The organism is Mycobacterium sp. UNC410CL29Cvi84 (assembly GCF_000686745.1).
GTDB lineage: Bacteria > Actinomycetota > Actinomycetes > Mycobacteriales > Mycobacteriaceae > Mycobacterium > Mycobacterium mucogenicum_B.
Window position 1 is genome coordinate 1 of the sequence record NZ_JMLM01000002.1, and the last position, 57671, is coordinate 57671.

A 57671-nucleotide genomic window follows, 5' to 3' on the forward strand; every position below is an offset into this window, starting at 1 on the left:
CTTCATGGTGTGTGGTGGAAAGCTTTTGCGGTGTGGGATGGGCCCGCGGCCTATCAGCTTGTTGGTGGGGTAATGGCCTACCAAGGCGACGACGGGTAGCCGGCCTGAGAGGGTGACCGGCCACACTGGGACTGAGATACGGCCCAGACTCCTACGGGAGGCAGCAGTGGGGAATATTGCACAATGGGCGCAAGCCTGATGCAGCGACGCCGCGTGAGGGATGACGGCCTTCGGGTTGTAAACCTCTTTCACCAGGGACGAAGCGCAAGTGACGGTACCTGGAGAAGAAGCACCGGCCAACTACGTGCCAGCAGCCGCGGTAATACGTAGGGTGCGAGCGTTGTCCGGAATTACTGGGCGTAAAGAGCTCGTAGGTGGTTTGTCGCGTTGTTCGTGAAAACTCACAGCTTAACTGTGGGCGTGCGGGCGATACGGGCAGACTAGAGTACTGCAGGGGAGACTGGAATTCCTGGTGTAGCGGTGGAATGCGCAGATATCAGGAGGAACACCGGTGGCGAAGGCGGGTCTCTGGGCAGTAACTGACGCTGAGGAGCGAAAGCGTGGGGAGCGAACAGGATTAGATACCCTGGTAGTCCACGCCGTAAACGGTGGGTACTAGGTGTGGGTTCCTTCCTTGGGATCCGTGCCGTAGCTAACGCATTAAGTACCCCGCCTGGGGAGTACGGCCGCAAGGCTAAAACTCAAAGGAATTGACGGGGGCCCGCACAAGCGGCGGAGCATGTGGATTAATTCGATGCAACGCGAAGAACCTTACCTGGGTTTGACATGCACAGGACGCCGGCAGAGATGTCGGTTCCCTTGTGGCCTGTGTGCAGGTGGTGCATGGCTGTCGTCAGCTCGTGTCGTGAGATGTTGGGTTAAGTCCCGCAACGAGCGCAACCCTTGTCCTATGTTGCCAGCGGGTTATGCCGGGGACTCGTAGGAGACTGCCGGGGTCAACTCGGAGGAAGGTGGGGATGACGTCAAGTCATCATGCCCCTTATGTCCAGGGCTTCACACATGCTACAATGGCCGGTACAAAGGGCTGCGATGCCGTGAGGTGGAGCGAATCCTTTCAAAGCCGGTCTCAGTTCGGATCGGGGTCTGCAACTCGACCCCGTGAAGTCGGAGTCGCTAGTAATCGCAGATCAGCAACGCTGCGGTGAATACGTTCCCGGGCCTTGTACACACCGCCCGTCACGTCATGAAAGTCGGTAACACCCGAAGCCGGTGGCCTAACCCTTGTGGAGGGAGCCGTCGAAGGTGGGATCGGCGATTGGGACGAAGTCGTAACAAGGTAGCCGTACCGGAAGGTGCGGCTGGATCACCTCCTTTCTAAGGAGCACCATTTACATGCCCTGATCCAGGGTTTCCCCCATGCCGGCAACCGTGCCGGGGTTCATGGTTGGGATTGTCGCCGGCGCCTGTAGTGGGCTTGTCCGGCGGGTGCATATGACAACAAACGCTGATCAGCTGGGATGACACGTTGATCGAAGAAATTGCCAGACACACTGTTGGGTCCTGAGACAACAGGCCCGTTCGCTCCCCTCCTCATGTGGGGGTGGGAGACACCGCTCCGTTGGGGGTGGTGGGGGTTGTTGTTGCCTCACCGGTTTTGGTGGTGGGGTGTGGTGTTTGATTCGTGGATAGTGGTTGCGAGCATCTAATGCACGCAGAATATGTCGCCTACGGCTTCGGTCGTGGGTGTATGTGTCTGTGGTGTGTTGATGTGCAATTTTGATTCTTGTTTTCAATTGGTTTTTTGTGTCGTAAGTGTTTAAGGGCGCATGGTGGATGCCTTGGCATCAGAGGCCGATGAAGGACGTAGGAGGCTGCGATAAGCCTCGGGGAGCTGCCAACCGAGCGTTGATCCGAGGATGTCCGAATGGGGAAACCCAGCACGAGTGATGTCGTGTTACCCACGCCTGAATATATAGGGTGTGGGAGGTAACGCGGGGAAGTGAAACATCTCAGTACCCGTAGGAAGAGAAAACAATTGTGATTCCGTGAGTAGTGGCGAGCGAAAGCGGATGAGGCTAAACCGTATGCATGTGATACCGGGTAGGGGTTGTGTGTGCGGGGTTGTGGGACCTATCTTTCCAGGGCTATCCCTCTGGAGGGCAGTAAGAAAATGTCGTGGTTAACGGAAGTGGCTTGGGATGGCCTGCCGTAGAGGGTGAGAGTCCCGTACGTGAAAACCCGATGTCTGCCTTGATGGTGTTCCCGAGTAGCAGCGGGCCCGTGAAATCTGCTGTGAATCTGCCGAGACCACTCGGTAAGCCTAAATACCTTCTGATGACCGATAGCGGATTAGTACCGTGAGGGAATGGTGAAAAGTACCCCGGGAGGGGAGTGAAATAGTACCTGAAACCGTGTGCCTACAATCCGTCAGAGCCCTCGTTTACGTGGGGTGATGGCGTGCCTTTTGAAGAATGAGCCTGCGAGTCAGGGACATGTCGCGAGGTTAACCCGTGGGGGGTAGCCGTAGCGAAAGCGAGTCTGAATAGGGCGTATCCACGCAAGTGGTGTAGTGGCATGTTCTGGACCCGAAGCGGAGTGATCTACCCATGGCCAGGGTGAAGCGCGGGTAAGACCGCGTGGAGGCCCGAACCCACTTAGGTTGAAGACTGAGGGGATGAGCTGTGGGTAGGGGTGAAAGGCCAATCAAACTCCGTGATAGCTGGTTCTCCCCGAAATGCATTTAGGTGCAGCGTTGCGTGTTTCTTGCCGGAGGTAGAGCTACTGGATGGCCGATGGGCCTCACCAGGTTACTGACGTCAGCCAAACTCCGAATGCCGGTAAGACAAAAGCGTGGCAGTGAGACGGCGGGGGATAAGCTCCGTGCGTCGAGAGGGAAACAGCCCAGATCGCCGACTAAGGCCCCTAAGCGTGTGCTAAGTGGAAAAGGATGTGCAGTCGCGAAGACAACCAGGAGGTTGGCTTAGAAGCAGCCACCCTTGAAAGAGTGCGTAATAGCTCACTGGTCAAGTGATTGTGCGCCGATAATGTAGCGGGGCTCAAGCACACCGCCGAAGTCGCGGCATCCGCAAGGATGGGTAGGGGAGCGTCCTGCATCCGGTGAAGCAGCCGAGTGATCGAGTTGTGGAGGGTGTGGGAGTGAGAATGCAGGCATGAGTAGCGAATAGGCAAGTGAGAACCTTGCCCGCCGAAAGACCAAGGGTTCCTGGGGCAGGCCAGTCCGCCCAGGGTGAGTCGGGACCTAAGGCGAGGCCGACAGGCGTAGTCGATGGACAACGGGTTGATATTCCCGTACCCGTGTGTGTGCGTCCGTGATGAATCCATTGTGCTAACCATCCAAATGGCACGTGATGATCCTTTCGGGGATCACGTGTTGCCGGCTGCGTGGGACCCTGGTGGGTAGTAGTCAAGCGATGGGGTGACGCAGGAAGGTAGCCGTACCGGTCAGTGGTAATACCGGGGTAAGCCTGTAGGACGAACGATAGGCAAATCCGTCGTTCATGTGTCTGAGAGGTGATGCATAGCCGAGTGAGGCGAATTCGGTGATCCTATGCTGCCAAGAAAAGCCTCTAGCGAGTGCACACATGGCCCGTACCCCAAACCAACACAGGTGGTCAGGTAGAGAATACTAAGGCGTACGAGTTAACTATGGTTAAGGAACTCGGCAAAATGCCCCCGTAACTTCGGGAGAAGGGGGACCTCCATACCGTCAACACCCTTGCGGTGGGTAGCGGGAGGGGGTGGCACAAACCAGTGAGAAGCGACTGTTTACTAAAAACACAGGTCCGTGCGAAGTCGCAAGACGATGTATACGGACTGACGCCTGCCCGGTGCTGGAAGGTTAAGAGGACCTGTTAACTCCTTCGGGGGTGAAGCGGAGAATTTAAGCCCCAGTAAACGGCGGTGGTAACTATAACCATCCTAAGGTAGCGAAATTCCTTGTCGGGTAAGTTCCGACCTGCACGAATGGCGTAACGACTTCTCAACTGTCTCAACCATAGACTCGGCGAAATTGCACTACGAGTAAAGATGCTCGTTACGCGCGGCAGGACGAAAAGACCCCGGGACCTTCACTACAACTTGGTATTGGAGTTCGGTACGGTTTGTGTAGGATAGGTGGGAGACTGTGAAGCGCACACGCCAGTGTGTGTGGAGTCGTTGTTGAAATACCACTCTGATCGTATTGGGCTTCTAACCTCGGACCGTATATCCGGTCCAGGGACAGTGCCTGGTGGGTAGTTTAACTGGGGCGGTTGCCTCCTAAAATGTAACGGAGGCGCCCAAAGGTTCCCTCAACCTGGACGGCAATCAGGTGTTGAGTGTAAGTGCACAAGGGAGCTTGACTGCGAGACCTACAAGTCGAGCAGGGACGAAAGTCGGGACTAGTGATCCGGCACCCCCGAGTGGAAGGGGTGTCGCTCAACGGATAAAAGGTACCCCGGGGATAACAGGCTGATCTTCCCCAAGAGTCCATATCGACGGGATGGTTTGGCACCTCGATGTCGGCTCGTCGCATCCTGGGGCTGGAGCAGGTCCCAAGGGTTGGGCTGTTCGCCCATTAAAGCGGCACGCGAGCTGGGTTTAGAACGTCGTGAGACAGTTCGGTCTCTATCCGCCGCGCGCGTCAGAAACTTGAGGAAACCTGTCCCTAGTACGAGAGGACCGGGACGGACGAACCTCTGGTCTACCAGTTGTCCCACCAGGGGCACCGCTGGATAGCTACGTTCGGACAGGATAACCGCTGAAAGCATCTAAGCGGGAAACCTCTTCCAAGACCAGGTTTCTCACCCTTTTAGAGGGATAAGGCCCCCCGCAGACCACGGGATCGATAGACCAGACCTGCACACCCAGCAATGGGTTTAGGGAACTGGCACTAACCGGCCGAAAACTTACACACACCCAAAAAACCAATGTGTGTAAACAAGACGCACAACATTGCACATCACGTGCCCGCAACCACACCACAAAAAGAATCAAACAGACCACACCCCACCACCAAATAACACCCCCACAAGGTGTTAAACACAGGCTGGTGGAGGCGTAAAATGAATAGAGTTACGGCGGCAACAGCGGCAGGGAAACGCCCGGTCCCATCCCGAACCCGGAAGCTAAGCCTGCCAGCGCCGATGATACTGCCCTGCACGGGCGGAAAAGTAGGACACCGCCGAACACAAATTAGGAATCACCCCCCACATTTATGTGGGGGGTGATTCTATTTGAGGAATTTCCATTTCTCGGCTCGGAAATGGGCCCCGGGGTCGGCGCTCGATAGCTTCGTCGCCGGCGCTCGGAGGGCGAGTTTCACGAGCGAAGTTCGGCCAGTGACAGCTCGGGCCGTATTCTGACCTGAGATTTCGTAGGAAAGGTTCCAGTGGTCGACAACAGGCAGGGCGGCGATCGTCGCCCCTCGCGCAGAGACGACGGCGATGCACGACGAGGGCAGCGGCCTCAGCGTGACCGCGCGCAGGCACCCAGACGCCCCGGTTCAGATCGGAACGGCCGGCCACCGCACTCCCGCGACGCCGCGGCGACGTCGGATCGTCCGGCTGGTCCCAGGCTGCCCGACGACGTCGAAGCCAAGCAGCTCTCGCCCGAGGTGCGTCGCGAGCTGACGACCCTCGACAAGGCGACCGCAGACTACGTGGCCAAGCACCTCGTCATGGCCGGCGATCTGCTGGAAGAAGACCCGGAAGCCGCTCTCGAGCATGCACGTGCCGCGCGCAACCGCGCGTCGCGCATCGCGGCGATCCGAGAGGCCGTCGGCATCGCGGCGTACCACTGTGGTGACTGGGCCCAGGCCCTCTCCGAGCTGCGTGCCGCACGACGGATGGGGAGCAAGTCTCCGCTGCTGGCCCTCATCGCAGACTGCGAGCGCGGCATCGGCCGTCCGGAGCGCGCCATCGAGCTGGGCCGCAGCCCCGAAGCAGAACAGCTCACCGGTGACGACGCCGACGAACTGAAGATCGTGCTGGCCGGTGCGCGGTGCGACCTCGGCCAGCCGGCGCAGGCATTGGCGCTGCTGTCGAACCCGCCGCTCGATTCCACCCGGACCGGCCAGACGGCAGCTCGCCTGTTCTACGTATATGCCGAGACGCTACTGGCCCTCGATCGTACGAACGACGCACTCCAGTGGTTCCTGCATGCGGCAGCCGCGGACCTGGAAGGCGTCACGGACGCCGAGGACCGCGTCGCCGAATTGGGCTGACGTGACGACGCTGGCTCAGCTGCACGACTGCCTGCTCCTGGATCTCGACGGCACCGTCTTCCGTGGTCATGAGGCCACCGAAGGCGCTGTCGACGCCCTTGCCGCGGTCACGTCCCGCAAGCTCTACGTGACCAACAATGCGTCGCGAAGCCCGGCCGAGGTGGCCGACCACCTCGATGCGCTCGGTTTCTCCGCGCATGCCGATGATGTGGTGACCAGCGCCCAGAGCGCGGCACACCTCCTGGCGTTGCAGCTGCCCGCGGGCGCCAAGGTGCTGGTCATCGGTACAGAGGCGCTGGCAGCCGAGGTCGCCAATGTCGGTCTGCAGCCGGTGCGGCAGTTCACCGACGGGCCGGTCGCGGTGGTCCAGGGGCATTCACCTCAGACCGGGTGGGCGGACCTCGCCGAAGCGGCGCTCACCATTCGGGCCGGTGGCCTCTGGGTGGCGGCGAACAGCGACAAGACGCTGCCGTCGGAGCGGGGACTGCTGCCGGGCAACGGCTCGATGGTCGCCGCACTGCAGACCGCCACCGAACAGGTGCCGCAGGTCGCCGGTAAGCCACAGCCGACGCTGATGACCGACGCCCTGGCCCGCGGCCAGTATCAGGCCCCGTTGGTCGTGGGAGACCGGCTCGACACCGATATCGCGGGGGCGACTGCCGCTGGCCTGCCGAGCCTGATGGTGCTGACCGGGGTGAACAGCGCCGCCGACATGGTGCACGCCAGCCCCGCCGAGCGCCCCGACTACCTGGCGACCGACCTGCGCTCGCTGGACGCTGCTGCGGAGACGTTGCGGATCGGGCCGCACCCCGCGTGGCAGGTGGAGACATCGGGCAACGACGTCGTCGTACGCGCCACCGGAGAGGCTGCCGGCGATGACTTGTCGGTGGTCCGCGCCACCGCCGACGCGGTATGGGCCGCTACCAACGGGCGGGTGCGTATCGCGGCAGGTGACGACACGGCGCGCGCGGCATTGGATCGGTGGTCGCTGCTCGACGGCACCGATCCGCTAGCGTGAACATCGCTATGAGTACCGATCCTGACCAGATCCGCGAAGACATCGCGGTCCTGCTGTCTCACCTCCCGGATCTATCGGGTGAAGGTGATGAGACGCCGGACCTCGAGGCCGTTGCGGCGGGTTTGGACCACGCCCACAATCTGCTGGTCCGGGCGCTGGAATCGGTCGAGAAGGGGTGATCGCACGTGACGCGACGCGCACGTGTTGATGCTGAACTCGTCCGGCGGGGGCTCGCCCGTTCTCGTCAACAGGCTGCTGAACTGATCGAGGCCGGCCGCGTGACGATTGACGGCATGCGGGCATCGAAAGCATCGACGGCGGTCACGCCCGCGGCCAATCTCCTGGTCGCCGAATCCACGGAGCGCAGTTGGGTGTCCCGTGGCGCGCACAAGCTGATCGGTGCCCTTGACGCGTTCGGCGTCTCACCCGAGGGACGGCGCTGCCTGGACGCCGGTGCGTCCACCGGCGGATTCACCGAGGTGCTGCTGGACCGCAGAGCGCGCGAGATCGTCGCGGCCGACGTCGGCTACGGCCAATTGGCCTGGTCGCTGCGGTCCGATGATCGCGTCATCGTGATGGAGCGGACGAACGTGCGGGAGCTGACGGCCGAGGCCATCGGCGGTCCGGTTGACCTGGTGGTGGCCGATCTGTCGTTCATCTCGCTGGCCACCGTCCTACCGGCACTGACCGCATGTGCGTCGGCCCTTGCCGATATCGTTCCCATGGTGAAGCCGCAGTTCGAGGTGGGCAAGGATCGAGTCGGAGCCGGTGGTGTGGTTTCCGACCCGGAACTGCGCGCCGATGCGGTGCTGACGGTCGCGCGGCGCGCCGCTGAACTCGGCTGGCATGCGGTCGATGTCACGGCCAGCCCGTTGCCCGGCCCGTCGGGCAACGTCGAGTACTTCCTGCGACTGCGGACCACCACCGATGAACCGCTGGAGGGCGACGCCCTCGTCGCAGCCGTCGGCCGCGCGGTCGCCGAGGGGCCGCAGTGACGCGCGAACGCACCGTCCTGCTGGTGATCCACACCGGCCGCGACGAAGCCACCGAAACCGCAACCCGTGTCGAAAAAGTACTGGGCGACAACGGAATCGGTTTGCGCGTGCTCGCAGCCGAGGCCGTCGACCGGGGGGCTCTGCACCTGGCGCCGGACCACATGAGGGCGATGGGCGTCGACATCACGGTCGTCGATCCCGACAGCCACGCCGCCGAGGGCTGTGAACTGGTCCTGGTGCTCGGCGGGGACGGCACCTTCCTGCGGGCGGCCGAGTTGGCCCGCAATGCCGAAATCCCCGTGGTCGGGGTGAACCTCGGACACATCGGGTTCCTGGCGGAAGCCGAGGCCGAGGCCATCGATCACGTGCTCGAGCGCATCATCAACAAGGACTACCGGGTCGAAGAGCGGATGACGCTCGACATCGGGGTCCGCGTCGATGGCGAGATCGTGCAGCGTGGCTGGGCGCTCAACGAAGCCAGCCTCGAGAAGAGCAGCCGGTTCGGTGTGCTGAACGTCGTGCTGGAGGTCGACGGCCGTCCGGTCTCGGCGTTCGGCTGCGACGGGGTGCTGGTGTCGGCACCCACCGGGTCCACCGCCTATGCCTTCTCAGCGGGCGGCCCGATTCTGTGGCCGGATCTCGAAGCAATCCTGGTGGTACCCAACAACGCTCACGCCCTGTTCGCCCGTCCCATGGTGACCAGCCCGGACGCATCGATCGCGATCGAGGTCGAAGCAGGCAACAATGACGCCATGGTGTTCTGCGACGGCCGTCGTCAGATGGTGGTCCCGGCCGGTGGCCGGCTGGAGGTCACCCGCTGCGAAGTCTCGCTGAAATGGGTACGACTCGACAGCGCCCCGTTCTCTGACCGTCTGGTGCGCAAATTCCGGTTGCCGGTGAAAGGGTGGCGCGGCCAGTAATGCTGACCGAGATTCGCATCGAGGCGCTGGGCGCCATCAGTGCGGCCACTGCCGAATTCGGTCGTGGCCTGACTGTGCTGACCGGCGAAACCGGTACCGGTAAGACCATGGTGGTCACCAGCCTGCATCTGCTGGGCGGTGCACGCGCCGATCCCAGCCGCGTGCGTTCGGGTTCGGCCCGCGCTGTCGTCGAAGGCCGTTTCACCACAACCGAACTCGGCGACGGGGTGTCCGAGCGGGTCGACGAGATTCTCGAGGCCTCCGGCGCGGACCGCGACGACGACGGCAGCGTCATCGCCGCTCGGTCGGTGAGCAAGGACGGGCCGTCGCGCGCGTACCTGGGTGGCCGCAGTGTGCCGGCGAAGTCGCTGGCGACGTTCACCACGGAACTGCTTGCCCTGCATGGGCAGAACGACCAGCTGCGCCTGATGCGCCCCGACGAGCAGCGCGGCGCCCTGGACCGCTACGTCGACGTGACGGGGCTGTTGGCCAAGTACCGCAAGCTGCGCGATGAATGGCTCACCGCCCGCAGGGATTTGATCGACCGGCGCAACCGTGCGCGGGATCTCGCCATGGAGGCCGACCGGCTGCAGTTCGGGCTGGGGGAGATCGACGCGGTCGCGCCGGAAGCCGGCGAGGACGACGCATTGGTGGCCGACATCCGCCGGTTGTCCGAGCTGGACGCGCTGCGGGACGCCGCGCAGACGGCCCGCGCGGCGCTGTCCGGGGAACTGGGTGACGGTCCCGTGGATGACGCCACCTCGGCACTCGATGCCGCGGCACAGGCCAAGTCGGTGTTGTCGGCGACGGACGACTCCGTGCTGCGCGCCCTCGGCGACCGGCTGGGTGAGGCACTCGCGGTGATCGGTGACGTGTCCGGCGAACTCGGCGATTACCTTTCCGAGTTGCCCAGCGACGCAAGCACTTTGGAATCGAAGCTGGCGCGCCAGGCGGAGCTGCGCAACCTCACCCGTAAGTACGCCGCCGACATCGACGGGGTGTTGCAGTGGGCGGCCGACGCCCGGCAGCGGCTGTCGCAGCTCGACGTCTCGGAAGAGGCCCTCGCCGAACTGCAGAAGCAGGTCGACGAACGCCACGACAAGGTGGTGCTGGCTGCCGCCGAGGTCACCAAGGCGCGTACCAAGGCGTCAAAGTCCTTGGCGAAGGCGGTGACCGCTGAGCTCGCGGGACTGGCGATGGGTGGCGCCGGATTCAGCATCACGGTGTCGCCGCTGGAGGCACGTGCCGACGACAGCGCGCCGCTGACCTTGCCGGACGGCACCGCTGTGCATGCCGGCCACGACGGCGTCGACGCCGTCGAGTTCGGTTTCACGCCGCACAGTGGTTCGGACGTGCTGCCGCTGGCCAAGAGTGCGTCCGGTGGTGAGTTGTCGCGTGTGATGCTGGCGCTCGAAGTCGTGCTGTCGGCGTCCGCCGAAGGCACCACCATGGTGTTCGACGAGGTCGACGCCGGTGTCGGTGGCCGCGCCGCCGTGCAGATCGGCAAGCGCCTGGCCCGGCTGGCCCGTACCCATCAGGTCATCGTCGTGACGCACCTGCCGCAGGTCGCGGCCTACGGCGATGTGCACCTGGTCGTGGAGAGCGGTCCGAAGTCGAGCCGGGTGGTCCGCCTCGAGGACGACGACCGGGTCGCCGAGTTGGCCCGCATGCTGGCCGGACTCGGCGACACCGACAGTGGTCGCGCGCATGCCCGCGAGCTGCTCGAGGCGGCGCAGCAGGAGCACGCGACGCCGTAATGTCAGGCGGGGTTGGCGGGCGAGAGCTCGGCCTGACCCCACCGCAGCGGGCTGACGTCGGTCAGTTCGATCACCTCAGCCACGGTGAATTCCACTGAACACTGTGGGCCCTCGTCCCAGATGATCTCGGCGGTGCCGGTGAGCTGCAGCGTGGTCCCGGTCTGCCAGTCCGGGATCAGCAGTCCGGCGCGCGGGTTGGCGCTGATGTTGCCCAGCGTCATGAACATCGAGTTGCCGCGGTAGTCGGGCCAGCGCAGCCGGTTCGGCGAAAGCACCTGCAGGAAGCCGGGATTGCCGCCGCGGTGCGAGGCGTCGGCGTTGCCTTCGGGATCGGCCGACCCGATGAAGAAGGTGTCGGACCGGCTGATGATCTGCTGTAGGCGCTCATCGAGGACGTCGGCGTGGCGGACGGCCGGACGATGTGTCTCCTCGGCGACACCGTCGATGTGCCGGCGCGAGATGTACTTCGGGCAGTTCGAGTACACCTGGTCGGGGTGGATGCGGAGCCCGTGATCGGTCGGTTGGGCGACGCCGTTGACTCGCATGCGGCGCCGGGTCTGCGGTTCGATCGCGATCATCCCGACCTGTTGTTCCGGCCGGCGTACGACATCGTGCAGCGGATCGCCCGGCACCGGCAGGGCGTCGACCGCGATGGTGTGGTCGTCGTCGGCGTGCACGAACCCGGCATGGCCGGTGACCAAACTGGCCCACACCCGTCCCTCGTCGTCGGTCGCGGCGAGCACGACCATCGGCTGCTCGGCCAGGAAAGCCGCCGCGGCGGCCGGAATCTCCGTGCGGATCATCCGGCCGACGCGGACGGCGATCTCCGCCTGGCCCATGCGCCGCTGCACTTCCAGCTCACCGGCGTGGTAGGCAGTCATGGCGCGGCTCAGAAGAATCCGCAGGTGGGGGCGGCGCCGCTCGGTGCCGGTGCGGTCTCGGCGCCGCCCGGAGCGTAGATCTCCAGCCGGATGCCGTCGGGGTCGGTGAAGAAGATGCCGCCCGATGCCGCGCCCTCGCCGTGTGCCACCACGCCATCGTGGGCGAACGTCACGCCCAGCTCTTTGAGCGCGGCTTCCACGGTCTGAACCTGCTCGATGGTGTCGACCTGGAACGACAGGTGGTGCAGGCCGGGGCTGCGGGTGGAGAACGCGCCGTCGCTCTGCTGCCACAAGGTCAGCCGCAGGGTGCCCTCGGAACCCAGGAAGGCGAAGCGGTGGTCGCCCTCGTCACTGATACCGAGTTGTTCGAAACCCAAGGCGCCACGGTAGAAGTCGACGGATCGCGACAGGTCGGTGACGTTGAGCCCGACGTGGCCGGGGGCGAGCTTGGGCGTGATGGCGGTGGTCATCGGTTCCTCCGTTGTAACTGTTGATCTGACAGTTGAAGGTTAGAATCGGAGGCGCAAGGTGTCAACCACCAAAATGAAAATAGATGGTTAGTGGACTGTCGGGAGGCTGTCGATGCAGGAGAGGCGGTTAATCTCAGCTATGCGTGATCCGCGCCCGCATGTCGGCGAACCCCTCGCGCTGGATCTGCTGAACACCCGGTGGATGTCGGCGGAGGGACCTCAGGATCTCCTGACCGACGTGGCAGGACTCCGATGTTGGTTGGTGGCCAACGATCTCGATGACCGTTGCGAATCCGATGAAAAGACCCGCGCGGCGCTGGTGCGGGCGCGGGAAGCGATCCTGCAGGTGGTCACCGACGGCTCGGCCGACGAGTTGAACGCCGTCCTGGACCACGGCCGCATCCGTCGTTCGCTCGCCGAGTCCGGGCCGCACGACGACGTGGACGTGTCCCGATCCGAATGGCTGCCCGGTTGGCTCGCGGCCGACAACCTGCTGCAGCTGCTGGCGGAATCTGCCGGCCGGATCAAGCAGTGCGCGCACCCGCACTGCGTCCTGTGGTTCTACGACGCGTCGAAGAACGGCACCCGGCGCTGGCATTCGATGACCACGTGCGGCAACCGTGCGAAGGCCGCTCGGCACTATGCGGCGAAGCGAGATTGAGACCATTCGGCTGTTACGGATGTGACAAAAGAAAACTTCTGAGGCTGTTGTTACGGCGCGCCTCCACCTCTACTTGAGGGTTCATCGACAGAATCGACGCATGAAGATGGCAGCGCTGCTCACCCGAAATGCCGGACCGAAGCCGGGCGTGACTGGAACCGCCCGCGTTGACCGCGACATCGACCGCCTGCTGCGCCGCGTCGGTCCGGGGGACATCGTCATCCTCGATGCGCTCGACCTCGACCGCATCACCGCCGACGCGCTGGTGGAGGCCGAGGTCGCCGCCGTGGTGAACGCATCGTCGTCGATCTCCGGCCGCTACCCGAACCTGGGGCCGGAAGTGCTTGTCGCCAACGGGGTTACGTTGATCGACGAAACCGGCCCCGAGGTCTTCAAGAAGGTCAAGGACGGCGCCAAGGTGCGCCTGCACAACGGCGGCATCTACAACGGCGACCGCCGTCTGGTCCTCGGTAACGAGCGCAACGACGAGCAGATTCACGAGATGATGCACGAGGCCAAGAGCGGCCTCGTCGCGCATCTGGAGGCCTTCGCCGGCAACACCATCGAGTTCATCCGCAGCGAGAGCCCGCTGCTGATCGACGGAATGGGCATCCCGGACATCGACGTCGACGTGAACCGACGGCACGTCGTGGTGGTGACCGACGACCCCAGCGCCGAGGGCGACCTGAAGGCCATCAAGCCCTTCATCAAGGAGTACCAGCCGGTGCTCGTCGGCGTCGGCGCCGGTGCGGACACGCTGCGCAAGGCCGGCTACCGGCCCGCGTTGATCGTCGGCGATCCCGAGGAGATGAGCGCCGACGTGCTGCGGTCCGGCGCCCAGGTGGTGCTGCCGGCCGACGCCGACGGCCACGCCAAAGGCCTTGAGCGCATTCAGGATCTGGGCGTCGGTGCCATGACGTTCCCGGCCGCCGGCTCGGCCGCCGACCTGGCGCTGCTGCTCGTCGACCACCACGGCGCCGCGCTGATCGTCACCGCCGGCCACCGCGCCAATATCGAAGAGTTCTTCGACCGCACGCGGCAGTCCAGCACCCCGTCGACGTTCCTCACGCGCCTGAAGGTGGGGGAGAAGCTGGTCGACGCGAAAGCCGTTGCGACGCTGTACCGCAGCCGGGTCTCCGGCGGCGCCATCGCGCTCCTGGTCCTGGCGATGCTGGTGGCCGTCATCGTCGCGCTGTACGTCGCGCGCGCCGACGCCACGGTCTTGCACCTGGTGACCGACTACTGGAACCGCTTCCTGCTGTGGGCCCAGGGCTTGGTGAGCTAGCCGGACGATGATTTCCCTACGCTCGCATGCGATCTCACTGGCCGCGGTGTTCCTGGCGCTGGCCATCGGGGTGATGCTCGGTTCCGGTCTGCTGTCCAACACGCTGCTGTCCGGACTTCGTGACGACAAACACGAGTTGCAGAACCAGATCAACAGCCTCACCGACGAGAAGAACGCACTGAACCAGAAGCTCAGTGCGGCAGGCGAGTTCGATGCCCAGATGTCGCCGCGCATGGTGCGCGACGCACTGGCGGGGAAATCCGTCGTGCTGTTCCGGACGCCGGACGCCGCCACCGACGACGTCGATGCGGCCGCGAAACTGATTGCGGCCGCGGGGGGTTCGGTGACCGGGACCATCGCGCTGACCCAGCAGTTCGTCGACGCCAACGCCTCGGAGAAGCTGCTGTCGGTGGTGAACTCGCCGATCGTGCCGGCCGGACGCCAGCTGAGCACCCGGACCGTCGACCAGGGCTCCCAGGCCGGTGACCTGCTGGGCATCACGCTGCTGCGGGACCGCAACCCGGCCGTCCTGCCCGTCGACGACATGCAGCGCGACACCGTGCTCGCGACGCTGCGTGACACCGGGTTCGTCACCTACGGCACGCAGCGCATCGGGGTCGCCGACAGCGCACTGATCGTCACCGGTGGTGCCCTGGGCGACGACGCCGGCAACCGTGGGGCCACGGTGGCCCGCCTGGCTTCGGGCCTGGCGCCGCACGGCGCGGGCACGTTGGTGGCGGGCCGGGACGGCTGCGCGTCGGGTACCGCGGCCGTCGCCGTCGTGCGCTCGGATGCCGGGCTGTCCGGCGCGGTCGGCACCGTCGACGACGTCAACAGCCAGGCCGGCCGGATCACCGCGGTCCTGTCGCTGCAGCAACTCATCGCCGGCGGTCATCCGGCACAGCTCGGTATCGGTCGCGGCGCCAGCTCGGTGACCGTCCTGCAGTAATGCGCCGCGGCGCGAGCCGTGGCGACCGTCACCGGCGCGTCAGTCCCAGCTCGGGCCGGTCGGTGATAGGGTGAAATTCCGTGGGTCGGCAGGCCCCAGGTAGCTCAACCGCTACGTTGCCCCATCACCACGGAGGTCATTCTTGGCATCGCTACGCAGGCACCCACAGGCCGCGACGAAGCACATTTTTGTCAGCGGCGGGGTCGCTTCCTCGCTCGGTAAGGGTCTGACCGCCAGCAGTCTTGGCCAATTGCTCACCGCGCGTGGTTTGCACGTGACGATGCAGAAGCTGGACCCGTACCTCAACGTCGACCCCGGCACCATGAACCCGTTCCAGCACGGCGAAGTGTTCGTCACCGAGGACGGCGCCGAGACCGACCTGGACATCGGCCACTACGAGCGCTTCCTGGACCGCAACCTGTCGCGGTCGGCGAACGTCACCACCGGTCAGGTGTACTCCGAGGTCATCGCCAAGGAGCGTCGCGGCGACTACCTCGGCGATACCGTCCAGGTGATCCCGCACATCACCGACGAGATCAAGAGCCGCATCCTCGAGATGGCGCTGCCCGACGCTGAGGGCAAGCGCCCCGACGTGGTCATCACCGAAATCGGCGGCACCGTAGGTGATATCGAGTCGCAGCCGTTCCTGGAGGCGGCCCGCCAGGTCCGCCACGATGTCGGCCGGGAGAACGTCTTCTTCCTGCACGTGTCACTCGTGCCGTACCTGGCCCCGTCGGGCGAGTTGAAGACCAAGCCCACCCAGCACTCGGTGGCCGCGCTGCGCAGCATCGGCATCACGCCGGACGCGCTGATCCTGCGCTGTGACCGCGATGTGCCGGAGCCGCTGAAGAACAAGATCGCGCTGATGTGTGACGTCGACATCGACGGCGTCATCTCGACGCCGGACGCCCCGTCGATCTACGACATCCCCAAGGTGCTGCACCGCGAGGAGCTCGACGCCTACGTGGTGCGCCGGCTCAACCTGCCGTTCCGCGACGTGGACTGGTCGGAGTGGGACGACCTGCTGCGCCGGGTGCACGAGCCCAAGGAGACGGTGCGAATCGCCTTGGTGGGCAAGTACATCGACCTGTCCGACGCGTACCTGTCGGTGGCCGAGGCACTGCGCGCCGGCGGGTTCGCCCACCACTCGAAGGTCGAGATCCGCTGGGTCGCCTCGGATGACTGCGAGACCGAGCAGGGCGCGGCCGCCGCACTCGGCGACGTGCACGGCGTGCTGATCCCGGGTGGCTTCGGCATCCGCGGTATCGAGGGCAAGCTCGGTGCCATCAGTTATGCCCGTCGTCAGCGGCTGCCACTGCTGGGCCTGTGCCTCGGGTTGCAGTGCATCGTCATCGAGGCCGCGCGCTCCGTCGGCATCAGCGGCGCCAACTCGGCGGAGTTCGACGAGCACACACCCGACCCGGTGATCGCCACCATGGCCGACCAGCTCGACGCGGTGGCCGGTGAGGCCGACCTCGGCGGCACCATGCGCCTCGGTGCGTATCCGGCCGTGCTGCAGCCGGATTCGATCGTGGCCAAGGCCTACGACGCGACCGAGGTCTCCGAACGCCACCGGCACCGCTACGAGGTCAACAACGCCTACCGCGACCGCATCTCCGAGAGCGGGCTGAAGTTCTCCGGCACGTCGCCGGACGGCCAACTGGTCGAGTTCGTCGAGTACGACGCCGAGCTGCACCCGTTCCTGGTCGGCACGCAGGCGCACCCGGAGCTCAAGAGCCGCCCGACGCGTCCGCACCCACTGTTCGCGTCGTTCATCGGAGCGTCGCTGGACTACAAGGCGGCCGAACGCCTGCCGCTCGAGGAGATCGACTCCGAGGTGCACGGCAACGGATCGCATGCGGAGGGTTCGGATGAGGATGCCGAGCAGCTGCAAGAATCCCGTGGCTGACCACGATTTCGCCACGCTTTCGAGCGAAACCGTATATGTAGGAAAGATTTTCGCGTTGCGGGCCGATGAGGTCGCGATGCCCGGTGGTGGCTCGGCGCGGCGTGAGGTGGTCGAGCACTACGGGGCGGTCGCGGTCGTCGCGCTCGATGACGACGGGAACCTGGTACTGGTGTACCAATACCGGCACCCGATCGGGCGGCGGCTGTGGGAACTGCCCGCCGGGCTGCTGGACATGGGCGACGAGCCGCCGCACCTCACCGCCGCGCGCGAACTCGAAGAGGAAACCGGCCTGGCTGCCGAGCACTGGCAGCTGCTGCTCGACGTCGACTCGGCGCCCGGATTCAGCGACGAGAGCGTGCGGATTTTCCTGGCCACCGGGCTGACCGAGATCGGCCGGCCGCACGCGCACGACGAAGAAGCCGACCTCGTGGTCAAGCGGGTGCCGCTGACCGACGCCGTGCGGATGGTGTTCGACGGCGAGATCGTCAACGCCCTTGCGGTGGCCGGGATTCTGGCCGCCGCCCACCGGCCGGCCGAGCTGCGGCCGCTCGACGCGCCCTGGGTCGACCGCCCGTCGGCACTGCGCACCCGGCGGGAACAGGACTGATGAGGACGGCGGGGGTCCGTTCGCGGCTCGAGGAGCAGGTCCAGGGCTACCTGAACCACCTCAGCATCGAGCGGGGCGTCGCGGCCAACACGCTGAGTTCGTACCGGCGTGACATCCGGCGGTACACCGCCCATCTGGCCGGCCGCGGTATCGACGACCTGGGCGCCGTCACCGAGACCGACGTCAGCGAGTTCCTCGTCGCGCTGCGTCAGGGCGATCCGGACAACGGTGTCGTCGCGTTGTCGTCGGTCTCGGCCGCGCGGGCCGTCATCGCGGTGCGCGGGCTGCACAAGTTCGCCGCCGCCGAAGGCCTCGCCGACACCGACGTCGCGCGCGGTGTGAAGCCACCGACACCGGGCCGACGGCTGCCCAAGAGCCTCAGCTACGACGACGTCGTCGCGCTCTTGGACGGTGCGGGCGGCGACAGCGACGCCGACAACCCGCTGACCCTGCGTAACCGGGCGCTGCTGGAACTGCTGTATTCGACCGGGGCGCGCATCTCCGAGGCGGTCGGTCTCGATCGCGACGACGTCGACACCGAGTCCCGGTCGGTGATGCTGCACGGCAAGGGCGGTAAGCAGCGGCTGGTTCCCATCGGCCGGCCCGCCGTCACGGCCCTGGACGCGTACCTGGTGCGGGGCCGGCCCGAGCTGGCACGCCGCGGCAAGGGCACGCCCGCGATCTTCCTGAACGCGCGCGGCGGCCGGTTGTCGCGGCAGAGTGCGTGGCAGGTGCTGCAGGACTCCGCCGAGCGGGCCGGCATCACGGCCGCGGTCTCGCCGCACACGCTGCGCCACTCGTTCGCCACGCACCTGCTCGAAGGCGGCGCCGACGTGCGCGTCGTGCAGGAACTGCTCGGCCACGCCTCGGTCACCACCACGCAGATCTACACGCTGGTGACCGTCAGCGCGCTGCGCGAAGTGTGGGCCGGGGCGCACCCGCGCGCCAGGTGAGGATGGCGATGGGCCGGGGCTAGCATCCGGTCATGGCGTTCTACGACATCATCGAGACGACCGGCAAGGTGATCGACGCCGTCGGTGTCGCGGTGATCGTCGGTGGTGCCGTGATCGCCCTGGCCGCGACATTCGGTCGAATGCGAGGTTCCGAGGGCGGCGCCTACGACGCATTCCGGCGCCAGCTCGGCCGCTCGATCCTGCTGGGCCTCGAATTCCTCGTCGCGGCCGACATCATCCGCACCGTGGCCGTCACACCCACCGCGCAGAGTGTCGCGGTGCTGGGCGGCATCGTCGCCATCCGGACGTTCCTGAGCTTCTCGCTGCAGGTCGAGATGACCGGATCGTGGCCGTGGCAGCGCCCGGTCAAGGCCGCGAACGACGGTCAGCCCAAGTAGTCGGACTCGAGCACCAGGTCAGGCAGCGTCTTCTGGTACTCGACGTGGGTGGGGTGCTCCAGCGTGTGCCACAGCTTGCCCTCCTGGTCCCGCATGTACGCGCGGTAGGCCGGAGCGCCGGGCACCTTCACGTTGTCCGCCACGACGACAGCGCCGCGGTGCAGCCAACCCCGCGCCAGGATCGACTCCAGATCCTTGAGGTAGGCAGCCTTGTCGTGGTCGATGAAGACGAAATCGAGGTTGCCGGGCCCGAATCCATGACCGGCGAGGGCGTCGAGCGTCGCGCCGCCGTCGCCGATGGTGCCGACGACACAGGTGATCCGGTCCGCGACACCGGCGTGGGTCCAGATGCGGCGGGCGATCTCCGCGTTGTCCGCCGACAGTTCGACGGTGAAGACGTGCGCGTCCGGTGCGGTGCGGGCCATGAGCAGCGCGCTGTAGCCGCAGTAGGTGCCCAGCTCGAGAATGCGCGACGGGTTGGCCCGGATGAGCGCGGACTCGAGCAGTTGGCCTTTTTCGTCGCCGACATTGACGAGCATCGACTGTTCCCGGGCGAATTTGTCGATGGTCGCGAGGACGTGATCGATGTCGCCGCGGCGGGCGTTGGCTTCCACGTAGGCGGCCGCAGCGGCCTCGCGGCCGTCACCCCACTGTCCGGTTTGAACGAACTTTCGCATCCCCAGCGCCATCCGGACGAAGGACCATCGCCGCTTCCAGCTCATGGCAGTCACATTAGGACAGCGGGTCTGCCGTCGTCAGCGGCGTGGCACCGTTAAACTTGCCCGGATGTTCGCTAAGGGAGTCACGCCGCTGATCGGCGACGCATGACCGATGTCCCAACAGGCGTGGGGGGCCTGAGCCCGGTGGAGCCGGTTTCGTTGCCGATTGATGTCGATGGCTCGTCCGCGCCCGCAGATCCGGAACCCGCGATCGGCCTGACCGGACGTCCCGCGCGACACATCCCCGAGCCCAAACCCAAGAGCGTGCACGGCCCGGCCAAGGTCATCGCGATGTGCAACCAGAAGGGCGGCGTCGGCAAGACCACGTCGACCATCAATCTGGGCGCCAGCCTGGCCGAATACGGCCGCCGCGTGCTGCTGGTCGACCTCGATCCCCAAGGTGCGCTGTCCGCCGGCCTCGGCGTCCCGCACTACGAGCTCGAGCACACCGTGCACAACCTGCTCGTCGAGCCGCGGGTGTCGATCGACGACGTGCTGATCAACACCCGGGTCAAGGGCCTGGACCTGGTGCCCAGCAACATCGACCTGTCGGCCGCCGAGATTCAGCTGGTCAACGAGGTCGGGCGCGAGCAGACGCTGTCCCGCGCACTGTATCCCGTGCTGGACCGCTACGACTATGTACTGATCGACTGCCAGCCGTCGCTGGGCCTGCTCACGGTGAACGGGCTGGCCTGCGCCGACGGCGTCATCATCCCGACCGAATGCGAGTTCTTCTCGCTGCGCGGTCTCGCATTGCTGACCGACACCGTCGACAAGGTCCGCGACCGGCTGAACCCCAAGCTCGACATCAGCGGCATCCTGATCACCCGGTACGACAACCGCACCGTCAACGCGCGTGAGGTCATGGCCCGCGTCGTGGAGCGCTTCGGCGATCTCGTGTTCGACACCGTCATCAGCCGCACCGTGCGCTTCCCGGAGACCAGCGTCGCCGGTGAACCGATCACCACCTGGGCCCCGAAATCCGGTGGCGCCCAGGCGTACCGGGCGTTGGCGTGCGAGGTCATCGACCGGTTCGGCGCGTGATTTCCGACGTCGACGTCCCTGATAGTGCTGGGGGCGCGGCGCCGGCGAGCCCGGCGACCGAGCAGCCGGAAGAGAAGAAGGCCGGCTTCCAGGTCCGGCTCACCAACTTCGAGGGCCCGTTCGACCTGCTGCTGCAGCTGATCTTCGCGCACCGGCTGGACGTCACCGAAGTCGCGCTGCACCAGGTCACCGATGAGTTCATCGCGTACACCAAGGAGATCGGCAGCCAGCTCGAGCTCGATGAGACGACGGCGTTCCTGGTCGTCGCCGCAACCCTGCTGGATCTGAAGGCCGCCCGGCTGCTGCCCGCCGCGGAGGTCCACGACGAGGACGACCTGGCGCTGCTCGAAGTGCGCGACCTGCTGTTCGCGCGGCTGCTGCAGTACCGGGCCTTCAAGCACGTGGCACTCATGTTCGCCGAGCTCGAGGCCGCGGCGATGCGCAGCTACCCGCGGGCCGTCACCCTGGAGGACCGGTTCACCGAGCTGCTGCCGGAGGTGATGCTCGGCGTCGACGCCGACCGGTTCGCCCAGATCGCGGCGGCCGCGTTCATGCCGCGTCCGGTGCCGTCGCTGCGCGTCGACCACCTGCACGTGCAGGCGGTGTCGGTGCCCGAGCAGGCCATGAAACTGATGGGGCTCCTGGAGAATCGGGGCATCGGGGAGTGGGCGTCGTTCACCGAGCTGGTCGCCGACTGCGACGGCGGGATGGAGATCGTCGGGCGGTTCTTGGCGCTATTAGAGCTCTACCGTGCCAAGGCGGTAAACTTCGAGCAGATTGAACCGCTTGGAGTGCTGCAAGTTTCGTGGACCGGGGAGCGGCCGACGAACGAGCATCTGGCAGCGGCGGTGGAAGAAGACTCATGACAGACAACGACGCGGTGATCACCGCGGACAGCAGCGTGGGCGAGGGCGTCGAGCCTGACGCCGGTGTGACCGACGCGGTCGCTGCCGCCGAGGGTGACGAACTCGACACCGAGATCACCGATGACGAGCTCGGGTGCGCGCTGGAGGCCCTACTGCTGGTCGTCGACACCCCGGCACCGGTCGACTCGCTGGCGACCGCACTGGACGAGACGATCGAGCGCGTCGAGGACAAGCTGCGCCGGATGGCCGCCGAGCTGGCCGAGCGCGGCAGCGGCATCGACCTGCGCGAGGCCGGCGGCGGCTGGCGGATGTACACCCGGGCCCGGTACGCGCCGTACGTCGAGCGGCTGATTCTCGACGGCGCCCGGTCCAAGCTGACCCGGGCGGCGCTGGAGACGCTCGCGGTGGTCGCTTACCGGCAGCCGGTGACCCGCGCACGGGTGAGTGCGGTGCGCGGCGTCAACGTCGACGCCGTGATGCGGACCCTCGCCGCCCGCGGCCTCATCATCGAAGCCGGCACCGATGCCGACAGTGGCGCAACAACTTTCGCCACAACGGAATTGTTCCTGGAGCGGCTGGGGTTGACTTCTCTGGCCGAGTTGCCGGAACTCGCCCCGCTGTTGCCGGATGTCGACGTCATCGACGACATCACCGAGACGCTCTCTGAGGAGCCGCGTTTCGCCAAACTCGGCGGAACCCCTGCGCCGGCTGCAGAGCCGGCCAAATTCGACGTAGATCGGGACTGACATGGCCAACGAAGAAGGCGTGCGACTGCAGAAGGTGCTGTCGCAGGCGGGAATTGCCTCGCGCCGGGTCGCCGAACGGATGATCCTGGATGGGCGAGTGGAGGTCGACGGCCAGATCGTCACCGAACTCGGCACCCGGGTTCACCCCGATCGCCAGATCGTCCGGGTCGACGGCAGCCGCGTGCTCGTCGACGAGGACCTCGTGTACCTCGCGCTGAACAAGCCAAAAGGCATGCACTCCACCATGTCTGACGATCAGGGCCGTCCCTGCATCGGTGATCTGGTCGAGCATCGTGTGCGCGGCAACAAGAAGCTCTTCCACGTCGGCCGGCTCGACGCCGAGACCGAAGGGCTGATCCTGCTGACCAATGACGGCGAGCTGGCAAACCGGTTGATGCACCCGCGCTACGAGGTGTCCAAGACGTACCTGGCCACCGTGCAGGGCACCGTGCCCCGCGGGCTGGGCAAGAAGGTGCGCGAGGGTGTGGAGCTGGACGACGGACCCGTCTATGTCGACGAATTCGCGGTGGTGGACATGGCCGCCGGCAAGTCGTTGGTGAAGATCGTGCTGCACGAGGGACGTAACCGCATCGTGCGCCGTCTGATGGCCGAGGTCGGCTTCCCGGTGAAGGAACTGGTGCGTACGCACATCGGCACGGTGGCACTGGGGGACCAGCGCGTCAACAGCCTGCGGGCGCTGACACGCAAGGAAGTCGGCGAGCTATACCAGGCGGTGGGCCTGTGAACGCGCTCGTCATTGCCATCGACGGCCCGGCGGGCACCGGGAAGTCTTCGGTGTCAACGGGTTTGGCGCACGCACTCGGCGCCAACCACATCAACACCGGTGCGATGTACCGGCTCGTGACGCTGGCGGTGCTGCGGGCCGGTATCGACCCGACCGACACCGATGCCGTCGTCGCGGTATGTGAGAAGACCGAGTTCTCCGTCAGCTTCGACCCGGACCACGACACGTCGTACCTTGCGGGCGAGGACGTTTCGGATGAGATCCGCGGCGAGGCGGTGACCCTCGCGGTATCGGCCGTGTCGGCGATTCCGGCCGTGCGGACGCTGCTGGTGCAGCGGCAGCGTGAACTGATCGCGGAGGCCGGCTCGGTTGTCGTCGAGGGCCGCGACATCGGCACCGTCGTCAAGCCCGACGCCGATCTCAAGATTTTCCTGACCGCCTCGGCCGAGGAGCGCGCCCGTCGGCGCAATGCGCAGAACGTCGCAAACGGCCTGGGCGACAACTACGAAGCGGTGCTCGCCGATGTGCAGCGCCGGGACCATCTGGACTCGACACGCGCGGTATCGCCGCTGCAGGCCGCAGATGACGCGATCGTCGTCGATTCCAGCGATATGACCCAGGCTGGTGTGGTGGCACATCTGCTGGATCTCGTGCAGCAGAAGGTAGGTGTGCGCCAATGAGCGACGACGATGGTGTGTGGTTCGACGAAGGTGACTGGGAGATCGGCCCGGAGGGATTCGAGGCCGAGGTCGACGAGTACGCCGGACCCCCGCCCGTGGTGGCCGTGGTCGGCCGCCCGAATGTGGGCAAATCGACTCTGGTGAACCGCATCCTGGGCCGCCGCGAAGCGGTGGTGCAGGACATTCCGGGCGTGACCCGCGACCGCGTGTCGTACGACGCGCAGTGGGTCGGGCGCCGGTTCGTGGTGCAGGACACCGGTGGGTGGGAACCCGACGCCAAGGGCCTGCAGATGCTGGTCGCCGAGCAGGCCACCGTGGCCATGCGTACCGCCGACGCGATCATTCTCGTGGTCGACGCTGTGGTCGGGGCGACCGCGGCCGACGAGGCCGCGGCCAAGCGCCTGCAGCGCTCCGGCAAGCCGGTCTTCTTGGCGGCCAACAAGGTTGACAACGAGAAGGTGGAATCTGAAGCTGCGGCGCTGTGGTCGCTAGGGCTGGGACAGCCGTACTCGATCAGCGCGATGCACGGACGCGGTGTGGCCGACCTGCTGGATGCGGTGCTCGAGGTGCTGCCCACGGTGTCCGAAATGTCCGGCGGGACAGGCGGTCCGCGCCGCGTGGCGTTGGTCGGCAAGCCCAATGTCGGCAAGAGCTCGCTGCTGAACAAGCTGTCCGGCGATGAGCGGTCCGTCGTGCACGACGTCGCCGGCACCACGGTGGACCCCGTCGACTCGCTGATCGAATTGGACGGCAAGATTTGGCGTTTCGTTGATACCGCCGGTCTGCGTCGCAAGGTCGGCCAGGCCAGCGGGCACGAGTTCTACGCCTCGGTGCGCACACACGGCGCGATCGACGCTGCCGAAGTAGCCGTCATGCTGATCGATGCCTCCCAGCCGCTGACCGAGCAGGACCTGCGGGTGCTGTCGATGGTCATCGAGGCCGGGCGCGCGCTCGTCATCGCGTTCAACAAGTGGGACCTGGTCGACGAAGACCGGCGGTACCTGCTGGACAAGGAGATCGAACGAGAGTTGGTGCAGGTGCAGTGGGCGCCGCGCGTCAACATCTCGGCGAAAACCGGTCGGGCCGTGCAGAAGTTGGTGCCGGCGCTGGAGACCTCGCTGGCGTCGTGGGACGCCCGTATCCCGACCGGACGGCTCAACACGTTCCTCAAGGAGATCGTCGCCGCCACGCCGCCGCCGGTGCGCGGTGGTAAGCAGCCACGCATCCTGTTCGCGACGCAGGCGGCCTCGCGGCCGCCGACCTTCGTGCTGTTCACCACGGGCTTCCTGGAGGCCGGCTACCGCCGCTTCCTGGAGCGCCGGCTGCGTGAAGAGTTCGGCTTCGAGGGCAGCCCGATCAAGATCAACGTGCGGGTGCGGGAGAAGCGCGGGGCCAAGCGCTAGTCGCCGACGCGCCGCCGGACCCGTTTAGGGTCCGGCGGGAGGTCTGAGGTAGGCTTTCCAACCGTTGCCGGTTCGCCCGGTAGCGCCGCGGGCTGTGGCGCAGCTTGGTAGCGCACTTGACTGGGGGTCAAGTGGTCGCAGGTTCAAATCCTGTCAGCCCGACAAAGTTTTTGCAGGTCAAAGGCCTCGCGGTGGCCTAGATGGCGCCGTCTTACTGCCACATCCACCCGAGGACACCTTGATGGCGATCGCCGATGTCTCTGCCTACGTGCACCTCAGCAGTGAGGACGTCGAAGAGATCGGCTACGAACTCGACGTGATCCGCCGGGACGTCGAGGAGTCGCTCGGGGCGAAGGACTCGGCGTACATCCGGCGGGTGATCCATTTTCAGCGGGCGCTCGAAGTCGCGGCGCGGCTGATGATCGCCGGGAGCCGGTCCAAGGTTGGCTGGGCCGCCGGCACGTGCGCGCTGGCGTATGCGAAGTCGATCGAGAACATGGAGCTCGGCCACAACATCTCCCACGGCCAGTGGGATTGGATGAACGACCCGGAAATCCACTCCAATACCTGGGAGTGGGACATGGTCGGGCATTCCGCGCAGTGGCGGTACTCGCACAACTATCGGCATCACGTCTACACCAACGTGCTCGGCATGGACGAGGACATCGGTTACCGCCTGCTGCGAGTGACGACCGACCAGCCGTGGCGGTGGGCGCATTTGTTCACCCCGCTTGGAAACCTGGTGCTGGCAGCGACGTTCGAATGGGGTATCGCCCTGCACGGCCTGCACTCGGAGCGGCTCCGGGGCGAGACGCCAGACGCTGTCGCGGTGGAGAAGCGGAAATTCCTCGCCAAGAGCGCGCGCCAGTTGGCCAAGGACTATGTGTTCTTCCCGGCGCTGAGCCTGCGCCGGTGGCGTCGCACGCTGGCGGCCAATGCCACCGCGAATGTGCTCCGGAACCTCTGGGTGTACGTGAACATCATCTGCGGGCACATCCCCGACGGGGCCGAGACGTTCGACCCCGCGGTGGTCAAGGACGAAACCCGCGGCGAATGGTATCTGCGACAAATTCTCGGGACGGCGAACTTCAACGCAAGCCCGCTGCTGGCGTTCTCGGGTGGGCACCTGTGCTACCAGATCGAGCATCACCTGTTCCCTGATCTGCCGAGCAATCGGTTGCCTGAGGTGAGCGTCCGGGTGCGGGAACTGTGTGAGAAGTACGACCTGCCCTACAACACGGCATCGCTTCCGCGCCAGTACTTTCGGGCGCAGAGGATCATCCACGGGTTGGCGGTGCCGGACTGGCTGCTGCGCGTGGGGCGGCGGCGCGACTAACTGTTCGACGGATACGCCGGCCCGATTGGTTGCGCGGACGCGGACGAATCGGCTCCGGCAGAGAGCTGCCGTCGTTCGTGCCTACTCCACTGTCGGCCCGACACAGAAAACCCACTCTGAACAGCGTCGGAGTGGGTTTTTGATTTCTTGGCGGTGATCCCGTGCTGGGACCACTTTGGGACCAGGTTCCCAGAGGTGTTTCCAAGGGCCGGGTCGAGGGCAGCTGCAGTTTGACTGGCTGGACGAGGTGGCGGCGGCCATTCTGGATTGCGTCGGGCGCAACCAGCTCGAGGTTGACCGGTTCGCGGCCCTGACGGCAGGGCGATTCTCGCCGCCGATTTCCACCGCCTGGCCAGGCTCGTGGATCGTTTGGTCTCTATTTAATTACACAACGTCATTGACAGACCGTAATTATGAGCGCAAGCTGTTGTCATGACCACGACAAAGCGAGTTGTTTTCATCGGGGCAGCCGGTGAGATGTGCCGTGTCGCCATCGAACGGTTCGTCAAGGCGGCCGGCGACGCCGACTGGATGCTGGAGCTCTACGACATTCGCCCAGAACTGCTGCATGAGTTCGCGGCGAAGCTGCCTGCGGGCTCGGTGACGGTCGGCTCGTTCGACCTCTTCGACGGTGGCGCGCTGCGCAGGGCGATCGACGGTGCCGACCTCGTCGTGCTCGGCGCGGGGCCGTACAACCGCACCGCGGAGCCGGTGATGGAGGCCTGCATCGAGAAGCAGGTGCCCTATCTGGATCTCGACGACGACGAGGCGAGCACGCGTGCAGCGCTGGCGCTCGATGACCGCGCGAAGGCTGCCGGTGTCCCGATCCTCATCTGCTGTGGTGCATCGCCCGGGTACACCAATGTGATGACCGCCGATGCGGCGCGCGACATGGATGTTGTTGAGCGCATTGACATCTGCTGGGTGACCGGCGATGAAGGGCCGGTGCCGTTCGGCCGGGCGGTGCTCGACCACGCGATCCGCGGTTTCGCCGGGCCGTGCTGGACCTGGGAGAACGGGCGCGCAGTGCAACATCAGACGTTCCTGGAGACCGATGTGTTCGACGTCGGCAACTCACTCGGTGACGCCTACCGATTCTACGAGTGTGCGCATCCAGAAGCGGTGACGTTGCCGCGGCGCTGGCCGGGAGCCGACCGGATTCGGGTTCTGGGCGCCCTCGATCCGCCGCCCACCAACGGCATCATGCGTGGCGTCGCAGTGGCCGTGCAGGACAACAACATCACCATGGACGAGGCCATCGACTTCGTCAACGACCTCCTGACCGACAAGACCGGTTCGCTCAAGGTGTGGCGGTACGCGTTGTCGGGGCTCTGGGGCACCATCCGCCGCGGCGAGATCGGGGCCGTGGAGGTGCTGAAGTTCATGGCCACGTCGGCGGCAAAGAAGCACCCGCCGTTCCGGGGCACCAACTATGTCCGGGTGACGGGCAAACGCGATGGGCAGCAGGTGGTTTCGGTGCGGCGTGCACCGGTGAGCGGGCCCGGTACCCCGTGGACCACCATGGCGTCTCTCACGGGTTCGGCCACCGCGGCGTTCATGCTGTTGGCCGTCGACCAATTGGGCGAACGGTCCGGGGTTTTGGCGCCGGAGGACTGGGCCGACCCGGAGACCTTCTACCACGCGCTGGCGGCCACCGGTGGGGCGCCACTGCACCAGGTGGTCGAGGCAGTGGTCACCCCGAGTACTGCGGTGACCTCCCGCAAGGTGGTGTCCGCATGAACCTGCTGACCGAAACCGGTTGGGCCCCTGTGCCTGTCGGTGAACCGGCGCTCGCCGGCGAGGTGACCTGTGATGTCGCCGTGGTCGGGGGCGGCGTCGGTGGGATGACGGCAGCCTTGCGCCTCGCCGAATCCGGCGCCGACGTCGTTCTGCTCGAAGCGCAGACCTGCGGCTGGGGCGCGAGTTCGCGCAACGCGGGCTATGTGACCAACTCGATCGCCGCCGATCCATCGTTGCTGGCACTGTTGTTGAGTCGCAGCAAGGTCCGCGCGCTGTTCCAGTTTGCCGAAGCGGCAGTGGAATTCACTCAGGACGCCATCGAGCATCGCGCCATCGACTGTGACTTCGAAAAGGTCGGCATTGTGCTGGCTGCGGTGTCGAAGGGACAACTGCGGAAGTCGCGGCGAAACGCGAAGATCCTGTCCGAGGCAGGCTCGTCGGCCGAGTTCGTCGATGGACGAGACGCGGGCTTGCCGGACGGCTTCCTGGGCGGAGTGCGCGAAGGCATCGGGGGGACCCTGAACCCCGGCAAGTACGCCATGGGACTACGCGACGCGGTCCTGGCCTCTGGGGTAAGGGTTTTCGAGCACACGCCGGTGCAGAACGTCACCGATGGCGGTGCCGGGGTGACTGTCGAGACGGCGCAGGGCCGGGTCCGCGCCAAGCAGGCGTTGCTTACTGCCAACGCCAACCTCAAGGACTTCGCCATTGCGCCGCGCCGGCTGGTCTCCCCGGTGTGGACCTCGCTGGTGGAAACCGAGCCGGTCGCCCCGGAACGACTGGACGCCATCGGGTGGACCAGCCGCGCGCCCATGGTGACCGCACACATGATCTTGGAGAGCTACCGCGTAACTCCGCGGAACACCATCGTTTTCGGTACCCGGCGGTTGGAGACCACCAACGGGCCGCTGCACGCGCGAACGCCTTCGGGGCCCGTCGTCGACGATCTCGTGCGCGGCTTCCGCGAGCGGTTCCCCGGTCTGAGCGACGTTGCGCCGCAACGGGCCTGGGGCGGCTGGATCGGCATGAGCTCCACTTGGCTGCCGGTCGCCGGGGAGGCCGCGCCGAACGTGCTGTATTCGTTGGCGTGCAACGGACATGGCTTCGCCCAGGCACAGTACGTCGGAAACCTGCTCGCCGACAGACTTTCCGGCGCACCCATGCCGGACGACCTCAAGACCATCTGGCACGACGGCCGATTCTGGCCCAGCTTCGTCAGCCAGCCGGCACTGACCCTTGGCTGGTTCGGCGACCGCGTTCTCGACCGCCTGGCCCGGATATAGGCAGCAAGGAGCAAATATGGACGTCATCGGCGCGTTGTTCGCCCTCGCGGATCTCCTCATGATCTTTGCCGGTTTCACCTACGGCTGGAAGTTCATCCGGAACCATGGGAACTATCTGCTCGGTCTGGAGTGGATCATCGTCGCAACCTCCGGGGTCAACTTCTTGATCTACGCGGTGCTGCGGCTGAGCCAGGAGAGCGGCAGTTTTCACGTCGCGATCTTCTTCGACGCGTTCTCCAGATCGGTCGGGATCACCTTGATCCTGGTGCTCGGCTTGTTGGCCGTGACCCACGGATACAAGCCGTCGCGCACAGTCGACATCGGCGTCTTCGCCCTGGCCGGCGTGGTCGGTCTCGTTCTGACGTTCTACGCTTTGCGGACGGCATCACCGGTCACGCACCACATCGGCCTGACCGGCGCGGTGTTCCTCGTCGCGGTGAACGTCCTCACCACGATCTTCCTGATCTATTTCGCCACCCGGCTGTGGCGTATCGGCGAGCGGGGCCACGCGGTGCTCGTCATGGTCGTGACTGCGATGGGGTCGGTGATCGCCGCGACGTATGACTTCTACGACGTACCCGGTGATGACTCGAACCGGACGATCTTCTACACGGCGGCGCTGACGACGTGGGCGCTCCAGTTGATCGTCTACTACTACGCCTACCGCGCGATGGACGAACATAACCGGCATCGCGCCACGGTTGTGATGAACTAAGGACACGATGAGCAGACGCCCCAAACACGATCCCAAGGAGTCCGAACGCGAGATCCTCGTCGCGGCGGAGGAATTCTTGCGGGAGCGGCCATTCCGCGAGATGACCGTCGACGCGGTGATGAGCCGGACTGGACTCAAGCGGCCGGCGTTCTACGTGCACTTCCGGGACCGTCACGACCTCGCGCTGCGCGTCGTCGAGCAACTCGGGATGGAGATCGGAGAGATGGTCGACCGGTGGCTGGTGGGCACCGACCTCGTCAACGATGCGAGGTCGGCATTCAAAGGGCTGACCGAGGTTTATTCGCAACACGGTGCCGTCCTACGTGCGCTGTCGGATGCGGCGGGTAGCGACGAGAAGGTCGAAGCCGCTTATGCAGACCTCATCCAACGGTTCATCGACGCCACCGCCAAACGCATCGCCGATGATCAGGCGGATGGGCGGATCAAGGCCGACCTCGATACCACCGAAACCGCACGGGCCTTGGTCTGGATGGACGAACGCTATCTGACACAGGCGTTTTCGCGTGAGCCCCACCCGGACCCGGACCTTGTAGTCGACGTGCTGTACAACATTTGGATGTCTGCGCTATACGGACCGCGGCCCTAGCCAGGCAGTCCCTGGCCCCCTGGGCGCGTCGAAAATTCTCAGCGGGTACGGGGCGCTCATCCCGCGGTAGAGCTCGCCGATGGCGCTTGCGATGCGCGCTGCGATCAGCCGGGCCTCAACCTGGGCCACCTGCGCGGTCAGTTGGGTCGCCAACACCGGATTGCTTTGCGCGTCGTGAAGCACGCCGTACGGATCTGCCTGGAACATGCGGAGGCCTCCTGCGGGAAAGGGCTCGTGTCAGGTGTTGGTGAAATTGGGGGTGCGGCGTTCGAGCGCGGCGGTGATGCCTTCGGTGGCGTCGGTTGTCAATGAGCACAGGACCTGGGTGCGGACTTCGGCGGCCATGTGGTGGCGGAGCTCTCCGACGCCGAGTGCTGCGTTGAGTAGCTGTTTGGTCTGGTGGACCGCAAAGGGTGCGTTGGCGGCGATTTGCTCGGCGAGGGCGACCGCGGCGTCAATGTCGTCGCCTTCTCCCACAACCCGGGAGACGAAGCCGAGCTGGTGTGCGCGGTGGGCGTCGAATGGTCCTGCGGTGTAGAGGATTTCGGCGGTGTTGGCGAAGCCGATCAACCGTGGCAGCCACCACGAAGCGCCGAGGTCGCCACCCGAGAAGCCGCGCCGCGTGAAGACTGGACTGAAGCAAGCGGTGGTGTCGGCGATCCGGATGTCGGCCATTGCTGCGAGGGCGAGTCCGGCGCCGACGGCGTGGCCGTGCACGGCGGCGATGACCGGTTGCGGGATTTCCCGCAGCGCCAAGAACGCCTCGACACCGCGGCTGAGTACATGATGGCGGCCTTGGACTTGACCGCGGTCACCGTCGCCGTCGAGCCCGGCGACGAGGTCCATGCCAGTGCAGAACGCGCGCCCGGCGCCGGTGAGCACGAGCACCCGGCACCGGTCGTCCTCGGCCACGAGGCGCGTGGCGTGCAGGATGTGCTCGGCCTGAGCGGGGCTGATCGCGTTGAGCTGATCGGGCCGGTTGAGTGTCAGGATCGTCACCGGACCGCGGCGTTCGACGAGGACCGGGTTCTGTTCTGCGGCGGCGGTTGTCATCGGGTGACCGTGTAGTCGTCGAGGTCGACCCTGGCGAGTTGGCGAGTGAATTGGGTGGCGAAGCCGGGGTACATGGTGCAGTTGTGTCCGTCTTCGGTGAGATACCAGCTCTTGCAACCGGAGTTCCATGTCGTGCTCGCGAGCCGCTGCTGAATGTCGGCGTTGTAGTCGTCCTGGCGGTCTTGCCGGACGTCGAGCGAACGCAGATTGCGGTCGCGGATGAGGCGGACGGCCTCGACGATGTAGTCGATCTCCGCCTCCACGTAGACCAGCGCCGAGTTGTGCCCCGGCCCGGAGTTCGGTCCGAATGTGAAGAACAGGTTTGGGTACCCGGAAACGCTGATGCTCTTGTAGGCGTACATGCCGCGTGACCATTCGTCGGCGAGTTTGCGCCCGTCCAGCCCGGCGATGGGAAACGGCGTCCCGGCCTTGCAGACGTCGAAGCCGGTGGCGAAGACGATGCAGTCGACCTCGTGCTCGGTCCCGTCGGCCGTACGAATCCCGTTCGGCGAAGCCGTTGCGATAGGTGAGGTGATCAGCTTGCAGTTGTCTTTTTCCAGCGCCGGGTAGTAGTCGCTGGTCATCAGCATGCGCTTGCATCCGGCCCGGAAGTCGGGGGTGAGTTGGCGCCTTGTTCGCGGGTCGCTGATCTGCCGGCGCAGATTTGCCTTCGCAATCCACTGGATGGCGGTGGTGACGGGGGTGTCCCACACCATGCCGGTCGCTGCGGCCTCGTGACCCCAGTACCAGGCCTGTCGCGCGAGGTTCTCGGCTGCCGGGAGGCGCCGGAACAGTTGTTTGGCCCAGTCGGGGTGGGCGAAGTCCATTCTCGGTAGCACCCAGCCGGGAGTGCGTTGAAAGACGTTGACCTGGGCCGCCGTTGCGACCAGTTCGGGGATGATCTGTACTGCGCTGGCGCCGGTGCCGACGACCGCGACCCGCTTGCCGGCCATGTCGTAGTCGTGGTCCCAACGGGCGCTGTGGATCTTGTGTCCGGTGTAGCTGTCCAGGCCGGGGATTTCGGGCCAGCTGACGTTGGCCAGTGGTCCTGCCGCCATCACGGCGTTGCGGCCGGTGAATGTATGACCCTGCTCGGTGTCTGCCGTCCACGTGCCGGTGTCCGCGTCGAAGCTCATGGCGGTGACGTTCACGCCGAATCGGATGTAGTGGTTCAGGTCGTAACGCTGCACCAGGTGCCGGATGTAATTGAGGATCTCCGGCCCGCCGGAGTAGGCGCGCGACCAATCGGGGTTCTGTGCGAACGAGTATGAGTACAGCAGCGATGGAATGTCGCACGCCGCACCCGGGTAGGTGTTGTCACGCCAGGTGCCCCCGGCGTCTTTACCGCGTTCGAGAATGACGAAGTCGTCGATTCCTTTCTGCAGCAGGCGGATTGCGATGCCCAGTCCGGCGAAGCCGGCACCGACTATCACGACGGATGCGTTGTCGCTCATCGCGTCACCGTCTGCGCAAGAATCATCTTTGGGGTCGTCTGACACCATTGTCCGCACATGCCACCAGTTTGGCCGTTTGATGCGTACGATGTCAACATGGAGGGCGTGCGAGCAACCGGAGTCTGGGGCGGACGCACCACCGCCGAACGCCACGCCGAACGCCGACGGAGACTGGTCGACGCCGCCACCGAAATCTGGGCAGAGGGCGGGTGGGCTGCGGTCACGATGCGTGGCGTATGCGCGCGAACGTCGTTGAACGACAGGTACTTCTACGAACATTTCGCCGACCGTGACGAGCTGCTGGCCGCAGTGTGGGACGGCATGCGCGACGAACTTGTTGTCCTCGTACTGGCTGTTATCGCCGAGGACGCGAACCGCGCGCCGACCGAAACGTTGCGCAAGGTGATTTCGGTTGTGGTCGAACGCATTTGCGCCGACCTGAGCTGGGGACAGATCTTGTTCAGTCAACATGTCGGCAGTGATGTCCTCGAGGAACGGCGCACTGCGCTGTTGCTCCAAGCTACTGACTTGATCGTGACCGCCGCCCAGCCCTACCTCAAAGCTGACGCCGACGAAACCGGTCTGAGAATGGACACCTTGGTGGTCATTGGCGGCTTCTTCGAATTGATCATCTCGTGGCGTGCCGGGCTCGTCGACGTCGACGCCGCGCAGGTCATCGACCACATCAGCCGCCTCGGCGCGACTCTTGGCACTGCCTATTTCACGACCATCGGATAGTAGGACGGGGCTTGCGGCCGACTACCTGAAGGAGACCAACCCGTGACCGGACGTATCGTCCTGTTCGGCGTCACCGGCTACACCGGCGGCCTCGTCCTCGACGCGTTGCTGCACCGCGGCGCGAAGCCGATCCTGGCCGGACGCAACGGCGACGTCCTGGGTTCGCTCGCCGAACGTTCCGGTGGTCTCGAGTATGCGTTGGCCAACGCGATGGACACAGCGAGCGTGGCGAAGCTGCTGGGACGGGGAGATGTGCTGATCAGCACCGTCGGCCCTTTCGAACGTTTCGGGCATGCCGTCGCGTGCGCGGCCGCGGACTCAGGTGCGCACTACATCGACTCCACTGGCGAACTCGGATTCGTGTTCGACTTGCGCAAACAACTCGATGACCGGGCCCGCGAATCGGGGGCTGTGATGCTGCCGGCGTTCGGCTACGACTACGTGCCCGGTGTCTTGGCGGGAGCCCTCGCTGCCGGCGAGGGCGGCGATGCTGTGCGGTCGATCGATGTCGGCTACTTCGCGACGGGTTCAATGCTCCGTGGACTCAGCCAGGGCACGCGCACCACCGTCCGCGACGGTCTCACCGTGCCGGTGTACCGGTGGCGCAACCATCACCTCGTCGAGCAGCGCGTCGGGTCCGCCGTCCAGAGCTTTCCCGTCCGGGGGCGTCGCAAGAGCGCCTTCCTGGTCTCCGGTACCGAGGTGCTGGACCTGCCCGCCGTCTTTCCCGGGCTCCACACCGTCAGCGTCTACAACGGATTGTTTCCCGCTCTCAGCTACCCAGCCGCTGCGATGTCGGCTGGCGCAGCTGTGTCGGCACGAATCCCGCTGGGCCGCAAGCTGATCGACGTCGCGACCCGGCCGCTGATCGGCGCGGCTGGCGGGCCCGACGCGGCCGAGCGCGAGCGTACCCGCAGTCATGTCGTCGCCATCGCCCGCGACGGCGCGGGCGTAACCGCCGCCGAGGTGCACCTCGAAGGCCCCAGTGTCTACAGCCTCACCGCAGCGCTTATGGCCTGGGCCGCACAGCAACTCGCTACGGGCGCGGGACGCAGCGCCGGCGTCGTCGGCCCTATCGACGCCTTCGGCCTCGACGCGCTCCGCGACGGATGCAACGAGATCGGGCTCAGCCGGGTCGGACTTTGAGCTTGGAATTGCGCGTGAATCTCACGCTCGCCACAGGTGGGAGCCGGGACGTGTCATCGCCACCACCGGGACGACGACCGATGAGCTCAGGCGAGTCAACGACACCACCAGTTCCGCGACATCTTCCGGGTCGATCATCTCGGCGTGACCGACTGTGTCGGCCAGCGGCGCGGTCATGTCTGTCGCGACGTAACCAGGACACACCGCAGTAGCGGCGACTCCGTGCTGTGACTCTTCGGTGTTCAGCGTTTCACACAACGACGTCAGCGCGGCCTTGGTAGCACCGTAGGCCGAGTTGAGTGGTTCTCCGGCAAGGCCTGTCATCGATGACACCGCTATCACCTTTGCGCCACCGCGTTGTGATGCCGCGGTGAGCCGCAGCAGCGGCAGGCATTGTTGAACCAACACGTAGGCGGATCTGACGTTGATCGCGAACAGCTTGTCGAACCGTCGAACCGGGAATTCGTGGAACGGCCCGATCGAGCCCATGCCTGCATTCAGCACGAGTGCGTCCAGGCGCCCGTAGGTGGCCCTGTGTGTCTCGGCAATTCGTATCAAATCCGCCTCTTCGCCCATGTCGGCGGCTGCGATCATCACTTTGATCGGAAACCGTGACGTCAGGTCTTTGGCGAGGAGCTCTAATGGGTCGATTGATCGGGCGCAGATCGTGAGATCCCATCCCGTCGCTGCCAATCGACGGGCGATCAACCTACCGATCCCTCGTGAGGCGCCGGTGACGATCGCCGCGCGAGCCGTACTGACGGAACTGACGGTATCCATGCCCACCGCCTACGGCCAGCGCGAAATTGCAGGAGGCAAGTCTGCCTGTGGGTCAAGTCGGTATCGCGGCTTGCGGCGCTCCATGAACGCGGCGACACCTTCTTCAAAGTCTGAGGACTTGATCAAAGTGTGCAGCACTGCAGAATCCAATTTGTGTGCGGCCCAAGGGTTGTCCGCGCCCAGCATGCCCCAGAGCATTTGCTTGGCTGCGGCGAGCGCCGCCGGCGCTGCGTTCTCGACGATCTCAGTGGCCAAAGCATAGGCATCGCTGAGCAATTCGTCGTCGTCGCTGACGCGCGAGACGAGTCCACTCGCCTGAGCCTCGGTCGCATCGAATATACGTCCCGTGGCCACCCACTCCATCGCCCTGCTCATACCGACCAGTCGTGGCAGAAACCAGCTCGAGGCCGCCTCTGGTACGAGGTTTCGGCGCACGAACACAAAGCCGAAACGTGCACTGCGAGCAGCGATGCGGATATCCATCGGAAGCGTCATGGTCGCTCCGATACCAATCGCAGCGCCGTTGATCGCGCCGATTACCGGCTTGAGCATGGCCGCGAATCGCATAGACACCACGCCGCCGGCGTCGCGCGGCGTCCCGTCCTCGAATTGGCTGTACGTCGTCACGGCTTTGTCGAATTCGCCAGCTGCCGGATCAAGATCGGCGCCGGCGCAGAAGGCACGTCCATCGCCGGTGACCACGACAGCTCGGACGTTGTCGTCCGATTCCGCCAGGTCGCATGCGGCAACCAGTTCGTTGGCCATGGTCAGAGTAAAGGCGTTGAGCTTTTCCGGCCGCTGCAGAGTGATGGTCGCGATGGAATTCGCCACCGTGTAACCGATCTGCGTGAACGGAGAAATAGGTTGCGGCTCAACCACATTGATTGAATCAGTCATCAGCTGCACCACGGGACCGATGCCACGCTACGGCGGGTGCACAGCGTCAGCGCCCACTGCATCGGCGCGCCGATCATCCTGGTCGGCAAACTGGCTGGGGTTCGAGGTGATGGTGTGCGCCAAACTCGTTGGCTAGCTCGGGAAATGGCTGAATTGTGCACCGCTGAACTCCTGAAATCTGCGGACGGCGTTGATCGCGAAGATGGCCACACTCGTAGTCATACTGACGTTGAGTTGGTACCCGGGAGACGATACACAGCGATACCCCGTTGCACTACTGGCTTAGTGTCAGTAAGTTGTAGGCAGCGCCAACGAGTAGAAAGCCGATGTCCCGTGACTTCTGACGCCTTTGTTTATGACGCGATCCGCACACCGCGCGGTCGCGGCAAGTCGAGCGGCTCACTGCACACTGTCAAACCCATATCGCTTGTCGTCGGCCTGATCCAGGAGATGGCACGTCGCAACCCAGAGCTTGATGCTGAGCGGATCGACGACATGGTGCTGGGCGTCGTCGGCCCGGTCGGTGAGCAGGGTGGCGACATCGCCAAGACCGCGTCCATCGCCGCTGGACTGCCGGACTCGGTCGCAGGTGTGCAGCTGAACCGCTACTGCGCATCAGGGCTGGAGGCGGTCAATATGGCCGCTCAAAAGATCCGGTCAGGATGGGATTCTCTGGTCTTGGCCGGGGGTGTGGAGTCGATGTCGCGCGTGCCGATGGGCAGCGACGGCGGACCCTACTTTCAGGACCCGGAAACGATGTACAACAGCTACTTCGTGCCGCAGGGGATCGGTGCTGACCTCATTGCCACCATTGAGGGTTTCACGCGCGAAGACGTCGATGCCTTCGCTGTGCGATCGCAGCAGCGTGCGGCGGCCGCATGGAAGGATGGGTTGTTCACCAAATCGATTGTGCCGGTGAAGGATCGTAATGGGGTAGTGGTGCTTGACCGCGACGAACATCCGCGTGCCGAAACCACGGTGGAAAGTCTGTCTGCACTGCCGCCGTCGTTCGCAGCTGCCGGCAAAGCCGGATTCGATGCGGTTGCTCTGCAGAAGTACCACCAACTGGAAAGCATCGAGCACGTGCATACCGCCGGAAACTCGTCGGGCATCGTCGATGGCGCATCGCTTGTTCTGCTCGGCTCGGAGCGGATTGGCGCCGAATTGGGGTTGACTCCGCGGGGTCGAATCGCCGCTACGGCGGTGACCGGATCCGATCCGACCATCATGCTGACGGGACCTACCCCGGCGACGTTGAAACTGTTGGCGCACACCGGCTTGACGCTGGACGACATCGATCTGTTCGAGCTCAACGAGGCGTTCGCGTCGGTCGTGTTGAAGTACCAGAAGGACCTCGACATTCCCGATGAGAAGCTCAACGTGAACGGCGGAGCCATCGCGATGGGACATCCGCTCGGCGCGACCGGAGCGATGCTGGTCGGCACGGTCCTCGATGAACTAGAGCGTCGTGATGCACGGCGCGCGCTGGTCACCTTGTGCGTGGGCGGCGGCATGGGAATCGCGACGCTTGTCGAGCGGCTCTAACCCGGATTTCGATCTCTCAAGAAGGAGAACCCCTCACTATGACGACCACTGAGGTCGATACCTACATTCGCTGGGACCGCCACGACGACGGTGTGGTGGTGCTGACGATGGACGCCCCGGGCCGCTCAGCCAACACGATGACGCGGGCTTTCAGCGACGCCCTGTTCGATGTCCTCGACCGCGTCGACCGCGAACGCGATTCGATTTCGGGCGTTGTACTCACCTCGGCCAAGAAGACATTCTTCGCCGGTGGCGACATCCACGAGATGATCGCGTACGGCCCGGAACAGGCCGACGAGGTGTACGAGATGGTCGGCGGCGTCAAGCGCGCACTGCGCCGGCTCGAGACCCTCGGCTTGCCTGTGGTGGCAGCGATCAACGGTGCAGCGTTGGGTGGTGGCCTCGAGCTGGCGCTGGCCTGTCATCACCGCATCGTCTCCGATGTGCCCGGTGCATTGATCGGACTGCCCGAAGTCAGCCTGGGATTGTTGCCTGCCGGTGGCGGAATCGTCCGCACTGTCCGTCTTCTCGGCATTCTCAAGGCACTCGACCAGGTGTTGCTCAAGGGACAGCGGCATACTCCGGCGGTAGCGCTTGAGCTCGGACTCGTCGATCAGGTCGTGCCTGCTGGAGACCTGATTGCCGCGGCCACGGAGTGGATCGCCTCGGGACCAGCCGCTTCGCAGCCGTGGGACCGTAAGGGTTTTCAGGTCCCGGGCGGCACGCTGCGCAATCCGGCCATCGCCGCCGTGGTGGCCCCGCTGACCGGACGGCTGCGTGCCGACACAGCGGGAGCCCCGGTTCCCGCGGCTCCCGCTATTCTGGCAGTCGCGGTTGAAACAGCCGATCTCGATATCGATTCGGCGGGTGTCGTGGAGACGCGCTACTTCGTCGAACTCGTGACCGGACCCGTTGCCAAGAACATGATGAATTCGTTCCTGGACACCCAACGCGTTCGGTCGGGCATCACGCGCCCGGTTGATGTGCCGCTGTTTTCGGTCGCTCGCCTCGGCGTGATCGGCGCGGGCATGATGGGTGCGGGGCTGGCCTATCAGGCAGCGCGCAACGGCATTGACGTCGTGCTCTCCGATGTCTCTGTTGAGGCAGCTGAGAAGGGAAAGAACTACGCCGCCACCCGTATTGGGCACGCCGTGTCGAAGGGCGAGGTCACCAGCGAACACGCCGAACAGGTCCTCGCGCGTATTCACACGACCAAGGATCTCAGTGACTTCGCCGGTTGCAGCGCAGTTATCGAAGCCGTATTCGAGGATCCCGCTCTCAAGAAAGCAATCTTGAGCGAGGTGGCCGGCCATGTGGGGCCAGACACGTTGATCGCGTCGAACACCTCCACGCTGCCCATTACGGACCTGGCATCGGCGCTTGAGCGACCAGAGCTCGTAGTCGGTATGCATTTCTTCTCACCGGTTGATCGCATGCCGCTGGTCGAGATCATCCGCGCTGAGCGCACCAGTGATATCGCGATTGCGCGTGCCATCGACCTCGGGGTCCGGTTGAGCAAGACCGCCATCGTGGTCAACGACAGTCGCGGCTTCTTCACCAGCCGGGTCATCGTCGCCTGGGTCGACGAAGCACTCGCGATGCTGGGGGAGGGCTGCGCCGCACCATCCATCGAGCAGGCCGGTCGCCAGGCCGGCTACCCCACGTCGCCGCTGAAGCTCGTCGACGAAACGAATCTGGCATTGACGCAAAAGGTCAAGCGCGAGAGCCGTGCGGCAACCGAAGCCGCGGGTGGAACGTGGAACGCGCATCCCGCCGAGGCGGTGATGGATCGCATGGTCGATGAATTCGCTCGTCCGGGCAGGGCTGCCGGAGCAGGGTTCTACGACTATGCCGATGGACGTCGCGTCGGACTCTGGGCAGGGCTGGCGGAACATTTCGGCGACGGCGCCGATGTTCCGTTGGCAGACATGAAAGACCGACTGCTCTTCTCCGAAGCACTGGAAACGGTGCACTGCTTCGATGAAGGGGTCCTCAACTCGACCGCGGAGCCGAATATTGCGTCGGTGCTTGGCATCGGCTTCCCGACATGGACTGGTGGCACGGTTCAGTTCATCAACGGTTACCCCGGTGGCGTTGGAGCGTTCGTCGAGCGTGCCCAGCAGCTGGCGCAGCGCTATGGCCACCGATTCGAACCGCCGGCGTCGTTGATCCATGCCGCTGACCGCACTGGTCGGCTTGATTGGGATGCGGAAGCCAAGACATGGATCTGACCCTGTCGCCCGCGGAGGATGAGTTCCGCACCGAGTTTCGACAGTTCTTGGCGAGCCATCCAGTCGGACCCGAACCTGTCGGTGAGGACAACGTATTCGCGTGGCAGCTCGAATGGCAGCGCACACTGGACAAAGACGGGTGGGCCGCTCCGCATTGGCCGACCGCGTACGGCGGCCGGGACGCAACGCCGACGCAGATCGCGCTCTACTACGAGGAACTCGGGCGCGCCCGCCGCCCGATGGTCGCCAACGTCATCGGAGTGCTGTTGGCCGGTCCCACCATCATGGCGTGGGGAACACCAGAGCAAAAGGCACGTCTGCTGCCAGAAATACTGTCCGGCAACGAGATTTGGTGTCAGTGCTTCTCCGAACCCGGTGCTGGTAGTGATCTCGCGTCGCTGCGCACGAGAGCCGTGCGAGACGGTGACGAGTGGGTGATCACAGGCCAGAAAGTCTGGACGTCGCATGCCCAGTATGCGAAATGGGGATTGTTGGTCGCGCGCACCGACCCCACCGCTGCGAAACACAAGGGCTTGTCGTATTTCTTGCTGGACATGCAACAGCCAGGGGTCGATGTCCGGCCGCTGCGTCAAATCACCGGTGAGTCCGAGTTCAACGAGGTTTTCCTGAATGAGGCACGCGTGCCGAGCAGCGCCATGCTCGGCAATGTCGGTGACGGCTGGAAAGTGGCGATGACAACGCTGATGAATGAGCGCGGCGGGTTGGGCTTGTACAACCAGGCCGGCCTGCGCAACTTGCTCGACGATCTCGTCGCCGAGACCTGCGGTCTCGGGCTTCTCGATGACCAGGCCGTCGCTGTCCGTATCGGAGAACTCGAATCTCGAGTTGAGCTCATCCGGCTGCTCGCCTACCAAGGATTGGCAACTACCGAACAGAACGGTCAGCCGGGCCCGGAGGGATCCATGGTCAAGTTGCTGTGGAGTACAACGAATCAGCTGGTCACCCAAACGGCGGCCGACTTGCTCGGTGCGGACGCGCTCCGCAACGGTTCACGCTGGTCGCGTGAACTGCTGCGGGCACGGGCCAACACCATCGAGGGCGGCACCACTGAAATCCTGCACAACATCATCGCCGAGCGCGTGCTCGGGCTTCCAAAGGCGGTTTGAGCGCTAATGCGGTTCGGATTCAGCGAAGACCAGGAACAAATTCAACTCGCGGCGTCCCAGCTACTGGCCAAACGGTCTGGGTTCGACGTGGTGCGCGCGCACGCCGAGGCGCGCTCGAGTGACGCCGATCTGAGTGCCCAACTGGGCGAGTTGGGCTGGCCGGCCATAGCGATTCCAGAGGAGTTCGGTGGTGCCGGACTGGGGCTGGTAGAGGCCGCCATTCTGCTTGAAGCGCACGGATATTCGCTGGCGCCGACCGGCTTGTTCGGGACGGCCGCGGCTGCAGCCTTGATCGGTGCCGCAGGCAGCGATGAGCAGAAGAACAAGTGGCTGCCTGGCTTGGCCTCTGGTGAGCTGACGGCTGCGGTGGGTACGCCCCAACTCATTGCGGACGCCGCCGACGCAGACCTGTACGTCATCTACTCCGGTGGCTCGGCTGCGCTCATGCCTCCGGACACGGTGCAGATCGTCGACACAATCGACCCGACGCGCAGCTACGGGCGACTGGCCGACGCGCTCGAGGGAGAAGCTCTCAATGGCAATGTCGCAGCCGGATTGGCGCACGTTGAGGTACTGATCTCGGCGGAACTGGTGGGCGTAGGCCGGCGCGCTGTCGACACCACAGTCGACTACGTCAAGCAACGACGCCAGTTCGATCGCGCGGTGGGCTCCTTTCAAGCTGTGTCTCACAAGTGTGTCCAGATGTATCTGGGTACCGAGTCTGCGCGCACCGCAACTTATTACGCAGCCTGGGCCGTCGACACCTGCGCTGAAAACATGCAAGAAGCAGTGGCCTTGGTACGTGCGATCGCAGGCGAGGGCGTACTCGAAGCAACCGCGGCAGCCATCCAGCTCCACGGTGGTATCGGCTTCACCTGGGAAGCCGATCTGCATTGGCTCTACAAGCGTGCACAACTGATGTCGTCCTTGTTGGGTCCCAGCCGACGTCATCAGGCCGCGCTGGCGCGCCTGTCGGCCGCCCGGCTGGGCCAGTCAGCGCTACAGCGATCGGCATCGCAATGACGGACCTCTCCGGCCTGACCGCCGTGGTTACGGGAGGCAATCGCGGCATCGGCCTGGCGTTATCAGAAGGTATCGCCAAAGCCGGTGGCAACGTTGCGATCTGGGCCCGTAATGCCGAACAGAACGCGGTGGCCCTCGACAAGTTGTCGGACTACGGGGTCAAGACGACCGCCATTCAATGTGACATCACTGACGAACGAGCCGTGGCAGAGGCGATGCAGCGCACTGTCGACGAACTCGGGCCTCTCGGGTGTTTCATGGCCAACGCTGGGGTGTCCGAAGCTGTGCCCATCACCGAGATGACGTTGGACACGTGGCGTCAGACGATGTCGATCAACCTCGACGGCACATTCCTGTGCACGCGCGAGGCCGCTCGCCGCTTCATTGCGCAGGGGACAGGCGGATCGGTCGTCGTTGTCTCGTCGACGATCAGTCGGTACGGGGGGGCGTCGATGGCCGCGTACGCCACCAGCAAGAGCGGGCTACTCGGCCTTGGTCGCACGCTGGCCGTCGAACTCGCCAGATACCAAGTGCGGTGCAACATTCTGATCCCGGGCTGGACTCGCACCGACATGAACACCCAGTTGTACGCCAACGAACGGTTCCGGCAGACAACTATGGCACGCACCCCGGCACGTCGCTGGGCGGAGCCTGAAGAGTTTCATGAGATGGCGGCATTTCTTGCCGATCCGAAGCACACGTTTCACACTGGCAACGAGGTCATCGTCGACGGCGGGTACACAATCTTCTGATGCCCGCGCCGACGTTTGACTTGACCGGTCAGGTCGCGCTGGTCACCGGAGCAGGCAGTGGATTGGGGCGTCAGTGCGCTGTCGTGCTCAGCCAAGCCGGAGCCACTGTGGCCTGTGCAGACCGCGACATGGCCACCGCCGCCGCAACCGCGGAGATCGTGAGTTCGGCTGGCGGCAAAGCTGTTTCGGTCGAGCTGGACGTTACTGATGCAAGTCGAGTCGACTGCGTAGTCGAGCAGATCTCCGAGTCGCTCGACGGTCTCGACATTCTGGTGAACAACGCCGGCATCGGCGACCCTCGAAATGTCCCGCTGCATCGAGTGCGCACCGAAGACTGGCATCGCGTGCTCGCGGTGAATCTCGATGGCGTCTTCTTTTGTAGCCGGGCTGCGCTGCGCATCATGGTTGCCAGCGGCAGCGGAAAGATCATCAATGTCGCCTCCATGTTCGGACTAGCGGGCTCCCGGACCTCGCCGATTCCCGCGTACGCGGCAGCAAAAGGTGCAGTCGTCAACCTCACGCGCGAAATGGGATTGCAGTACGCCGCCGCAGGAATCCAAGTCAACGCACTGTGTCCGGGCTACGTGCGAACCGGGTTGTCGAGCGGGGTATTCGACGACCCGACCTTTGCCGCCCGCATGTCTGCGACGGTACCGATGGGACGGATCGCGGAAGCCCCCGACATGAGCGGCGCCCTATTACTGTTGGCTTCGCCCGCGTCGGACTACATGACCGGGCAGGTGCTCGTCGTCGACGGCGGCTACACAGCCGGTTGAGAGAGCTGAGAACTCAAGCATGCCAACGAGATTCTGAAACGCCCCGCCCGATTCTTCGCGGCCACTAGGCGAGCCGACCACGTCGATATCGCCGTCGGTGTCGAGGCGAAACGGCGTGCCGATTTCACGGTTGATAAGTGGCGAGCCAGGTGGAGAGCATGCAAACCGCGTGGTCGATGAGTTCGTCGCGCTCAATCTCGGGCGGACGTTTGAGCGCGATCTGAAAGGCGAGCGAGTTCACCGTGTTGCTCCCGAGAAATGCGATGGCATCGGTTCGGGTGTCGTCCGGCGAAAGTCCGAGACCGTGGATGATCGCAATTCGACCGATATCGACAAGTCGGGCTTCCATCGGCGCAGGGCGACGATCGGGCCCTATAGGGCGACGATCGGCCCCTCCAGGGCGAGCCAGGCGGTCACTGTAGGCACGCATGATCGGACCATGCCGCTCGACTGTCTCGACTGCCGCGACGAGAACGCTTCGAAGGGCGCCTTCGAGTGTGTCGTTCACAGAGTCGACGATGACGCGACTTCCCGCGTTCTCGATTTCGATGACGACCCGATTGAACACCGCGTCAACGAGCTCATCTTTGTCGTTGAAGTACCGGTAAAGCGTCGCGATACCGACGCCCGCCTGTTCAGCGATGCGGTTCGTCGTGGAACCGTCATAGCCGTGTTTGGCAATTACCCGAGCAGTAGCGTCGATGAGGGCGTCGACAGTCTTCTTCGATCGCTGCTGAACCGGGTTATATCTGCTGTTCTTAACTGATTTTCGCATCGAGTACGCGACCTTCTCAAGCATTCGCAAAAAGCGAGTAGTAACCGAGTAAATGTTCGCATTATCGTAATACATGTGTACTTGCAACACCCCAGGGGTGTGGGCTCGAACGGGAACGGGAGACATCGTTCAAAGCCTCGGCACGACATCGAGTACCGACGCGACATCGTCGCAGTCGCCCCAGTCAAACCTTGATCGTCAGCAGCTTGCCGAGCGATTCGTTCCGGCTCCCGCTACCACTGCACGATCGGTAAGCGATCGCAAAATCGCTTCGATTCAAGGAGGCAACGTGGCCTACGTCATTACAGATAGCTACATCTCGAACAAGGGTGCGTCCGGCACGCAACGGTCGCCGGTGGAATGCATCCACCCGACACCCGAACACGAAGGAATCATGCTGAACGGTGTCACTGCAGAGGTGGTAGCGCGATGAACCGGGAAATACTCACACTCAAAGCCCAATCCGTCGCAGCCGCCGTCGCGCGGCGCATCTCGTCCGATGGTGACCGTCCGCTGGCCGTTCCGCCGGCAGAGTCCGGACTGCTCCCCGTACCGGGTGCGCCCGGCATGCCCGTGCTGGGCGACTCGATCGCGATCCTGGCCGACACGCTGGGTTGGGCGCAAGACCGCCATGCGCGCTACGGAGACGTTTCGTGGTTCAACGCATTCGGCACTTCGTTGGTCCTCGTGCTCGGTCCCGAAGCGATCGGCGAGGTACTGACCAACCGGAAGAAGGTCTTCTCGAACGCGGAGGGCTGGGGATACTTCCTGAACCCCTTCTTCGAACGCGGCATCATGCTCATGGACGGTGAGGAGCATCACCACCACCGCCGAATTCTGCAGCAGGCTTTCACTCGCCAACGTCTGGTCGGCTACCTGGACCGAATGAATCCCGTGATCGCGCAGGGCATCGCGGAGTGGGCGCCGCAGGATGCTTTCGAGGTGCAGCCGGCGGTCAAGCAGCTGACACTGAACGTCGCCACCGACGTTTTTCTCGGCGCAAAGCTGGGGGCGGAAGCAGAACGAGTCAATCAGGCCTTCATCGACCTCGTGCACGCCACGAGTTCGGTCGTGCGGTTCGATATCCCCGGCGGCGCGTGGCACCGCGGATTGGTCGCCCGCCGCTACCTCGAAGAATTCCTCTCGGCGCAGGTCAAAGCGAAACGGGCGGGGACACAAGACGATCTGTTCAGTGTGCTCACTCGCGCTGAGGACGAGGAGGGAAACAGCTTCACCGACGTTGATGTCGTGAACCACATGATCTTCGTCCTGATGGCTGCCCACGACACCAGCACCCTGACCGCCACCATGATGTGCTACCTGCTCGGCCGCCATCCCGAATGGCAGGACAGATTGCGCGAGGAGTCGCGCGCCCTCGGGAAGGACTTCATCGAGTACGACGACATCGACAGGCTCACCGGCCTTGACCTGGTGATGAAGGAAACCCTCCGGCTGTATTCACCTGTCGCCCTGTCGGTCCGCCGGGCATTGGCGGATACCGAACTCGCAGGCCGCTACATCCCAGCCGGTACGCGGATGATGCTTGGAGCGCAGGCTTCTCATCGCCTGGAGCCGTGGTGGAATGATCCCGACACGTTCGATCCGGAGCGATTTGCCGAGCCGCGCCGCGAGGACAAATCCCATAAGAACGCGTTCAATCCGTTCGGTGGCGGCGTCCACAAGTGCATCGGGATGTTCTTCGGCGGCATGGAAGTCAAAGCGCTCCTGCACCAGTTGCTGCTGACGCACACCTGGAGCGTGGCGCCGGGCTACCACCCGCCGATCCGCGTCGCCACGGGTCCGACGCCCATCGACGGAATGCCTGTTCGACTACAGCGAATTCAACCGGTCGGTTTGCCGAAAAACTAGGCGCGACAGGCACTCTGGATCAGATCACGGTGAAACTTGCGAAGAAAAGAGTCAATCGATGACTATCGAGGTCAACAATCCGGCCGACGGCCGAGTGGTCGGCGTGGTCCCCGACACCTCGCCCGTCGAGGTTGCCGCGGTTGTCGCGAATGCCCGTGTTGCACAAAAGCATTGGGAGGCGGTCGGCGCGAAGCGGAGAGCGCGGACGTTGCGCGCGTTGCAGGGCTGGATCTTCGATAACTCCGATCGCATCGCCGATGTGGTGCAGTCCGAAGCGGGGAAGCCGCGTGCCGAGGCGCGACTCGAGGTGGCGTACGTTGCCGATCTCCTCGGCTACTACGCCGAACACGCGCCGGGGTTCCTCGCCGACGAGCATCCGGCGGGGAACGGGCTGCTGGGCCTCGCCAAACGACTTACCACCGCGTACCGGCCGTATCCGGTCGTCGGGGTGATCACGCCGTGGAACTACCCGCTGGTCATGCCCGGACTGGATGTGATCCCCGCGCTGGCTGCCGGTGCGGCCGTTGTGCTCAAGCCGTCGGAGGCCACGCCACTCAGCGCGCTCGAACTGGTCCACGGCTGGCGTGAAATCGACGCGCCACCAGTGTTTTCGGTGGTGACCGGCGCGGCAGCGACAGGCGCCGCCGTGGTCGAAGCCGTCGACTACGTGCAGTTCACCGGGTCGACTCGCACCGGTCGCCGCATCGCGGCGGCGTGCGCGGAGCAGTTGAAACCGTGCGGCCTTGAGCTGGGCGGCAAGGATGCGGCAATTGTCCTCGCCGATGCCGACCTCGATCGTGCCGTGCACGGCATCACGTGGGGTGGGTTGGTCAACGCCGGGCAGATGTGCATCTCGGTCGAACGGGTGTACGTCGAGGCGCCGGTGTATGACGAGTTCGTCAGCAAGCTCGCCAACCACGTCGCCAGCTTGCGGGTAGGCGCCGACGACCGGGGGCATCAATTCGACGTCGGCACGCTCATCACTGACGCGCAACGCGACGTGGTGACGAACCATGTCGCGGACGCGGTCGCGAAGGGTGCGCGGATCCTCCTCGGCGGCAACGCAACCGGTGTGGGCAACTTCTTCGAGCCGACGGTGCTGGTCGACGTCGATCATTCGATGGCGTGCATGACCGAGGAGACCTTCGGGCCCATGCTGCCGGTGGCCAAGGTAGCTGACGAGGACGAGGCGATCCGGCTTGCCAACGATTCGGAGTACGGGTTATCGGCATCGGTGTGGACCAGCGACCGGGCCGCAGGGCAGCGGGTCGCCCGCCAGCTCGAGGTCGGCGCGGTGAACGTGAACGATGCCGGCGCCAACATGTCCAGCTTTGCACTGCCCATGGGCGGTTGGAAGCAATCCGGCATCGGCGCACGTCTCGGTGGCGCGGTGGGCGTCCGGAAGTACTGCCGGGCGCAAGGGATCACCGAGCCGCGGCTCCCGACGTCGACGCGGGAAATGTTCTGGTTCCCGTATTCCCCGCGTGCGGTGACACAGACGGTTGGAGTTCTACGTGCGGTCGGCGCACAGGGTCTGCGGCGTTTCGGCGTCGACGCACGCGGCACCCAGAAATTCTTAGACCGTGTCGCTGATGAAACCGCTTCCGCCGCGGTGCTGTGGCGCGCAGGTGCGATTCCTCGCGATCCGCGGGTACTGCGCGCCAGTGCACGCGCGTCGGCGCAGTGGGGTCAGATCGGTGGATTGCCCGCGGCGAGCGCCGCAGCGTATCCCGATCGAACAGCAACTATCGATGACCGCGGTGAGTTGACCTATACCGAACTATCCGAGCGAGTCTTTCGGGCGGCGAACGGGTTCCGCGCGGCCCTACCAGCGGCGCCGACAATTGGAATCCTGTGCCGCAACCATGCCGACGCCTTGGTCGCCTTGTTCGGCGCAGTCGCCGCAGGGGCGCGGGTGGTGCTGCTGAACACCGATTTCAGCGCGCGGCAAGTGGATGTGGTGAGTAGCCGCGAGCATCTCGATGCGATTGTCTATGACGACGAATTTGATACCGCCGTAGCGGGTTTCGAAGGCATCCGCTGGTGCGCGTGGCCGGCCGATGGCACATTCAGCGATCTTCTCAACTCGGCATCACCGGCAGAGCCGCCGCAGCCCGAGCGGCCGGGTTCGTTTGTTGCACTGACCAGTGGCAGCACCGGCACACCGAAGGGTGTGCCGCGCAAGACTGGGCGAAGCTTGGTCATTTCTGCTGGACTGCTATCGAAGATTCCGTTGCGTGGTAACGAGCGAGTGCTGGTGTCTGCTCCGGTGTTCCACGGGTGGGGACTGATCGTCACCGCCTTGTCACTGACCCTGGGCTCGACCGTGGTCCTCCACCGGCGATTCGACGCCACACGCGTCCTGGACGACCTGGAACGCTACGGCTGTTCGATGTTGGCGGCGGTGCCGACCATGCTTCGACGCGTGCTCGCAACGGATCGGGTTGCGGCCGCGGATCTGAGCACGCTGCGTATCGTCGGCAGCGGCGGGGCACGGCTGGACTCCGCACTGGAACAACAGATCACAGCCACGTTCGGCCCGGTGTTGTACAACCTGTACGGCTCCACTGAGGCCGCCTACATCAGCATCGCCACGCCGCAGGATCTGGCGGTCGCGCCCGGTTGCGCGGGGATTCCTCCGCGCGGGGTCAGGATACGAATCGCCGACTCGGCCGGGCGCCCACTCCCGCCGAACACAGAGGGGCGCATCCTGATCCGGTCCGCCGGGCAGCTCGAGGCCTATACCGACGGGCGCACCGGCTCGGTGGTCGACGGCTATCTCGACACCGGGGATCGCGGCCATATCGACGCCGAAGGCAGGCTGTTTGTCGTCGGCCGATCGGACGGGATGATCGTTTCCGGCGGTGAGAACGTCTACCCCGAAGAACTCGAGTTGGCCTTGCTCGCCCATCCCGCGATCGCCGACGCGGCGGTAACGGCGGTCGACGACGCTGAATTCGGGCAGCGCCTGCGTGCGTATGTCGTTGCCGTCGAATCTGTTTCGCTCGACGAATCGACGGTGCGCCGCCATGTGGCGGCGGAACTGCCGCGATCGCGCATGCCGCGCGACATTGTGTTCGTCGATGCGCTGCCGCGCACAGCGTCGGGCAAGGTCATGCGCGCCACGCTTGCACAACTACAACAGGAGCACTCATGAGTAGCAAGTTCGAACTCACCCGATCGGTCGTCGTGATCACGGGTGGCGCTCGGGGCATCGGCCGCGCCACTGCGCTGGCTCTGCGCGAGGCGGGCGCAGTGGTCGCCATTGGTGACATCGACGATATCGAGGCAAAGCGCACCGGCGAACAGCTCGGCATCTTCGCCGGCAAACTCGACGTATCCGATCCCGAATCGGTCGAAGACTTCCACACCGCCGTAGAGGACGCGCTCGGCCCGGTCCAGGTCTGGATCAACAACGCGGGCATCATGCCGGTGGGCCCCATGCTCGCGCAGGACGACGCGACGGTCAACCGAATCGTGTCCGTCAACCTGCTCGGAGTTATCAATGGAACCCGTTCTGCCGCAAGGCGGATGAGAGCACGCGGGGCGGGACGGATCGTCAACATCGCTTCTGTCGCCGGACGGGTTCCCGCCCCGGGCTTGGCCGTCTACAACGCCACCAAGTTCGGCGTTGTCGGATTCGGCGAAGCGGTCGACGCGGAACTCGAACCACACGGCGTACGGGTGTCGACGGTGTTCCCAACGTTCACCGACACCGGATTGCTTTCCGAAGTAGAGGCGGTCGGCGCACTCGCGCCGATGTCGCCGCAAGACGTCGCTGACGCGGTCGTGAAGGTGATCCGAACCGGCCAACGGCAGATCTCGCTGCCCTCCTGGTCGGGGCTGGGAACCTCACTGTGGCTACTGATCCCGCGTCCGGTCGCGCGGTTCTTGCGACGCCGTACCGGGCTGGATCGGGTATTCCTCGAGCCCAAGGCTCAGTAGCCGGCCGAGTAGGTGATCGGGGTTGGCTCGGTTCCAGCCGGCCCCGATCCGTGGCATACGTTGTCGGGCCAAACTGAAGCGGCAACAGTTGACTTGTCACAGCCGGGCGCGCACCGTCGCGTCTGATCCAGGCGCGGCGCTCCCTACTGATCTGGTCAAGCGGCATTTGCCCGCCTGGGCTGCGGTGGCTCAGGTCTGGTCCTTCATCGACGCCGTCAGCCGCGTTCTAGGCCACAAACCGAATCGACAAGGGGGCGGCCCTAGACCGCCAGTAGCACCCAGTCGACGACGCAAGCCGGCTTGTCGGTCCCGTCGATCTCGATGGTGGCCTTCAGTGAAATCTGGGTGCCGGCCGCAGTGGCAGTCAAGCCCGCAAGCTCGATGCCGGCGCGGACACGCTGGTCAACCTTCACAGCATTGGGAAATCGCACTTTGTTACAGCCGTAGTTGACGACCATCTGCAGGCCGTCTATCCGGTACACCTCGCTCGCCAACACGGGCAGCAATGACAGAGTCAAGAATCCGTGAGCGATAGTGGTCCCGAACGGGCCCTGGGCCGCGGCCTGCCGATCGACGTGAATCCACTGATGGTCACCGGTAGCCTGCGCGAAGCGGTCGATCTGTTCTTGGTCGACGGTGTACCAGTCACTGTGACCAAGATGGGTACCCGCTGCGGCGGCCAGATCGTCAAGTCCGTTGAAAATTCGCATGATTCGATTACCGATCCGATCAGACCGTCGGGCCGCCGGCCACGTAGAGCACCTGGCCGGAGATGAACCCGGCATCCTCGCCGGCCAGGAACGAAACGGCGTTGGCAATGTCGGCGGGCCGTCCAGAGCGGCCCACCGGGATCTGCTGGACGACCATGTCGCGGAACTGATCAAACGACATCCCCATCCGCTCGGCGGTGGCAGCAGTCATGTCGGTCTCGATGAATCCCGGAGCGACGGCGTTCACCGTGATCCCAAAGCGGCCCAGCTCAATAGCGAGTGTTCGGGTAAAGCCTTGCAAGCCTGCCTTGGCCGCCGAGTAGTTGGCTTGTCCGCGGTTGCCCAGCGCGGCGGTGCTGGACAGGTTGACGATTCGTCCCCAGCCGGCCGTCGTCATGAACTTCTGGCTTGCTCGACTCATCAGGAAGGCACCGCGAAGATGGACGTTCATCACCGCGTCCCAATCCCCGGCAGTCATCTTGAAAATCAAGTTGTCACGAATGATTCCGGCGTTGTTGACCAGCACGCCGGGTGTCCCCAACTCGTCGGCGACTCGCTGCACCGCGGCGTTGACGGCATCTTCGTCGGAAACATCGACGCCGATGCCAATTGCTCTACCCCCGGTTGATTCGATTTGCGCAACAACGGTTTTGCATGTCGTCTCGTCGAGATCCAGCACGGCCACCGCGAGCCCGTCCTCGGCTAGGCGACGAGCCGTGGCCGCTCCGATTCCACGGGCAGCTCCGGTGACGATGGCAGTGCGAACAGCGTTGGTAGACAAAGCGTTTACTCCTGATTGGCAGTGGGTGACGACCGGAAGAGACTGTCAGCGAGCACTCTCGGGAGCGAAATGTGCGATGTCCAGGATGGAACCCGCCCGCTCGCTGGCCCACACGGCCTGCACCCGACGCCCTTCTGGAAGCTGGTCTCGCACTTTCGCGGGATCGGACAGGTCGATTCCGCCCAGGAAATGCATCAGCATCGTGCTGGCGCAGTCGATGCGGATAGCGGCCACAGCGTACGGAGGCTTCGGGCCGCCACGAAAACCTTGCTGTACCACAGTGAAGGTCTCGACTTCGCCAACTGGGTCCAATTCGAGCCACTCATCGGTGCGTTCGAAGCACGCCTCGCAGAACGACTGCGGCGGGACGAAAGTCCGTTGGCACGAAGGGCATCGATTGGCCAGCAAGCGTTGCTCGCGCAGGCCGTCCATGAACCGGCCCCAGGTGGCGCCGAGATGGATGTCATAGTCAATTTCCCACCGCACGTGCTGCAGTGCTGGGTTTACCGCTGACTCAGGCATAGGGAGTCGTCCTCTCAAGGATGGCGAGGTTTTCAAATTGGAAGAAGGTGCCGCCGGTGCCGTGGGCAAGTCCCCGAACCGGTTGCTGGACCTGGATGTCGGCCGGGGCATCGCCCATCAGCTGCAGGGCCACATAGGCATACGGTGCAAGCTCTCCGGCAACACCGGCGTTCGTACACTTGGGCCCGCCCGACATGTTGGTCGGGATGTCGCCGCCGAAGGTGGTCGCGCCGGAGCGGACCAACTTCGCCCCATCGCCCGGGCCCGCGAACCCCAAGGCCTCCAACTGCATCGGGAGCATCGGAGCATACGGAGCGAACAGCTCGAGCACGTCCAGCTCAGCGCGCGGATCGCGAATATCGGCTTGTGCGTACACACGTCGGGCAAGGATGCCCAGGCCTTCCCATGCCGAAAACGAGCCCTTGCCACCTCCCAGATAGGGATCAGCAGAGCTTCCGAGCGCCCGAATCACCACTGTCGGCGTCCGCAATGATTGCGCGAGCCGCTCGCTGGTGACCAATACTGCGCAGGCGGCTGCAGTTGCCGGGCAGATCATGGCCATCACCATCGGGGTGCTGATCATGCGAGACGTCAGCACTTCCTCGACGGTCAACTCGTTGCGGAGCTGCGCGTAGGGGTTGCGCGCCGCGTGCGAATGCGCCTGGACGACGACATGAGCGAGATCCTCGTCGGTGACGCCATAGCGTTCCTGATACGCCGCCGGGAAGAACGCCCCCATGTGTACGGCACCCATTCCCAACGGTTGTTCGACGACCATGGGGGAGTTGGTGTTGATCACCGCTTGCAGATCTCGCGCACCGAAGAACGAAGCGGGTCCCAAACACAGGACGGCTTCGCGATCGCCTGAGGCGACCATTCGGGCCGCGACGTGAACCAGATTGCCACCGGTCGTTCCGCCGGTGTTGATCACCGTAACGGGGAGATCGCCGCCAACGCCCAAAATGCGTGTCAAGTGCTTGGCGCCCAACACGGTTCCCTCGAAACCGTCGATGTTGCCGACGACGAGTGCATCGAGGACCGAGGGGGTGATGCCCGCGTGATCCATCGCTGCCCATACCGCCTCCTGGCACAACTCCGCGTTGGACCTGTCTTGGCGGTGTGTGGCCATCGCGGCGGTCATTCCGATGCCGGCGATCGCAGCCCGGTAAGCCATTATTCAGCCTCCACTATCATCACCGTCGCGGTCTGTGAGCAGAGACCGGTCACGAGATCGTTGCTGTGCACAATGGCGCGACCGCCCTGGGGTTTGTCGCCAAGCCATTTCAGCGCGTCGCTGAGTCGTGAGATGCCGTTCACCAGGCCCGGGTAGTTGGCCCGGGCGCCACCGAATGGGCAAATTGTGGTCTGCCCCTCTGGCTCGACACCGAGTGCTTCGCAGATCGGATCAAGCAATGCTGGTGTGGCCGCGGTCAACTCGACGACGTCGAGGTCGGTGCGTTCACCTGAAAATCCTGCTGCTCGGTATGCATCTGACGCGGCCCGCGCGGTTGCGGACTCGGGCGCACGCAACCAGGCGTCGTCCCATGTCCAGTTCGATGTCGCCATACCGGTCCCGACGATGCAGCCGAGACTGCGTTTCGCACGGCGTGCGACTTGGGCGGAAGTGAGAACAACTGCGCCTGCGCCCGCCGTGTATGCAGGCAGCATCAGTTCGGTCAACGGCCACGCGATCGGGTTGGAAGCGAGGACGTCGTCGGGGCCGACCGGCTGGTTGCGCGTCGAGGAGGCACGGCCGGCCCCTCGCGTGATCTCCGAGGCGGCGATCGCAGCCAGGGTTGCGACATCGCCGTGTTCGTCCTCGAGCCACTTGCTTGCGTGCAGCGCCAGGCCGGCTGACGTGCACATCGCGACCGGACGGTTGAACTGCGGGTCGAATGCCAGATTGGAGACCTGGTCGAGAAACTCCACGTGGGCTTGGGCGGTGCGGCTGGTGATCTCGGGATGGTGAACGGCCGCTGCGATTGCGATGTCGACGTGACCGGCGCGAATGGCCTGCGCCGCGGCGATGATCGCCTGTGCCGCATCGCCTTCGATGCGGTAGCTGTCGGTGAGGTAACCGCCGGCCGCTGGGGTCGTCAATCCGGTGGAGATGCTGCGCCCGTCGTAGATGTCCATCGACGCAGTTACGACAAGTCCGACCTGCTGTTTGCGCAGCCCTGCCTGATGTAATGCCGCAGCGACACAATCGAATACGAGCTCGTCGAGCACCGCGTCGTGTTCGACTGCCCACCCAGTGGTGGCTAGTCCGCAGATATGCACCGGTTCGTAGGGTGGCGCACCGCGGTCCAGATCAGTGGCGGCGGGTGCCGTCAATCTAAGGGCCATGCGGCGGACTCTAACAAGCCTGCGCGCTACTGGCAAGAAGTCAGTAGCGGAACTTGTTCAGCGCCGTGGTCAAACTTCTTGGGAGGACGCGTGTTCGAAGGCGCTGCCGGCGCCCTGACTACCGTTGACGCGTCGGTTTCACGGGCTGGTGGAGCACCTCGGGCGAAACGTCGACCTTGATCGCGACCAGCGCCTTCGTGAGCAGGAGAAGCACGTCTTCGCGCGAGAGGCGATCGCGTCGCAGCCATTCATCGACGGCGGCTTCGGCCATCGATTGGAAGGTGCGTATCAGGGCGCGCGCCGGCCGGGTGGCACCGCCGGGAAGCTCGAGCAATTCGGCCATGCGGGCCGCATAAGCCTCGCGACTGTCTTCGAGGATCGACTCGATCTCGCGGTCATTGTTGATCGGACCAGCTTCAGTGATCGTCATGAACGTCCCGCGGTTCTCCCAGACGGTGTCAAGCCAGTGATCCAGGGTTGACCGCAGATGTTCTTCGAGGTTGGCATGTCGCCGTCGCGCGGTCGGCAGCGGTGGTAGGCGGCCGAAGTTGCGGATGACCTCCACGTAGAGGTCGCGCTTGGTGCCGAAGTGATAATGCAGATTCGCCCGGCCGATGCCGGCCGCCTCGGCGATATCGGCAGTGGACACTTCCGAGTAGGGGTATTGCGAGAACAACTGCTGTGCAACTTCGACGAGCTGGCGGCGGCGGTCGTCTGCACCCATGCGAACGCGGCGTTGGGGCGGTTGGTCACCGTTGGAAGAAGCTGTCGCCTTCGTCATCGGGCCGATGTTACTCGGGTATAGGCATATCGCCAGTAGATCCGGTTCCAGGGGCTGATGATGCTGGTATTGCCATCTACTCAACAATCATATTGTCAGTAGATTCTGGATGTGTAACGGCGCTCATCGACTCCGCCCATGTGCACCACGGCGGACGGCACTGAGTGGCCACCAGTCGAGTCATGGAGACGAGAAGCGTTGTCGTAGTTCAGTCTTGAGCACCTTCCCTGACGGGTTATGTGGCAGCTCGTGGACGAGATGGATTCGCTTGGGCCGACGAAAACCGGCGATCCTCGACTGAGACCATTCGAGGAGTGTGCGCTCGGTGATCTGGGAGTTGTCACGCGGCACGATAACTGCTGTCACAGCTTCGCCCCACGTGCGGTCGGGGACGCCGATAACGGCCACTTCGACGACATCGGGGTGCTCTACGAGCACCCGCTCGACTTCACTGGGATATACGTTTTCGCCGCCCGTGATGATCATGTCTTTGAGTCGGTCGGTGATGAAGAGGTAGCCGTCTTTGTCTACGTGGCCGACGTCTCCAGTACGGAGCCAACCATCGTCAGTCAGTAGAGCCGCCGTTTCAATGGGTCTGCGCCAGTAGCCCTCGCTGCACTGTCCCGACCGAATCCAGATCTCGCCGTCCTGGCCGGCGGCGGAAACGACCGAGCCGTTTGCGTCGCGAATCTGAAGTTCCACCCACGGGTAGGGGAGTCCTACTGACGCCAACCGACTTCCGTAGTGGTCAGTGGGCCCGAGTTGTACTACTGCGCCGCAGGTTTCGGTGAGGCCGTACACCTGCATCAACTCTGCGCCGAACACCTCTTGGGTACGCCTCAGCAGTGGTAGCGAGATGGGCGCCGAGCCGTAAACTATTGAGCGCACTGTGGAGTAATCCGCGCGCTCGACGTCAGCGACGTCGACCATCATTTGTAGCATCGTCGGGGCGACCAGTACGTTGGTGACGCCGTGGTCGGCCAGGTCGGCCACCAAAGACGACGCCTCGAATTCCGGGGCGAGAACACACTGTGCGCCACTGAGCAGCGCGACGAGGGCCCACGCCGATCCACCCATGTGGAACAGCGGCATGACCACGGACACTATCGATTCGGGTCCCAACCGCCAGTGCGGACCGGCCTGGAACAGATGCGCCAAGTTTCGGATGCTGATGATGACGCCCTTGGGAAGCCCAGTGGTGCCTGACGTGTAGAACTGGATGAACTCAGCAGACGGCGCGCTGTGGATTCCGGGATCGTCGGAACACTCGTGGTCGCGCCATTTTTCGTATCCATCGCTGATTGTGATCACGGTCGCGCTCGCGGGAGCGGCGGCGGAGAATTCACGATCGGTGATCGCAAGAGTGCTATCGGCATCGGCCATCAACTGTGCGATATCCGTTGGCGTCAAACGCCAATTCAGCGGTGCGAGCACCGCGCCGATCTTGGCGCATCCGAATAGCACCTCGAAGAATTCCGGCCAGTTGCGGCCGATGTAACAGACGCGGTCTCCCGCGCGTACGCCGCGGCGGAGGAGCGCGTTGGCGACC

51 protein-coding genes, 1 tRNA gene and 3 rRNA genes (1 of these 55 running past the window's edge) are annotated in these 57671 nt (G+C 64.6%); 40 read left to right on the forward strand and 15 right to left on the reverse strand.

Annotated features, from left to right (window positions below; all coding sequences use genetic code 11):
- The 9 genes from BR47_RS0103610 to recN form a co-directional block, all read left to right on the forward strand.
- Positions 1-1335: ribosomal RNA gene (locus tag BR47_RS0103610) — 16S ribosomal RNA — on the forward strand; the annotation flags it as partial.
- A 432-nt stretch (positions 1336-1767) separates the two neighbouring features.
- A 23S ribosomal RNA gene (locus BR47_RS0103615) occupies positions 1768-4876 on the forward strand.
- A 159-nt stretch (positions 4877-5035) separates the two neighbouring features.
- Positions 5036-5149 (forward strand): 5S ribosomal RNA (rrf, locus tag BR47_RS0103620).
- A 201-nt stretch (positions 5150-5350) separates the two neighbouring features.
- The gene (locus tag BR47_RS0103625) at positions 5351-6184 is read left to right on the forward strand and encodes a tetratricopeptide repeat protein (protein ID WP_020100014.1); all 834 of its coding nucleotides are present in this window, start codon (positions 5351-5353) and stop codon (positions 6182-6184) included.
- A 1-nt stretch (position 6185) separates the two neighbouring features.
- Positions 6186-7202: an HAD-IIA family hydrolase gene (locus tag BR47_RS0103630; RefSeq protein ID WP_029118607.1), complete on the forward strand. Its 1017-nt coding sequence runs from the start codon at positions 6186-6188 to the stop codon at positions 7200-7202.
- An 8-nt stretch (positions 7203-7210) separates the two neighbouring features.
- A complete protein-coding gene (locus BR47_RS33445; RefSeq protein WP_090562517.1) occupies positions 7211-7381 on the forward strand; it encodes a hypothetical protein in 171 nt (56 codons plus the stop codon).
- Between the two features lie 6 nt (positions 7382-7387).
- Positions 7388-8197 carry a TlyA family RNA methyltransferase gene (locus BR47_RS0103640; protein ID WP_029118608.1) on the forward strand — a complete coding sequence of 270 codons (810 nt, stop codon included), beginning with the start codon at positions 7388-7390 and terminating at the stop codon, positions 8195-8197.
- Positions 8194-9117, forward strand: coding sequence for an NAD kinase (locus BR47_RS0103645; RefSeq protein WP_020100018.1), 924 nt, complete (start codon positions 8194-8196; stop codon positions 9115-9117). The genes BR47_RS0103640 and BR47_RS0103645 overlap by 4 nt, the downstream gene beginning before the upstream one ends.
- Entirely contained in the window at positions 9117-10874 is a 1758-nt protein-coding gene (gene recN / locus BR47_RS0103650) for a DNA repair protein RecN (protein WP_020100019.1), read from the forward strand. Before BR47_RS0103645 ends, recN begins: the two co-directional genes overlap by 1 nt.
- Positions 10875-10876: 2 nt before the next feature.
- On the opposite strand, the gene BR47_RS0103655 is transcribed toward recN, so the two are convergent.
- On the reverse strand, positions 10877-11755 hold the full coding sequence (locus BR47_RS0103655) for a pyridoxamine 5'-phosphate oxidase family protein (RefSeq protein ID WP_029118609.1): 879 nt from the start codon (positions 11753-11755) through the stop codon (positions 10877-10879).
- Between the two features lie 8 nt (positions 11756-11763).
- The gene (locus BR47_RS0103660) at positions 11764-12225 is read right to left on the reverse strand and encodes a VOC family protein (RefSeq protein WP_029118610.1); all 462 of its coding nucleotides are present in this window, start codon (positions 12223-12225) and stop codon (positions 11764-11766) included.
- Between the two features lie 139 nt (positions 12226-12364).
- Here BR47_RS0103660 and BR47_RS0103665 point away from each other — a divergent pair, with 139 nt between their 5' ends.
- The 7 genes from BR47_RS0103665 (at position 12365) to BR47_RS0103695 (ending at position 18987) form a co-directional block, all read left to right on the forward strand.
- Positions 12365-12886 (forward strand): CGNR zinc finger domain-containing protein, encoded by a 522-nt coding sequence (locus tag BR47_RS0103665; RefSeq protein ID WP_029118611.1) that lies wholly within the window; start codon positions 12365-12367, stop codon positions 12884-12886.
- A gap of 100 nt (positions 12887-12986) precedes the next feature.
- Entirely contained in the window at positions 12987-14171 is a 1185-nt protein-coding gene (gene steA / locus BR47_RS0103670) for a putative cytokinetic ring protein SteA (RefSeq protein WP_020100023.1), read from the forward strand.
- A 7-nt stretch (positions 14172-14178) separates the two neighbouring features.
- The gene (locus BR47_RS0103675; RefSeq protein ID WP_029118612.1) at positions 14179-15120 is read left to right on the forward strand and encodes a copper transporter; all 942 of its coding nucleotides are present in this window, start codon (positions 14179-14181) and stop codon (positions 15118-15120) included.
- 142 nt (positions 15121-15262) lie between these two features.
- The gene (gene pyrG, locus BR47_RS0103680; protein WP_029118613.1) at positions 15263-17029 is read left to right on the forward strand and encodes a CTP synthase; all 1767 of its coding nucleotides are present in this window, start codon (positions 15263-15265) and stop codon (positions 17027-17029) included.
- Positions 17022-17636 (forward strand): NUDIX domain-containing protein, encoded by a 615-nt coding sequence (locus tag BR47_RS0103685; RefSeq protein WP_029118614.1) that lies wholly within the window; start codon positions 17022-17024, stop codon positions 17634-17636. Before pyrG ends, BR47_RS0103685 begins: the two co-directional genes overlap by 8 nt.
- On the forward strand, positions 17636-18589 hold the full coding sequence (gene xerD / locus BR47_RS0103690) for a site-specific tyrosine recombinase XerD (protein ID WP_029118615.1): 954 nt from the start codon (positions 17636-17638) through the stop codon (positions 18587-18589). The genes BR47_RS0103685 and xerD overlap by 1 nt, the downstream gene beginning before the upstream one ends.
- Before the next feature lie 32 nt (positions 18590-18621).
- The gene (locus tag BR47_RS0103695) at positions 18622-18987 is read left to right on the forward strand and encodes a DUF1622 domain-containing protein (RefSeq protein ID WP_029118616.1); all 366 of its coding nucleotides are present in this window, start codon (positions 18622-18624) and stop codon (positions 18985-18987) included.
- On the opposite strand, the gene BR47_RS0103700 is transcribed toward BR47_RS0103695, so the two are convergent.
- Positions 18975-19709, reverse strand: a complete 735-nt coding sequence (locus BR47_RS0103700; protein WP_036426675.1) for an O-methyltransferase — start codon at positions 19707-19709, stop codon at positions 18975-18977. The genes BR47_RS0103695 and BR47_RS0103700 overlap by 13 nt on opposite strands.
- Positions 19710-19850: 141 nt before the next feature.
- Here BR47_RS0103700 and BR47_RS0103705 point away from each other — a divergent pair, with 141 nt between their 5' ends.
- The 12 genes from BR47_RS0103705 to BR47_RS0103760 all read left to right on the forward strand — a co-directional run bounded on the left by BR47_RS0103705 (position 19851) and on the right by BR47_RS0103760 (position 30871).
- Positions 19851-20750 (forward strand): ParA family protein, encoded by a 900-nt coding sequence (locus BR47_RS0103705; RefSeq protein ID WP_455565433.1) that lies wholly within the window; start codon positions 19851-19853, stop codon positions 20748-20750.
- Positions 20750-21616 (forward strand): segregation/condensation protein A, encoded by an 867-nt coding sequence (locus BR47_RS0103710; RefSeq protein WP_051128428.1) that lies wholly within the window; start codon positions 20750-20752, stop codon positions 21614-21616. Before BR47_RS0103705 ends, BR47_RS0103710 begins: the two co-directional genes overlap by 1 nt.
- Positions 21613-22362: an SMC-Scp complex subunit ScpB gene (gene scpB, locus BR47_RS0103715; protein ID WP_029118619.1), complete on the forward strand. Its 750-nt coding sequence runs from the start codon at positions 21613-21615 to the stop codon at positions 22360-22362. The genes BR47_RS0103710 and scpB overlap by 4 nt, the downstream gene beginning before the upstream one ends.
- A gap of 1 nt (position 22363) precedes the next feature.
- Positions 22364-23107: a pseudouridine synthase gene (locus BR47_RS0103720; protein ID WP_020100033.1), complete on the forward strand. Its 744-nt coding sequence runs from the start codon at positions 22364-22366 to the stop codon at positions 23105-23107.
- Positions 23104-23787 (forward strand): (d)CMP kinase, encoded by a 684-nt coding sequence (gene cmk / locus BR47_RS0103725; RefSeq protein ID WP_020100034.1) that lies wholly within the window; start codon positions 23104-23106, stop codon positions 23785-23787. Before BR47_RS0103720 ends, cmk begins: the two co-directional genes overlap by 4 nt.
- Complete coding sequence (gene der / locus BR47_RS0103730) at positions 23784-25190, forward strand: ribosome biogenesis GTPase Der (protein ID WP_020100035.1); 1407 nt, start codon at positions 23784-23786, stop codon at positions 25188-25190. Before cmk ends, der begins: the two co-directional genes overlap by 4 nt.
- An 88-nt stretch (positions 25191-25278) precedes the next feature.
- Positions 25279-25352, forward strand: a tRNA-Pro gene (locus BR47_RS0103735).
- Positions 25353-25431: 79 nt separating this feature from the next.
- The gene (locus BR47_RS0103740) at positions 25432-26526 is read left to right on the forward strand and encodes a fatty acid desaturase family protein (protein WP_029118620.1); all 1095 of its coding nucleotides are present in this window, start codon (positions 25432-25434) and stop codon (positions 26524-26526) included.
- 432 nt (positions 26527-26958) lie between these two features.
- On the forward strand, positions 26959-28266 hold the full coding sequence (locus tag BR47_RS0103745) for a saccharopine dehydrogenase family protein (protein WP_029118621.1): 1308 nt from the start codon (positions 26959-26961) through the stop codon (positions 28264-28266).
- Positions 28263-29549 (forward strand): NAD(P)/FAD-dependent oxidoreductase, encoded by a 1287-nt coding sequence (locus BR47_RS0103750; RefSeq protein WP_029118622.1) that lies wholly within the window; start codon positions 28263-28265, stop codon positions 29547-29549. The genes BR47_RS0103745 and BR47_RS0103750 overlap by 4 nt, the downstream gene beginning before the upstream one ends.
- Before the next feature lie 16 nt (positions 29550-29565).
- Positions 29566-30264: a hypothetical protein gene (locus tag BR47_RS0103755; RefSeq protein ID WP_029118623.1), complete on the forward strand. Its 699-nt coding sequence runs from the start codon at positions 29566-29568 to the stop codon at positions 30262-30264.
- Positions 30265-30271: 7 nt separating this feature from the next.
- On the forward strand, positions 30272-30871 hold the full coding sequence (locus BR47_RS0103760; RefSeq protein WP_029118624.1) for a TetR/AcrR family transcriptional regulator: 600 nt from the start codon (positions 30272-30274) through the stop codon (positions 30869-30871).
- Between the two features lie 237 nt (positions 30872-31108).
- Here the strand turns inward: BR47_RS0103760 and BR47_RS0103770 are convergent, their stop codons facing one another.
- Positions 31109-31924, reverse strand: coding sequence for an enoyl-CoA hydratase/isomerase family protein (locus BR47_RS0103770; protein WP_029118626.1), 816 nt, complete (start codon positions 31922-31924; stop codon positions 31109-31111).
- Positions 31921-33378: a flavin-containing monooxygenase gene (locus BR47_RS0103775; protein WP_029118627.1), complete on the reverse strand. Its 1458-nt coding sequence runs from the start codon at positions 33376-33378 to the stop codon at positions 31921-31923. The genes BR47_RS0103770 and BR47_RS0103775 overlap by 4 nt, the downstream gene beginning before the upstream one ends.
- 96 nt (positions 33379-33474) lie before the next feature.
- Between BR47_RS0103775 and BR47_RS0103780 the strand changes: the two genes are divergently transcribed.
- Complete coding sequence (locus BR47_RS0103780; protein WP_036426679.1) at positions 33475-34116, forward strand: TetR/AcrR family transcriptional regulator; 642 nt, start codon at positions 33475-33477, stop codon at positions 34114-34116.
- 42 nt (positions 34117-34158) lie between these two features.
- A complete protein-coding gene (locus tag BR47_RS0103785; RefSeq protein ID WP_029118629.1) occupies positions 34159-35262 on the forward strand; it encodes a saccharopine dehydrogenase family protein in 1104 nt (367 codons plus the stop codon).
- Positions 35263-35283: 21 nt separating this feature from the next.
- Here the strand turns inward: BR47_RS0103785 and BR47_RS0103790 are convergent, their stop codons facing one another.
- Both BR47_RS0103790 and BR47_RS0103795 read right to left on the reverse strand, forming a co-directional pair.
- Positions 35284-36042, reverse strand: a complete 759-nt coding sequence (locus tag BR47_RS0103790; protein WP_029118630.1) for an SDR family NAD(P)-dependent oxidoreductase — start codon at positions 36040-36042, stop codon at positions 35284-35286.
- A 9-nt stretch (positions 36043-36051) separates the two neighbouring features.
- Positions 36052-36939 (reverse strand): enoyl-CoA hydratase-related protein, encoded by an 888-nt coding sequence (locus BR47_RS0103795; RefSeq protein WP_051634634.1) that lies wholly within the window; start codon positions 36937-36939, stop codon positions 36052-36054.
- A 333-nt stretch (positions 36940-37272) separates the two neighbouring features.
- On the opposite strand from BR47_RS0103795, the gene BR47_RS0103800 reads away from it, so the two are divergent.
- From BR47_RS0103800 to BR47_RS0103825, 6 genes are read left to right on the forward strand one after another with little or no spacing between them, the layout of a single operon-like run.
- On the forward strand, positions 37273-38484 hold the full coding sequence (locus BR47_RS0103800) for an acetyl-CoA C-acetyltransferase (protein WP_029118632.1): 1212 nt from the start codon (positions 37273-37275) through the stop codon (positions 38482-38484).
- Positions 38485-38522: 38 nt separating this feature from the next.
- The gene (locus BR47_RS0103805; RefSeq protein WP_029118633.1) at positions 38523-40715 is read left to right on the forward strand and encodes a 3-hydroxyacyl-CoA dehydrogenase NAD-binding domain-containing protein; all 2193 of its coding nucleotides are present in this window, start codon (positions 38523-38525) and stop codon (positions 40713-40715) included.
- A complete protein-coding gene (locus BR47_RS0103810; protein ID WP_029118634.1) occupies positions 40706-41842 on the forward strand; it encodes an acyl-CoA dehydrogenase family protein in 1137 nt (378 codons plus the stop codon). Before BR47_RS0103805 ends, BR47_RS0103810 begins: the two co-directional genes overlap by 10 nt.
- 6 nt (positions 41843-41848) lie before the next feature.
- Positions 41849-42865 carry an acyl-CoA dehydrogenase family protein gene (locus tag BR47_RS31895; protein WP_051634587.1) on the forward strand — a complete coding sequence of 339 codons (1017 nt, stop codon included), beginning with the start codon at positions 41849-41851 and terminating at the stop codon, positions 42863-42865.
- Complete coding sequence (locus tag BR47_RS0103820; protein WP_029118635.1) at positions 42862-43617, forward strand: SDR family NAD(P)-dependent oxidoreductase; 756 nt, start codon at positions 42862-42864, stop codon at positions 43615-43617. The genes BR47_RS31895 and BR47_RS0103820 overlap by 4 nt, the downstream gene beginning before the upstream one ends.
- A complete protein-coding gene (locus tag BR47_RS0103825) occupies positions 43617-44393 on the forward strand; it encodes an SDR family NAD(P)-dependent oxidoreductase (RefSeq protein ID WP_036426681.1) in 777 nt (258 codons plus the stop codon). The genes BR47_RS0103820 and BR47_RS0103825 overlap by 1 nt, the downstream gene beginning before the upstream one ends.
- Positions 44394-44517: 124 nt before the next feature.
- Here the strand turns inward: BR47_RS0103825 and BR47_RS31900 are convergent, their stop codons facing one another.
- Positions 44518-45192: a TetR/AcrR family transcriptional regulator gene (locus BR47_RS31900; RefSeq protein WP_177127339.1), complete on the reverse strand. Its 675-nt coding sequence runs from the start codon at positions 45190-45192 to the stop codon at positions 44518-44520.
- A 265-nt stretch (positions 45193-45457) separates the two neighbouring features.
- Here BR47_RS31900 and BR47_RS32920 point away from each other — a divergent pair, with 265 nt between their 5' ends.
- Genes BR47_RS32920 through BR47_RS29615 form a run of 4 tightly spaced genes read left to right on the forward strand, consistent with a single transcriptional unit; the run spans position 45458 to position 50982 of the window.
- Positions 45458-45601 carry a hypothetical protein gene (locus BR47_RS32920; RefSeq protein ID WP_155987055.1) on the forward strand — a complete coding sequence of 48 codons (144 nt, stop codon included), beginning with the start codon at positions 45458-45460 and terminating at the stop codon, positions 45599-45601.
- Complete coding sequence (locus tag BR47_RS29605) at positions 45598-47037, forward strand: cytochrome P450 (RefSeq protein ID WP_051634589.1); 1440 nt, start codon at positions 45598-45600, stop codon at positions 47035-47037. The genes BR47_RS32920 and BR47_RS29605 overlap by 4 nt, the downstream gene beginning before the upstream one ends.
- Positions 47038-47095: 58 nt before the next feature.
- A complete protein-coding gene (locus BR47_RS33665) occupies positions 47096-50194 on the forward strand; it encodes an aldehyde dehydrogenase family protein (protein WP_081831188.1) in 3099 nt (1032 codons plus the stop codon).
- Positions 50191-50982, forward strand: coding sequence for an SDR family NAD(P)-dependent oxidoreductase (locus BR47_RS29615; protein WP_036426683.1), 792 nt, complete (start codon positions 50191-50193; stop codon positions 50980-50982). Before BR47_RS33665 ends, BR47_RS29615 begins: the two co-directional genes overlap by 4 nt.
- Positions 50983-51242: 260 nt before the next feature.
- Here BR47_RS29615 and BR47_RS0103855 read toward each other — a convergent pair whose 3' ends face one another.
- From BR47_RS0103855 to BR47_RS0103885, 7 genes are all read right to left on the reverse strand, one after another.
- Positions 51243-51692 carry a MaoC family dehydratase gene (locus BR47_RS0103855; RefSeq protein ID WP_029118637.1) on the reverse strand — a complete coding sequence of 150 codons (450 nt, stop codon included), beginning with the start codon at positions 51690-51692 and terminating at the stop codon, positions 51243-51245.
- Between the two features lie 19 nt (positions 51693-51711).
- Positions 51712-52473 (reverse strand): 3-oxoacyl-ACP reductase FabG, encoded by a 762-nt coding sequence (gene fabG, locus BR47_RS0103860; protein ID WP_029118638.1) that lies wholly within the window; start codon positions 52471-52473, stop codon positions 51712-51714.
- 45 nt (positions 52474-52518) lie between these two features.
- Positions 52519-52995 (reverse strand): Zn-ribbon domain-containing OB-fold protein, encoded by a 477-nt coding sequence (locus tag BR47_RS0103865; protein WP_029118639.1) that lies wholly within the window; start codon positions 52993-52995, stop codon positions 52519-52521.
- Entirely contained in the window at positions 52988-54169 is a 1182-nt protein-coding gene (locus BR47_RS0103870; RefSeq protein WP_029118640.1) for a thiolase family protein, read from the reverse strand. Before BR47_RS0103870 ends, BR47_RS0103865 begins: the two co-directional genes overlap by 8 nt.
- The gene (locus tag BR47_RS0103875; protein WP_231506641.1) at positions 54169-55224 is read right to left on the reverse strand and encodes a beta-ketoacyl-[acyl-carrier-protein] synthase family protein; all 1056 of its coding nucleotides are present in this window, start codon (positions 55222-55224) and stop codon (positions 54169-54171) included. Before BR47_RS0103875 ends, BR47_RS0103870 begins: the two co-directional genes overlap by 1 nt.
- 235 nt (positions 55225-55459) lie before the next feature.
- Positions 55460-56122 carry a TetR/AcrR family transcriptional regulator gene (locus BR47_RS29620; protein WP_081831189.1) on the reverse strand — a complete coding sequence of 221 codons (663 nt, stop codon included), beginning with the start codon at positions 56120-56122 and terminating at the stop codon, positions 55460-55462.
- 180 nt (positions 56123-56302) lie between these two features.
- Positions 56303-57671: the 3' portion of a long-chain-fatty-acid--CoA ligase gene (locus BR47_RS0103885; RefSeq protein ID WP_029118642.1), read on the reverse strand. 128 nt of this gene lie beyond the right edge of the window; only the last 1369 of its 1497 coding nucleotides appear in the window; the start codon falls outside the window, past its right edge — the gene reads right to left on this strand; it ends in the stop codon at positions 56303-56305.

Excerpts from the sequence above, each read along its gene's own strand:
- BR47_RS0103695 (WP_029118616.1), top strand. The coding sequence starts at position 18,622 with ATGGCGTTCTACGACATCATCGAGACGACCGGCAAGGTGATCGACGCC.
- BR47_RS29605 (WP_051634589.1), top strand. The coding sequence starts at position 45,598 with ATGAACCGGGAAATACTCACACTCAAAGCCCAATCCGTCGCAGCCGCC.
- BR47_RS0103660 (WP_029118610.1), bottom strand. The coding sequence starts at position 12,225 with ATGACCACCGCCATCACGCCCAAGCTCGCCCCCGGCCACGTCGGGCTC.
- BR47_RS0103655 (WP_029118609.1), bottom strand. The coding sequence starts at position 11,755 with ATGACTGCCTACCACGCCGGTGAGCTGGAAGTGCAGCGGCGCATGGGC.
- BR47_RS0103865 (WP_029118639.1), bottom strand. The coding sequence starts at position 52,995 with ATGCCTGAGTCAGCGGTAAACCCAGCACTGCAGCACGTGCGGTGGGAA.
- BR47_RS0103745 (WP_029118621.1), top strand. The coding sequence starts at position 26,959 with ATGACCACGACAAAGCGAGTTGTTTTCATCGGGGCAGCCGGTGAGATG.
- BR47_RS0103870 (WP_029118640.1), bottom strand. The coding sequence starts at position 54,169 with ATGGCTTACCGGGCTGCGATCGCCGGCATCGGAATGACCGCCGCGATG.
- BR47_RS0103750 (WP_029118622.1), top strand. The coding sequence starts at position 28,263 with ATGAACCTGCTGACCGAAACCGGTTGGGCCCCTGTGCCTGTCGGTGAA.
- BR47_RS0103700 (WP_036426675.1), bottom strand. The coding sequence starts at position 19,709 with ATGAGCTGGAAGCGGCGATGGTCCTTCGTCCGGATGGCGCTGGGGATG.
- BR47_RS0103740 (WP_029118620.1), top strand. The coding sequence starts at position 25,432 with ATGGCGATCGCCGATGTCTCTGCCTACGTGCACCTCAGCAGTGAGGAC.
- BR47_RS33665 (WP_081831188.1), top strand. The coding sequence starts at position 47,096 with ATGACTATCGAGGTCAACAATCCGGCCGACGGCCGAGTGGTCGGCGTG.
- steA (WP_020100023.1), top strand. The coding sequence starts at position 12,987 with ATGAAGATGGCAGCGCTGCTCACCCGAAATGCCGGACCGAAGCCGGGC.
- BR47_RS0103775 (WP_029118627.1), bottom strand. The coding sequence starts at position 33,378 with ATGAGCGACAACGCATCCGTCGTGATAGTCGGTGCCGGCTTCGCCGGA.
- BR47_RS0103855 (WP_029118637.1), bottom strand. The coding sequence starts at position 51,692 with ATGCGAATTTTCAACGGACTTGACGATCTGGCCGCCGCAGCGGGTACC.
- BR47_RS29615 (WP_036426683.1), top strand. The coding sequence starts at position 50,191 with ATGAGTAGCAAGTTCGAACTCACCCGATCGGTCGTCGTGATCACGGGT.
- der (WP_020100035.1), top strand. The coding sequence starts at position 23,784 with ATGAGCGACGACGATGGTGTGTGGTTCGACGAAGGTGACTGGGAGATC.
- BR47_RS0103780 (WP_036426679.1), top strand. The coding sequence starts at position 33,475 with ATGGAGGGCGTGCGAGCAACCGGAGTCTGGGGCGGACGCACCACCGCC.
- BR47_RS0103810 (WP_029118634.1), top strand. The coding sequence starts at position 40,706 with ATGGATCTGACCCTGTCGCCCGCGGAGGATGAGTTCCGCACCGAGTTT.
- BR47_RS0103805 (WP_029118633.1), top strand. The coding sequence starts at position 38,523 with ATGACGACCACTGAGGTCGATACCTACATTCGCTGGGACCGCCACGAC.
- BR47_RS0103675 (WP_029118612.1), top strand. The coding sequence starts at position 14,179 with ATGATTTCCCTACGCTCGCATGCGATCTCACTGGCCGCGGTGTTCCTG.
- recN (WP_020100019.1), top strand. The coding sequence starts at position 9,117 with ATGCTGACCGAGATTCGCATCGAGGCGCTGGGCGCCATCAGTGCGGCC.
- xerD (WP_029118615.1), top strand. The coding sequence starts at position 17,636 with ATGAGGACGGCGGGGGTCCGTTCGCGGCTCGAGGAGCAGGTCCAGGGC.
- BR47_RS29620 (WP_081831189.1), bottom strand. The coding sequence starts at position 56,122 with ATGACGAAGGCGACAGCTTCTTCCAACGGTGACCAACCGCCCCAACGC.
- BR47_RS0103770 (WP_029118626.1), bottom strand. The coding sequence starts at position 31,924 with ATGACAACCGCCGCCGCAGAACAGAACCCGGTCCTCGTCGAACGCCGC.
- BR47_RS0103790 (WP_029118630.1), bottom strand. The coding sequence starts at position 36,042 with ATGGATACCGTCAGTTCCGTCAGTACGGCTCGCGCGGCGATCGTCACC.
- BR47_RS0103720 (WP_020100033.1), top strand. The coding sequence starts at position 22,364 with ATGGCCAACGAAGAAGGCGTGCGACTGCAGAAGGTGCTGTCGCAGGCG.
- BR47_RS33445 (WP_090562517.1), top strand. The coding sequence starts at position 7,211 with ATGAGTACCGATCCTGACCAGATCCGCGAAGACATCGCGGTCCTGCTG.
- BR47_RS0103825 (WP_036426681.1), top strand. The coding sequence starts at position 43,617 with ATGCCCGCGCCGACGTTTGACTTGACCGGTCAGGTCGCGCTGGTCACC.
- BR47_RS0103795 (WP_051634634.1), bottom strand. The coding sequence starts at position 36,939 with ATGACTGATTCAATCAATGTGGTTGAGCCGCAACCTATTTCTCCGTTC.
- BR47_RS0103760 (WP_029118624.1), top strand. The coding sequence starts at position 30,272 with ATGAGCAGACGCCCCAAACACGATCCCAAGGAGTCCGAACGCGAGATC.
- BR47_RS31900 (WP_177127339.1), bottom strand. The coding sequence starts at position 45,192 with ATGCTTGAGAAGGTCGCGTACTCGATGCGAAAATCAGTTAAGAACAGC.
- scpB (WP_029118619.1), top strand. The coding sequence starts at position 21,613 with ATGACAGACAACGACGCGGTGATCACCGCGGACAGCAGCGTGGGCGAG.
- BR47_RS0103665 (WP_029118611.1), top strand. The coding sequence starts at position 12,365 with ATGCGTGATCCGCGCCCGCATGTCGGCGAACCCCTCGCGCTGGATCTG.
- BR47_RS0103820 (WP_029118635.1), top strand. The coding sequence starts at position 42,862 with ATGACGGACCTCTCCGGCCTGACCGCCGTGGTTACGGGAGGCAATCGC.
- BR47_RS0103755 (WP_029118623.1), top strand. The coding sequence starts at position 29,566 with ATGGACGTCATCGGCGCGTTGTTCGCCCTCGCGGATCTCCTCATGATC.
- BR47_RS31895 (WP_051634587.1), top strand. The coding sequence starts at position 41,849 with ATGCGGTTCGGATTCAGCGAAGACCAGGAACAAATTCAACTCGCGGCG.